41 protein-coding genes and 2 pseudogenes are annotated in these 48,275 nt (G+C 72.5%); 14 read left to right on the top strand and 29 right to left on the bottom strand.

The annotated features are described in order from the left end of the window. Positions 1–66: 66 nt before the first annotated feature. From ACZ4WH_RS37460 to lipB, 6 genes are all read right to left on the bottom strand, one after another. Positions 67–1,131, bottom strand: coding sequence for a methyltransferase (locus ACZ4WH_RS37460; RefSeq protein WP_468189385.1), 1,065 nt, complete (start codon positions 1,129–1,131; stop codon positions 67–69). Positions 1,132–1,174: 43 nt separating this feature from the next. After that, the gene (locus ACZ4WH_RS37455) at positions 1,175–2,263 is read right to left on the bottom strand and encodes a right-handed parallel beta-helix repeat-containing protein (protein ID WP_468189383.1); all 1,089 of its coding nucleotides are present in this window, start codon (positions 2,261–2,263) and stop codon (positions 1,175–1,177) included. Between the two features lie 78 nt (positions 2,264–2,341). After that, positions 2,342–3,043, bottom strand: a complete 702-nt coding sequence (locus tag ACZ4WH_RS37450) for a DUF4191 domain-containing protein (protein WP_468189381.1) — start codon at positions 3,041–3,043, stop codon at positions 2,342–2,344. Positions 3,044–3,120: 77 nt separating this feature from the next. Beyond that, positions 3,121–3,318 carry an SCO2195 family GlnR-regulated protein gene (locus tag ACZ4WH_RS37445; RefSeq protein WP_468189379.1) on the bottom strand — a complete coding sequence of 66 codons (198 nt, stop codon included), beginning with the start codon at positions 3,316–3,318 and terminating at the stop codon, positions 3,121–3,123. Positions 3,319–3,563: 245 nt separating this feature from the next. Next, a complete protein-coding gene (lipA, locus tag ACZ4WH_RS37440) occupies positions 3,564–4,529 on the bottom strand; it encodes a lipoyl synthase (RefSeq protein WP_468189377.1) in 966 nt (321 codons plus the stop codon). 115 nt (positions 4,530–4,644) lie between these two features. Beyond that, on the bottom strand, positions 4,645–5,442 hold the full coding sequence (gene lipB / locus ACZ4WH_RS37435; RefSeq protein ID WP_468189375.1) for a lipoyl(octanoyl) transferase LipB: 798 nt from the start codon (positions 5,440–5,442) through the stop codon (positions 4,645–4,647). 240 nt (positions 5,443–5,682) lie between these two features. Between lipB and ACZ4WH_RS37430 the strand changes: the two genes are divergently transcribed. Further along, entirely contained in the window at positions 5,683–7,143 is a 1,461-nt protein-coding gene (locus tag ACZ4WH_RS37430; protein WP_468189373.1) for a regulator, read from the top strand. Positions 7,144–7,256: 113 nt separating this feature from the next. On the opposite strand, the gene ACZ4WH_RS37425 is transcribed toward ACZ4WH_RS37430, so the two are convergent. Next, on the bottom strand, positions 7,257–8,621 hold the full coding sequence (locus tag ACZ4WH_RS37425; RefSeq protein ID WP_468189372.1) for an NAD(P)/FAD-dependent oxidoreductase: 1,365 nt from the start codon (positions 8,619–8,621) through the stop codon (positions 7,257–7,259). A 219-nt stretch (positions 8,622–8,840) separates the two neighbouring features. Next, positions 8,841–9,737 carry a TIGR01777 family oxidoreductase gene (locus ACZ4WH_RS37420; RefSeq protein WP_468189370.1) on the bottom strand — a complete coding sequence of 299 codons (897 nt, stop codon included), beginning with the start codon at positions 9,735–9,737 and terminating at the stop codon, positions 8,841–8,843. Between the two features lie 73 nt (positions 9,738–9,810). Between ACZ4WH_RS37420 and ACZ4WH_RS37415 the strand changes: the two genes are divergently transcribed. Further along, complete coding sequence (locus ACZ4WH_RS37415; protein WP_468189368.1) at positions 9,811–10,299, top strand: GNAT family N-acetyltransferase; 489 nt, start codon at positions 9,811–9,813, stop codon at positions 10,297–10,299. Positions 10,300–10,311: 12 nt separating this feature from the next. Here ACZ4WH_RS37415 and ACZ4WH_RS37410 read toward each other — a convergent pair whose 3' ends face one another. The 9 genes from ACZ4WH_RS37410 to ACZ4WH_RS37370 form a co-directional block, all read right to left on the bottom strand. Beyond that, entirely contained in the window at positions 10,312–11,496 is a 1,185-nt protein-coding gene (locus ACZ4WH_RS37410) for a MarP family serine protease (protein WP_468189366.1), read from the bottom strand. 331 nt (positions 11,497–11,827) lie between these two features. Continuing rightward, on the bottom strand, positions 11,828–12,346 hold the full coding sequence (locus ACZ4WH_RS37405) for a DUF4240 domain-containing protein (protein WP_468189389.1): 519 nt from the start codon (positions 12,344–12,346) through the stop codon (positions 11,828–11,830). A gap of 59 nt (positions 12,347–12,405) precedes the next feature. Next, on the bottom strand, positions 12,406–13,389 hold the full coding sequence (locus ACZ4WH_RS37400; RefSeq protein ID WP_468189364.1) for a helix-turn-helix transcriptional regulator: 984 nt from the start codon (positions 13,387–13,389) through the stop codon (positions 12,406–12,408). Positions 13,390–13,467: 78 nt separating this feature from the next. Continuing rightward, entirely contained in the window at positions 13,468–16,170 is a 2,703-nt protein-coding gene (gene aceE / locus ACZ4WH_RS37395; RefSeq protein WP_468189362.1) for a pyruvate dehydrogenase (acetyl-transferring), homodimeric type, read from the bottom strand. Between the two features lie 285 nt (positions 16,171–16,455). Beyond that, positions 16,456–17,079, bottom strand: a complete 624-nt coding sequence (locus tag ACZ4WH_RS37390; RefSeq protein ID WP_030656699.1) for a GntR family transcriptional regulator — start codon at positions 17,077–17,079, stop codon at positions 16,456–16,458. Between the two features lie 173 nt (positions 17,080–17,252). Beyond that, a complete protein-coding gene (gene sucB, locus ACZ4WH_RS37385; protein ID WP_468189360.1) occupies positions 17,253–19,061 on the bottom strand; it encodes a 2-oxoglutarate dehydrogenase, E2 component, dihydrolipoamide succinyltransferase in 1,809 nt (602 codons plus the stop codon). 61 nt (positions 19,062–19,122) lie between these two features. Beyond that, complete coding sequence (gene lpdA / locus ACZ4WH_RS37380; protein WP_468189358.1) at positions 19,123–20,511, bottom strand: dihydrolipoyl dehydrogenase; 1,389 nt, start codon at positions 20,509–20,511, stop codon at positions 19,123–19,125. Between the two features lie 282 nt (positions 20,512–20,793). Then, positions 20,794–22,356 carry a leucyl aminopeptidase gene (locus ACZ4WH_RS37375; RefSeq protein ID WP_468189356.1) on the bottom strand — a complete coding sequence of 521 codons (1,563 nt, stop codon included), beginning with the start codon at positions 22,354–22,356 and terminating at the stop codon, positions 20,794–20,796. A gap of 270 nt (positions 22,357–22,626) precedes the next feature. Next, on the bottom strand, positions 22,627–23,448 hold the full coding sequence (locus tag ACZ4WH_RS37370; RefSeq protein WP_468189354.1) for an adenosylcobinamide-GDP ribazoletransferase: 822 nt from the start codon (positions 23,446–23,448) through the stop codon (positions 22,627–22,629). An 85-nt stretch (positions 23,449–23,533) separates the two neighbouring features. On the opposite strand from ACZ4WH_RS37370, the gene ACZ4WH_RS37365 reads away from it, so the two are divergent. Then, entirely contained in the window at positions 23,534–24,298 is a 765-nt protein-coding gene (locus tag ACZ4WH_RS37365) for a hypothetical protein (protein WP_468189352.1), read from the top strand. On the opposite strand, the gene ACZ4WH_RS37360 is transcribed toward ACZ4WH_RS37365, so the two are convergent. The 3 genes from ACZ4WH_RS37360 to cobT form a co-directional block, all read right to left on the bottom strand. Further along, the gene (locus tag ACZ4WH_RS37360) at positions 24,238–24,972 is read right to left on the bottom strand and encodes a hypothetical protein (RefSeq protein ID WP_468189350.1); all 735 of its coding nucleotides are present in this window, start codon (positions 24,970–24,972) and stop codon (positions 24,238–24,240) included. The two genes, ACZ4WH_RS37365 and ACZ4WH_RS37360, sit on opposite strands and share 61 nt — an antisense overlap. 70 nt (positions 24,973–25,042) lie before the next feature. After that, positions 25,043–26,839 (bottom strand): phosphatidylglycerol lysyltransferase domain-containing protein, encoded by a 1,797-nt coding sequence (locus ACZ4WH_RS37355; protein WP_468189349.1) that lies wholly within the window; start codon positions 26,837–26,839, stop codon positions 25,043–25,045. Positions 26,840–26,904: 65 nt separating this feature from the next. After that, positions 26,905–28,005 carry a nicotinate-nucleotide--dimethylbenzimidazole phosphoribosyltransferase gene (cobT, locus tag ACZ4WH_RS37350; RefSeq protein ID WP_468189347.1) on the bottom strand — a complete coding sequence of 367 codons (1,101 nt, stop codon included), beginning with the start codon at positions 28,003–28,005 and terminating at the stop codon, positions 26,905–26,907. Positions 28,006–28,139: 134 nt separating this feature from the next. On the opposite strand from cobT, the gene ACZ4WH_RS37345 reads away from it, so the two are divergent. Next, on the top strand, positions 28,140–29,123 hold the full coding sequence (locus ACZ4WH_RS37345; RefSeq protein WP_468189345.1) for a class I SAM-dependent methyltransferase: 984 nt from the start codon (positions 28,140–28,142) through the stop codon (positions 29,121–29,123). 74 nt (positions 29,124–29,197) lie between these two features. Here the strand turns inward: ACZ4WH_RS37345 and ACZ4WH_RS37340 are convergent, their stop codons facing one another. Next, complete coding sequence (locus tag ACZ4WH_RS37340; protein WP_468189343.1) at positions 29,198–30,400, bottom strand: bifunctional adenosylcobinamide kinase/adenosylcobinamide-phosphate guanylyltransferase; 1,203 nt, start codon at positions 30,398–30,400, stop codon at positions 29,198–29,200. 165 nt (positions 30,401–30,565) lie between these two features. On the opposite strand from ACZ4WH_RS37340, the gene ACZ4WH_RS37335 reads away from it, so the two are divergent. Beyond that, positions 30,566–30,775 (top strand): hypothetical protein, encoded by a 210-nt coding sequence (locus ACZ4WH_RS37335; protein WP_208031829.1) that lies wholly within the window; start codon positions 30,566–30,568, stop codon positions 30,773–30,775. Between the two features lie 36 nt (positions 30,776–30,811). Here the strand turns inward: ACZ4WH_RS37335 and ACZ4WH_RS37330 are convergent, their stop codons facing one another. From ACZ4WH_RS37330 to ACZ4WH_RS37320, 3 genes are all read right to left on the bottom strand, one after another. Further along, on the bottom strand, positions 30,812–31,891 hold the full coding sequence (locus ACZ4WH_RS37330; RefSeq protein WP_468189341.1) for a S1C family serine protease: 1,080 nt from the start codon (positions 31,889–31,891) through the stop codon (positions 30,812–30,814). Between the two features lie 56 nt (positions 31,892–31,947). Continuing rightward, the gene (locus ACZ4WH_RS37325; RefSeq protein ID WP_468189339.1) at positions 31,948–32,682 is read right to left on the bottom strand and encodes a class I SAM-dependent methyltransferase; all 735 of its coding nucleotides are present in this window, start codon (positions 32,680–32,682) and stop codon (positions 31,948–31,950) included. An 83-nt stretch (positions 32,683–32,765) separates the two neighbouring features. Beyond that, positions 32,766–33,395 carry a DUF3043 domain-containing protein gene (locus tag ACZ4WH_RS37320; protein ID WP_468189337.1) on the bottom strand — a complete coding sequence of 210 codons (630 nt, stop codon included), beginning with the start codon at positions 33,393–33,395 and terminating at the stop codon, positions 32,766–32,768. A 292-nt stretch (positions 33,396–33,687) separates the two neighbouring features. Between ACZ4WH_RS37320 and ACZ4WH_RS37315 the strand changes: the two genes are divergently transcribed. Together ACZ4WH_RS37315 and pspAA are read left to right on the top strand one after the other, a co-directional pair. Further along, positions 33,688–34,455, top strand: coding sequence for a PspA/IM30 family protein (locus ACZ4WH_RS37315; RefSeq protein ID WP_468189387.1), 768 nt, complete (start codon positions 33,688–33,690; stop codon positions 34,453–34,455). Positions 34,456–34,488: 33 nt separating this feature from the next. After that, positions 34,489–34,767, top strand: a complete 279-nt coding sequence (gene pspAA, locus ACZ4WH_RS37310; protein WP_468189335.1) for a PspA-associated protein PspAA — start codon at positions 34,489–34,491, stop codon at positions 34,765–34,767. A 15-nt stretch (positions 34,768–34,782) separates the two neighbouring features. Here the strand turns inward: pspAA and ACZ4WH_RS37305 are convergent. Further along, positions 34,783–35,007: pseudogene (locus ACZ4WH_RS37305) on the bottom strand (hypothetical protein); the annotation flags it as partial. A gap of 169 nt (positions 35,008–35,176) precedes the next feature. Between ACZ4WH_RS37305 and ACZ4WH_RS37300 the strand changes: the two are divergent. From ACZ4WH_RS37300 to ACZ4WH_RS37290, 3 genes are all read left to right on the top strand, one after another. Continuing rightward, positions 35,177–36,403 (top strand): sensor histidine kinase, encoded by a 1,227-nt coding sequence (locus ACZ4WH_RS37300; protein ID WP_468189333.1) that lies wholly within the window; start codon positions 35,177–35,179, stop codon positions 36,401–36,403. Next, complete coding sequence (locus tag ACZ4WH_RS37295; RefSeq protein WP_468189331.1) at positions 36,400–37,080, top strand: response regulator; 681 nt, start codon at positions 36,400–36,402, stop codon at positions 37,078–37,080. The genes ACZ4WH_RS37300 and ACZ4WH_RS37295 overlap by 4 nt, the downstream gene beginning before the upstream one ends. Before the next feature lie 132 nt (positions 37,081–37,212). Continuing rightward, positions 37,213–40,314: an efflux RND transporter permease subunit gene (locus ACZ4WH_RS37290; RefSeq protein WP_468189329.1), complete on the top strand. Its 3,102-nt coding sequence runs from the start codon at positions 37,213–37,215 to the stop codon at positions 40,312–40,314. 67 nt (positions 40,315–40,381) lie between these two features. Here the strand turns inward: ACZ4WH_RS37290 and nadA are convergent, their stop codons facing one another. Beyond that, complete coding sequence (nadA, locus tag ACZ4WH_RS37285) at positions 40,382–41,569, bottom strand: quinolinate synthase NadA (RefSeq protein WP_468189327.1); 1,188 nt, start codon at positions 41,567–41,569, stop codon at positions 40,382–40,384. 264 nt (positions 41,570–41,833) lie between these two features. On the opposite strand from nadA, the gene ACZ4WH_RS37280 reads away from it, so the two are divergent. Next, entirely contained in the window at positions 41,834–42,190 is a 357-nt protein-coding gene (locus tag ACZ4WH_RS37280; RefSeq protein ID WP_028422454.1) for an iron-sulfur cluster assembly accessory protein, read from the top strand. Positions 42,191–42,332: 142 nt separating this feature from the next. Here ACZ4WH_RS37280 and ACZ4WH_RS37275 read toward each other — a convergent pair whose 3' ends face one another. Together ACZ4WH_RS37275 and ACZ4WH_RS37270 are read right to left on the bottom strand one after the other, a co-directional pair. Continuing rightward, complete coding sequence (locus ACZ4WH_RS37275; RefSeq protein WP_468189325.1) at positions 42,333–43,865, bottom strand: hypothetical protein; 1,533 nt, start codon at positions 43,863–43,865, stop codon at positions 42,333–42,335. A 99-nt stretch (positions 43,866–43,964) separates the two neighbouring features. Further along, positions 43,965–44,174: a hypothetical protein gene (locus ACZ4WH_RS37270; RefSeq protein ID WP_468189323.1), complete on the bottom strand. Its 210-nt coding sequence runs from the start codon at positions 44,172–44,174 to the stop codon at positions 43,965–43,967. Positions 44,175–44,304: 130 nt separating this feature from the next. On the opposite strand from ACZ4WH_RS37270, the gene ACZ4WH_RS37265 reads away from it, so the two are divergent. After that, positions 44,305–45,279 (top strand): carbohydrate kinase family protein, encoded by a 975-nt coding sequence (locus ACZ4WH_RS37265; protein WP_468189321.1) that lies wholly within the window; start codon positions 44,305–44,307, stop codon positions 45,277–45,279. Positions 45,280–45,412: 133 nt separating this feature from the next. On the opposite strand, the gene ACZ4WH_RS37260 is transcribed toward ACZ4WH_RS37265, so the two are convergent. Continuing rightward, positions 45,413–46,789: an aminotransferase class V-fold PLP-dependent enzyme gene (locus ACZ4WH_RS37260; RefSeq protein WP_468189319.1), complete on the bottom strand. Its 1,377-nt coding sequence runs from the start codon at positions 46,787–46,789 to the stop codon at positions 45,413–45,415. Positions 46,790–47,070: 281 nt separating this feature from the next. On the opposite strand from ACZ4WH_RS37260, the gene ctaC reads away from it, so the two are divergent. Continuing rightward, positions 47,071–48,030, top strand: a complete 960-nt coding sequence (gene ctaC / locus ACZ4WH_RS37255) for an aa3-type cytochrome oxidase subunit II (protein WP_468189317.1) — start codon at positions 47,071–47,073, stop codon at positions 48,028–48,030. After that, a pseudogene (locus ACZ4WH_RS37250) lies at positions 48,027–48,275 on the top strand (aa3-type cytochrome oxidase subunit I); the annotation flags it as partial. The gene ctaC and the pseudogene ACZ4WH_RS37250, both read left to right, overlap by 4 nt.

Below are 48,275 nucleotides of genomic sequence, written 5' to 3'. Positions count from 1 at the left end.
GGCGGAGAAACGCGGGAAGGGGGGGGGGGGCATTCCCCCCCCCCCTTTGGGGGCGCGGGGAGCCGGTCATGCGGGGACGATGCAGTCGAACGCGTGCAGATAGGGGTTGACCGGCCGGATGTCGCGGACCGTCAGGCCCGCCGTCTCCAGCCGGCTGACCATGCTGTCGGTGGTGTGCTTGGCCCCGCCGACGTTCAGGAGCAGCAGCAGGTCCATGGCGGTGCTGAACCGCATCGACGGGGTGTCGTCGACGAGGTTCTCGATCACCACCACCCGGGTGCCGGGACCGCCCGCCTCCACCACGTTGCCCAGCAGCCGGGCCGTGGACTCGTCGTCCCACTCCAGGATGTTCTTGATGATGTAGACGTCGGCCTCGACCGGGACCGCCTCCCGGACGTCGCCGGGCACGATCCGCGCGCGGTCGGCGAGGTCGCCGCCCTCGCGCAGCCGCGGCAGGGCGTTCTCCACCACCCGGGGCAGGTCGAGCAGGCTGCCGCGCATCGCCGGGTACTTGTCCAGCAGGCACGCCACCACATGACCCTGGCCGCCGCCGAGGTCCGCGACCGAGCTGCTGCCGGACAGGTCCAGCAGGGCCGCCACCTCCCGCGCCGACTGCTCGCTGGAGCGGGTCATCGCGCGGTTGAAGACGTCCGCGGACTCGGGGGCGTCCTCGTTGAGGTAGCTGAAGAACTCCTTGCCGTAGAGGTCCTCCACGACGTTCCGGCCGTTGCGCACGGCCTGGTCCAGCAGCGGCCAGGCGTCCCAGGTCCACGGCTCCGTGCACCACATGGCGATGGCCCGCAGGCTGTTCGGGTCGTCCTCGCGCAGCAGCCGGGACATCTCGGTGTGGGCGAACGTCCCGTCCGGCCGCTCGGCGAAGACGCCGTAGCAGGACAGGGCGCGCAGCAGCCGGCGCAGCGGCTTCGGCTCGGCGTGTACCGCGCTCGCCAGGGTCTCCACGGTCATGGGGGCGTCCCCGAGCGCGTCGGCGACGCCCAGCCGGGCGGCGGCGCGGACCGCGGCGGCGCAGGCCGCTCCGAACACGAGCTCGCGCAGGCGCATCGACGGGGGAGGGGAGGGGGGTGCCCCCGGCTCAGGGGGAGCCGAGGGCGCGCGGGATGGTGCGGTCATGTGCCGCCTTCCTTCCTTGCGTGGATCGGGTACGGCCGTCCGGTCAGCACAGGCCCGCGGGCTTGGAGGCCCGGCAGGAGTTGCCGGTGAAGGAGTTGCCGCTCTTGGCGGTCTCCTGGTTGACGAGGTCCGCCGGGGAGTTGTCCGCCAGCCGGTTGCCGGTGATCCGGTTCTTCTCGCTCGTGGCGCCCACGAAGCTCTTGAACAGGACGATGCCGCCCGACAGCGGGGACTTGCCCGTGTGACCGGTGACCCTGTTCCGCGTCACCAGGGCCTTCTCGGTGCCGGTCAGCACGATGCCGGAGCCCTTCAGATAGGGCAGCCGGGCGGTCTTCGGGCAGTACTTGTTGTTCCGGTCGACCAGGTTGTCGCTGACGGTGAGGGCACCGGCCCGCGGCTTGTTCTCGTCGCCGACGACGAACACGCCCGCGCAGTTGCGCAGGACGTAGTTGCGCGTGACGGCGAGGTTGCGCAGCCGGCGGACGGTGATCCCGATCCGGTTGTCCTCCACCCGGTTGTGGTCGATCACCGCGCCCTTGCTGTCCTGGGCACCCTGCTCCGCCTTGACGTTGTTGGCGAGGAACAGCCCCGCGTCCCCGTTGCTCAGGGCGGTGTTGTTCCGGAACACCCCGCGGGTGGAGTGCTCCTGGGCGATGCCCCACTGGCCGTTGTGGTCGGCGATCACGCGCTTCACGGTCAGCCGGTCGGTGCCCATGGAGAACAGGCCGGACCTGGCGAAGCCGGTCACCTTGAGATCGGAGACGGTGACGTCCTTGAGGGGCTTGTTCTTGCCCCCGACCACACAGATGCCGTTGCCGTCCGAGAGACAGGTGACAGTGGCCTTCTTGCCGTGCGGCGCCGGCTTGGTCTTCTTCTTGGGGGGCTGGATCACGGTGCCGGGGCCCGCGCCGCGCAGAGTCAGGCCCGACGTCTTCACCGTGACGCTCTCACGGTAGGTGCCGGCGAGCACGAACACGGTGTCGCCGGCCTTGGCGGTGTTGACCGCCTTCTGGATCGACTGACCCGGATGCACCACGAGGGTCCTGTGGGCAGCGGACGCCGGGGTGGCGCCGATGACGGTGCCGACGAGGGTCGTGGCGCATGCCAGGTACGCGATGTGTCGTTTTGTCACATTCCGAAGGCTAGGAGCGCATGAGCCGATTACCGGCCGGATACTCCGTTCGGCGGCGTGTCCACGGCAGGGGCCGGGTCAGCGCCCCCGAGGCCCGCCCTTGGGCAGCTTCATGCCCTTCGGCATGGGTCCCTTCGGCAGCGGCATGTTGCTCATCAGGTCGCCCAGCGCCCGCAGCCGGTCGTTCGTGGCCGTCACCTGGGGACCGGTCAGCACGCGCGGAAGCTTCAGCATCGTCGTGCGGAGCTTCTTCAGCTCGACCTGGCCCTCGCCGTTGCCGACGATCAGATCGTGCACCGGCACGTCCGCGACGATGCGGTTCATCTTCTTCTTCTCGGCGGCCAGCAGGCTCTTCACCCGGTTCGGGTTGCCCTCGGCGACCAGCACGATGCCGGCCTTGCCGACGGCCCGGTGCACCACGTCCTGGCTGCGGTTCATCGCCACCGCCGGCGTCGTCGTCCAGCCCCGGCCGATGTTGTCCAGCACGGCCGCGGCGGCGCCCGGCTGACCCTCCATCTGGCCGAACGCGGCCCGCTCGGCCCGGCGGCCGAACACGATCGCGGTCGCCAGGAGGGCGATGAGCAGGCCGAAGATGCCCAGGTAGACCGGGTGCCCGATCAGGAAGCCGATCGCGAGGAAGACACCGAGGGTGCCGATGCCGACGGCCGCGAGTACAAGACCGATCTTCGTGTCGGCCTTGCGGGTCATCTTGTATGTGAGGGCGATCTGCTTCAGTCGCCCTGCGTTCGCGGCGTCCGCCGCGGTTTCCTTCCTCGCCATGCCACGAAGTCTACGTGTCCCCCGGAGTGCGGACGACGGCAGTGCCCGGCGGGCGGGACGGCCCGCCGGGGGAGACGTCAGGAGCGGCCGGCGGCCTGGTCCAGGAAGCGCTGGGTCTCGACCCGGTCCTTGGCGCGGCGGCGGTCCTCGAGGACGGACGTCCAGGCGTTGCGGCGGGCGGTGCGCTGACCGCCGCTCATGAGCAGGGACTCGACGGCGCGGAGGGCGCCGGTGAAGGACGGGATGGCGGTGGCGCGAACGGGTGCGGCCTGCATGATCGAGGTCCCCCCTCTGAGCGATGGAGATACGGGGCGTGATATCAGAGTCACTGATTGGTGTTACCAGGGCGTGACCGACCGGTCAAACACACATGAAGCCTGGATGTGAGGGTCTGGAACGCCGACGCGGCCCCGACGGTGCCCTCATCAGCGAGGACGGTCGGGACCGCGTCGTCTCGGCCATTACTGGCCAGTAGGAACTTGTGCGCGAATTCACACGCGCGGCTCACAGCGCCGGTGGCTCACACCGCCTGGGCGGCGACGTACGTCCCACGCTTCTCGACGGCCATCTGGTACAGCCGCCCGGCGCGATAGGAGGACCGCACCAGCGGGCCGGACATCACACCGGAGAAGCCGATCTGCTCGGCCTCCTCCTTCAGCTCCACGAACTCCTGCGGCTTCACCCAGCGCTCCACCGGGTGGTGGCGCACCGACGGGCGCAGGTACTGGGTGATGGTGACCAGCTCGCAGCCCGCGTCGTGCAGCTGCTTCAGCGCCTCGCTGACCTCCTCGCGGGTCTCGCCCATGCCGAGGATCAGGTTGGACTTGGTGACCAGGCCGTAGTCGCGGGCCTCGGTGATGACCTTGAGGGAGCGCTCGTAGCGGAAGCCGGGGCGGATCCGCTTGAAGATCCGGGGGACCGTCTCGACGTTGTGCGCGAAGACCTCGGGCCGGGACGCGAACACCTCGGCGAGCTGCTCGGGGACCGCGTTGAAGTCCGGGGCCAGCAGTTCCACCTTCGTCCGGCCGCCCTCACGGTCCGCGGTCTGCTGGTGGATCTGGCGCACGGTCTCGGCGTACAGCCAGGCGCCGCCGTCCGCCAGGTCGTCGCGGGCGACGCCGGTGATGGTGGCGTAGTTCAGGTCCATGGTGACCACGGACTCGCCCACGCGGCGCGGCTCGTCACGGTCCAGCGCCTCGGGCTTGCCGGTGTCGATCTGGCAGAAGTCACAGCGCCGGGTGCACTGGTCGCCGCCGATGAGGAAGGTCGCCTCGCGGTCCTCCCAGCACTCGTAGATGTTCGGGCAGCCGGCTTCCTGGCACACCGTGTGCAGCCCCTCGCTCTTCACGAGGTTCTGCATCTTCGTGTATTCGGGGCCCATTTTCGCCCGGGTCTTGATCCACTCGGGCTTGCGCTCGATGGGGGTCTGGCTGTTGCGGACCTCCAGGCGCAGCATCTTGCGTCCGTCGGGTGCGACTGCGGACACGACCGGCTCCCTGTGACTTCGATTCTTCGGCGCACCCCAGGGTACGCCCGTACTGTGTGCGCCCTGCCGCTGAGGCCAACCCCGCTCTCGCAGGGCGCATTCCCCCGGCGGACGATCAGGCGGACGCCTTCTCGATCACACGCGGCTTGAGGTCCGCGTTCTCCAGGACGTCCCGCAGGTGCTTCTCGACCACCGGCAGGACCTCATCGACCGTGATGTCCCGGCCCAGCTCGTTGGCGAGGGAGGTGACCCCCGCGTCCCGGATGCCGCACGGGATGATCCGGTCGAACCAGGCGTTGTCCGGGTTCACGTTGAAGGAGAAGCCGTGCATCGTGACGCCCTTGGCGACCCGGATGCCGATCGCGGCGATCTTGCGGTCCTCCCGCCGCTGGCCCGCGTTGGACGGGGCGTACTCCGGGCCGTTGAGCCGCGGGTCGAACTCCTCGTCGGTCAGCCGCGGGTCGAAGTCCAGGGACAGTCCGCCGAGCGCCGGCCGCTGCTCGACCGGGTCGCCGAGCACCCAGACGCCGCTACGGCCCTCGACCCGGGTGGTCGGGAGGCCGAACTCGGCGCAGACGCGGATGATCGCCTCCTCCAGCCGCCGGACGTGCGCGACCACGTCCACCGGGCGGGGCAGCTTCTGGATCGGGTAGCCCACCAGCTGGCCCGGGCCGTGCCAGGTGATCTTGCCGCCGCGGTCCACGTCGATGACCGGGGTGCCGTCCAGCGGGCGCTCGCTGTCCTCCGTGCGCCGGCCGGCCGTGTACACCGGGGGATGTTCCAGGAGGATCACGGTGTCCGGGACCTCGTCGGCGAACCGGGCCGCGTGCACCCGGCGCTGCTCGTCCCAGGCCTCCTGGTATTCGACGGCATCCGCACCGAACCCCATGCGGACGAACCGCAACTCACTCACGGCAAGCGCCTCCCTCAGCGACCGGTGTGTCAGGCACGTGACGCGCCCTCGCCACTGTACGTCCGACCGGAGTACGTCAGCCCTGCGGGCGTTCCTCACACGATCGGATGAATGCACGGCGAAGTGTGCGATCGTCTGCTCACTCTCCGCTACATTCGCGCCGTTCGTGAGGCCATAAGGGCTGCTCAAAGGCAATCCGGGCACTTCGACCGGCCCGGAAGGCAGGAGACCGCACCGCAGATGACGGACCGACCCGCGCAGCGCACCCCCAACCGCCAGCTCGCCGCGCTCATCGCAGAAGCGGGGTTCTCCAACGCGGGTCTGGCCCGTCGCGTCGACCAGCTCGGTCTGGAACACGGGCTGGATCTCAGATACGACAAGACCTCGGTCACCCGCTGGCTGCGCGGCCAGCAGCCACGCGGTACGACCCCCGCCCTCATCGCCGAGGTCTTCACCCGCCGGCTCGGCCGCCGGCTCACCGCCCAGGATCTCGGACTGGACGCGTGCGCGCCGGTGTACGCCGGGCTGGAGTTCGCGGCCACCCCCGAGGAGGCCGTCGACATCGTCAGCGGGCTGTGGCGCAAGGACTCCGGCAGCCACGCCGAACTGCGCAAGATCGCCTTCACCCCGGCGGGGCTCGTGGTGCCCAGCCGGGACTGGCTGATCGGCAAGGCCGACGACCGGGTAGCCCGCGAGCCGGCGCCCCGGGTGCCGCCGCAGGGCCGGCCCGGCGCGGCCAAACCGCCGCAGCCGCTGGTCCCGCCGCGGCTGCGGGCACACGCCGAACGCGCCCCCGGCCACAAGGTCACCGGCGGTGACATCGCCGCGCTGCACTCGGTCGGCGAGCTGTTCCGCACCCTCGACGACCGGTTCGGCGGCGGCCACGCCCGGCAGGCGCTGGTGCGCTATCTGGAGCACGAGTGCGAGCCGATGCTCCGCGGCAGCTACGACGAGCAGACCGGCCGCCGCCTGTTCGGCGCCGCCGCCGATCTGACCCGGCTCGCGGGCTGGACGTCGTACGACATCGCCGCGCACGGGCTCGCCCAGCGGTACTTCGTGCAGGCCCTGCGGCTCGCCCAGGCGGCCGGCGACCGGGCCTACGGCTCCTACGTCCTGGTCACCATGAGCCGCCAGGCCGTCTACCTCGGCCACGGCAGGGAGGCCGTGCAGCTGGCCCGGGTCGCCCAGCAGGGGGTCGGCACGGGCGCCCCGCCGGTCGTCCAGGCGCTCTTGCACGCCTCCGAGGCGCGGGCGCACGGCGTGCTCGGGGAGGTGCGGGCGTGCACCGCCGCTCTGGTGCGGGCCGAGCGCGCCCTGGAGGCGGCCCGGCCCGGGGACGAGGTGCCGTACTGGGCCGCGTTCTTCGACGAGGCGCAGCTCGCCGACGAGTGCGGGCACTGCCACCGGGATCTCCAGCAGTTCCGGGCCGCCGCTCAGCACGCCGAGCGGTCGCTCCAGCTGCGGGCGCCCACCCATGCCCGCAGCCGCCTGTTCTGCCGGATCGTCCTCGCCACCGCCCGCCTCGGCCTCGGCGAACTCGACCAGGCGTGCGCGATCGCCGCGGAGGCGGCGGGGCAGGCGGCGGAGATGCGGTCGGCTCGCGCCGTGGAGTACGTGAGGGATTTCGAACGCCGACTTGAGCCGTATCGGGACGCGGCACCGGTGAGGGTGTACCGGGAGAAGGTGGCGGCGCTGGGGTAGGGGTCTCGCCGTGACTCCGACCCGTGTACTCCGGGTGAGGGCTCGGTTGTGGTTGCTCGCGCCCGCGCGGCGGAGCCGCATGTCGATACAGCCCCGCGCCCCCTTCGGGCGCGTTACGCCGCCCTGGGCATCGTCGGAACCGGGTCCGCGCTGTGCATCGAACCCGTCGCGCCCAGGTCGGCCAGGATGGCTGACGTGGCGCGGTGGGCCGAGTGGAGGGCGCCCTGGACCGTGCTGGTGTCCCGGTGGTCGCCGCAGACGTAGAGGCCGGCCAGGAGGCGTACCGGGCGGCGCAGGTCGTGGGGTGGGCGCATGGAGGGGACCGCCTCCGGGGTGTGGTGCACGGCCAGCGTCTCCCAGCGGCGCGTGGAGGTGCCGTAGAGGCGGGAGAGGTGGATGCGGACGGCGGTGTCGACGCCCTCCGGTGGCGTGCCCAGGACCGTCGAGGAGATCAGCACGCGGCCGGCCGGTGCCCGGCTCGGGTCCACGTTGCTGAGGACCGCCGTGTGGGCCACCGGCCCGCCACGGTCGGCGTCCAGCAGCAGCGAGGTGCCCGTCGGGAACGCCGCCGCCGGCTCGTCCGTGGTGTGGTGGACGACCGTCACCGGGTGGAAGTCCGGCACCCTGAGCCCCGGCAGCAGCTCGGCCGCCGCGCGCGCGTCCGTCGCCAGCAGCACCGCCCGGCAGCGGATCTCCCCGTGCTCGGCGGTCGCCACCGAGGTCGTGGACACGGAGGTGACCCGCACCCCGGTGTGCACGGTGCCCGGGGGCAGCCCCCCGGCCAGCAGTTCCGGCAGCACCTCCGCGCCGCCCTCCGGCACGCACAGCCGCCCGCTCGCGAAGGCACGCAGCGCCAGGTCGGCGCACCTGCTGGAGGTGGTCAGCTCCGGGTCGCACAGCAGGGCGGCGAGCAGCGGGCGCAGGAAGCCGTCGATGGTGCGCGCCGGTACCCCGCGCTGGGCGAGGGCGAGGCCGGCCGGCATCTCGGGGCGGGCCAGGATGCGTTCGACGGGGGTCGTGGCGATCCGGCCGAGCGCCGCGCCCAGCCGGGCCTGGTCCACCGCGCCGCCCACCGGGGCGCCGGGTGTGACCGCCGTACCCCTGGGGGCGCCGGCAAGGGCGCGCACCACATGGAGTGCGCCCCGTGCGCCCCGTGCGCTCCCACCGACCGCCGGCGCGCCCGCGCGATGGGTGCGGCCGTCGCGGTGCAGCAGCACGCCCGGCGCGAAACGGCGCACGGTCAGGGCGTCCAGGCCCGGACTCAGGCGGAGTTCGGGGTAGGACGTGGACAGCAGCTGTCCGATGCGGTCGAGCCGGAAGCCGTCGACCTTCTCGGTCGACATGCGGCCGCCGACGTACGGGGCGGCCTCCAGGACCGCGGTCGTGATTCCTGCGCTGGTCAGCCGATGAGCCGCCGAGAGACCGGCGATTCCGGCTCCCACGATGACGACGTCCACCTGGTACGCGGGCTCAAGCACGAGGCCCCTCCTGTGGTTGCGCGACCGGTGGAGACGTCATGCCCCCAACAGGCGCAAGGGATACCCGAGTTCGGGTCGAGGGTAGGGGCGTGATCGGTCAGAGACAGTCGCGCATCAACAGGGCACGGTCGCATGGAGGTCGCATACGGTCACTTTCGTTCACCGGTGTTGTCAGCCGGCTCACCCCGTCCGCTCACCTCGCCCGCTCATCCCGCCCGCTCACACCGCCGCGCGGATCGCCTCCTCGATGCCCGGGAACGCGAACCGGAACCCCGACTCCAGAAGCCGTCTCGGCACCACCCGCTGACTGCCCAGCACATCCCCGGCCATCTCCCCGAGCACCGTCCGCAGCACCGGAGCGGGCACCGCGAACACCGCCGGCCGGTGCAGCACCCGTGCCATCGCCGCCGTGATCTCACTGTTCGTCAGCGGCTGGGGCGCCGTCAGGTTGAACGGCCCGGACAGGTCGTCGCCGTCGATGAGATGCCGGATCGCCGCGACCTCGTCGTGCAGCGCGATGTACGACCAGTACTGCCGCCCGTCGCCCAGCCGCCCCCCGAGCCCCGCCCGGAACAGCGGGAACAGCCGCCCCCAGGCCCCGCCGCCCCGGGCCACCACCAGACCCGTGCGCAGGAACACCGTCCGCACCCCCGCCTCCATGACGGGCGCCGCCGCCTCCTCCCACTCCACGCACAGCGCGGACAGGAAACCGTCGCCCGGCGGCGTGTCCTCGTCCACCACCCGGTCGCCCGTGTCGCCGTAGAAGCCGGTCGCGCTGCCGTTCACGAACACCCGCGGCGGCCGTGGCAGCGAGGCCGCGGCCTCGGCCAGCGCGGCCGTGCCCAGCACCCGGCTGTCCCGCAGCAGCCGCTTGTACTCCGGCGTCCAGCGCCGCTCGCCGATCCCGGCCCCCGCCAGATTGACCACGACGTCACAGCCGGCCAGCCCGGCCGCGTCGACGTGCTGCCGCTCGGGGTCCCAGCGGACCTCGTCCGCGCCCCGGGGCTCCCGGCGCACCAGCCGGACCACCTGATGCCCGTCCGTGGCCAGGGACCGCACCAGAGCGCTGCCGATGAGACCGGACGCGCCGGCCACCGCGATACGTGAACGTTCCATGGCCCCAGCATGACCGCACGGCCGGCCGGAAACCCGTTGGGATAGCCCGGACCGCCCCCGTAGGGTGATCGCCATGCCGGAGCCGTACATACGCATCGCCCGGGCCGCCGACGAGGAGCCCCTGGCCGCCCTCGACCGGGCCACCTGGTCCACCCTGCACGCGGTGATGCCCCCGCCGCAGCCGCCGTACCAGCCCTTCTTCGACGAGCGGCACCCGCCGGAGGAGTTCCTCGTAGCCGAGGCCGACGGCCGCGTCCTCGGCTACATCCGGCTCACCCACCCGACCCCGCTCCCCTCCAACGCGCACGTCCTGGCCATCCAGGGCTTCGCCGTCGCCGACGAGGCGCGCGGGCGGGGCGTCGGGCGCGCCCTGGTCCGGGCCGCCGTCGCGGAGGCGCGGCGGCGCGGCGCGCGGCGCCTCACCCTGCGCGTACTCGGGCACAACACCCCGGCCCGGGCGCTGTACGAGTCCGAGGGCTTCGCCGTCGAGGGCGTGCTGCCCGGGGAGTTCTTCATCGACGGCGCGTACGTCGACGACGTCTGCATGGGCCGCCTTCTGTGAGCCCCGCCGCGGCTACGAACTGACCAGCTCGCCCGTGTCCACCGGCGTCGTCGCCGTGGCCGCGCGCCGGGCGTCGCCCGCCACCTCGGCCGCCGTCAGCGCGTACCCCGTCTCGGCGTCCGAGGTGGAGCGGGCGAAGACCACCCCGAACACCCGGCCGTCCGTGGTCAGCAGCGGGCCGCCGGAGTTGCCCGGCCGGACCGTGGAGCGGATCGCGTAGATCTCCCGGGTGACCGTGCGGTCGTTGTAGATGTTCTGGCCGGTCGCCCGCACCCGGTTCCCGACCGTCGCCGCCTGAAGATTCAGGCTGCCGTCCTGCGGATAGCCCGCCACCACCGCCGAGTCCCCGCGCACGGCACCCGGGTCGAACCGCAGCACCGGGGCGCGCAGGCCCGGCACATACAGCACCGCCACGTCCCGGTCCGGGTCGAAGAGCACCACCCGGGCCGCGTACACCGGCCCGACCCCGCCCACCCGCACGCTCGGACGGTCGATGCCGGCCACCACGTGCGCGTTGGTCATCACCCGCCCGGGCGCGTACACGAACCCGCTGCCCTCGCGGCCCTCCGTGCCCACGGCGCCCTCGATCTTCACCGTGCTCAGCCTGGCGGCGTTCGTCGCGGCCGGGGTGACGCTGTCACCGGTCGGCCGGGCCACCCGGGCCGTCGACTCGTTCTCGAACGGGTTGAACACCTGCGGGAAGCCCGCCTCGGTCAGCGCGGACGTGGCCCGCGAGAACCACGCGGGCGTGGTCTGCGGCATCGCCTCCTGCACCGCGCCCAGCAGCGTCGAGTTCCGTATGGCCGTCGTCAGCGTCTGCGACGGGGCCGCGCTCAGCACGCTCGCCGCCACCCAGGCCACGATCAGCACCGCGACCGAGTTCGCCGCCGCGCCCCCTATCCCGTCCGCCACCCGCAGCGGCCCCCGGTCCAGCTCCCCGCGCAGCCGCAACGCCAGCCGGCCCGCCAGCTCGTGCCCCACCACCGCCGGCACCAGCACCGTCAGCACCGCGAGCACCGTCGCCGTCGCCGTACCCCGCGCCACCTGGCCCGTCACCCACGGCAGCACCCACACGCCGACGGCGGCGCCGCCCACGAACCCGGCCAGCGAGACACATCCGGCCACCAGTCCGCGGCGGTATCCGGACACCGCGTAGACGACCATCACCAGTACGAGCACCAGGTCGAGCAGGTCCACCGAGCCGCCTTTCTCTCAACCCCTCAGTACGGACGGGACCGGTCCGCTGATCAGCCACGCGCACGCGAGGCGGCCACCGGGCAGCGGAACCGGCCACGTACGTCTGTACCCCCAGAAACGACCCGGACCTGGATGATGGTTCCACCAGATGGCACAGCACACATCACGGGCGCGCGCAGCGGTCCGGGAGCGAGATCGCGTCGATCGCAGGCGGGGACACGTGAGGTTCATGAGCAGCGTTCGTATCGCGTCACGCGGTCAAGGCCGACCGGACACAGGCCCACCTGCCCGCGGACACCACCCGCGGGCGCACGGCCGCCCAGCGCCGCCCTCATCCCCGGAACCGCTGCCACAGGCGGGGATACCGCTGCGCCAGCACCCGGTCGTCCTCCAGATCCAGGGGCGTGCCCTTGGGCTCGGCCAGCGCCGGGGCGATGCCCAGGTCGGGCGCGACCGTGCCGGTCAGCTGCTCGTACGCCTCGTCCGCCGCGTACCCCAGCTCCTCGCCGTCGCCGTCGATCTCCTGGTCGAACTCGTCCAGCAGCTCGGCCAGCGCGTCCGGCTCGTGCAGGGCGCCCTCGAAGACCTCCCGGCCCTGGCCGATCAGCCAGCACCGGAAGAAGTCGAACGCGTCGTCGCTGCACCCGTCCAGCAGCAGCCAGGCGGCACCCCACAGGTCCCAGCGGTAGGCGCGGTTGTAGCGGGCCTCGAAGTGACGGGCGAAGTCCAGGACGAGGTCGGGCTCCAGCTGGAGCAGCCGCTCCAAGAGCGCGTCGGCCTGCTCCTCGGGATCGCCCCCGGCGGCCTCGCGGGTGGCGTCGATCAGCTCCCAGAACTCCGTCTCGTCCATCACGCCACCAGCATCGGGCCTCGGCCGGTGGGGCGCACGCGGAGTGCGGCGGATCGTCGTCAGCCGTCCGTACGGTGGTACAGCGCGGCGAGCCGGGCCGCGTCCGCCGCGCAACGCTCCCGCAGGCTCGCCGGAGCCAGCACCTCCGCCTCCGGCCCCAGCGCGGTCAGCTGGCTGTGCGCGACCTCCTCCGACTCCACCGGCAGCGTCACCGTCACCCACCCCTCGGCGTCCGGCGCGCCCGCACCGGCCAGCGCCTCCCGCGCGCCGAGCGGATCGACGGCGTGCGGCAGCCGGCGCACGCCGTCCGGGGACAGCCGTACGACCACCTCCGCGCGCAGGATCGACCGGGCGAACCGCTCGGCCTGTTCCGCCCAGAAGCCGGGCAGGTCGAACCCGGGATCGCGGACGAACCGCTCGTCGAGCGCGGCCACCGCGGTGAACCGGTCGATCCGGTAGGTCCGGAAGGCGCCGGCCCCGGCCACCCGCGCGCACAGGTACCAGACACCCGCCTTCAGCACGAGCCCGTACGGCTCCAGCCGCCGCTCGACCGTGGCATCCCCGCGCCGGTAGCCGACGTCGATGCGCCGGTCCTCCCACACGGCCTCGGCGATCACGGGCAGCCGCGCGGGCGTCTCGGGCTCCCGGAACCAGGCCGGGGCGTCCAGGTGGAACCGCTGGGCGGCGGTGTCCGGGGCGTCCCGCAGCGAGGGGAGCAGCGCCGCCGACACCTTCAGCCGGGCCGCCGAGGCCGCGTCCGCCAGCCCCATCTCGCGCAGCGCCCCCGGCACCCCGCTCAGGAACAGCGCCTCCGCCTCGCTCCGGGCCAGCCCGGTCAGCCGCGTCCGGTACCCGCCGACCAGCCGGTACCCGCCGGCCCGGCCCCGGTCGGCGTACACCGGCACCCCCGCCTCCGACAGCGCCTGCGCGTCCCGTGTCACGGTCCGCTCCGACACCTCCAGCTCTCGCGAGAGTTCGGCGGCGGTCATGGCGGGCCGGGACTGGAGGAGGAGAACCATCTTGATCAGACGTGCGGCACGCATGCGTTCATGATGCCGGGGGCCACTGACAAGGAAGGGGTACGGCAGCGGCCGTACCCCTTCTCCCTAGGACTCCATGCCCTACAGCCCGTACTTCTCCCGGGCCTCCTTGACCGCCGTGGCCTTCACCTCGCCGCGCCTGGCGAGCTGGGCCAGGGACGCGACGACGATCGACTGGGCGTCGACACCGAAGTGACGGCGGGCGGCCTCACGGGTGTCCGACAGACCGAAGCCGTCGGCGCCCAGCGAGGACCAGTCCTGCTCCACCCACTGCGCGATCTGGTCCGGGACCTGGCGCATGTAGTCGGACACCGCCAGCACCGGGCCCTCGGCACCCTGGAGCGCCTGGCGGACGTACGGCACCCGCTCCTCGCCCCGCAGCAGCGCCGCGTCGGCCTCCATGGCGTCCCGGCGCAGCTCCGACCAGGAGGTCGCCGACCACACGTCCGCGGCCACGCCCCACTCCTCGGCCAGCAGCTTCTGCGCCTGGAGGGCCCAGTGGATCGCCGTACCCGAGCCCAGCAGCTGGATGCGCGGGGCGTTGGCGGGCACGGACACGCCCGCGGACTCGGCCGTGTTGAAGCGGTACAGGCCCTTGACGATGCCCTCGTCGATGCCGAGGCCCTGCGGCTTGGCCGGCTGCGGCAGCGGCTCGTTGTAGACCGTCAGGTAGTAGAAGACGTCCTGGTCCTCGCCCGGCTTGGCCTCGCCGTACATCCGGCGCAGACCCTCACGGACGATCACCGCGATCTCGTAGGCGAACGCGGGGTCGTACGTCAGCGCCGCCGGGTTGGTCGCGGCGATGACCGGGGAGTGGCCGTCGGCGTGCTGGAGGCCCTCACCCGTCAGAGTCGTACGGCCCGCCGTCGCGCCGACGAGGAAGCCGCGGCCGAGCTGGTCGCCGAGCTGCCACATCTGGTCGGCGGTGCGCTGCCAGCCGAACATCGAGTAGAAGATGTAGAAGGGGATCATCGCCTCGCCGTGCGTCGCGTACGCGGTGGACGCGGCGATGAAGTCGGCCATCGAACCGGCCTCGGTGATCCCCTCGTTGAGGATCTGGCCGTTCTTGGCCTCCTTGTAGTACATCAGCTGGTCGCGGTCGACCGGCTCGTACGTCTGGCCCTTCGGGGAGTAGATGCCCAGGGACGGGAACAGCGACTCCATGCCGAAGGTGCGCGCCTCGTCGGGGACGATCGGCACCCAGCGCCTGCCCGTCTCCTTGTCGCGGACCAGGTCCTTGACCAGGCGGACGAAGGCCATCGTCGTCGCCACGTTCTGCGAGCCCGAGCCCTTGTCGAAGGAGGCGAACGCCTTCTCGGCGGGGGCCGGCAGCGGGGCCAGCGCGTGCGTGCGGCGGGCCGGGGCCGGGCCGCCGAGCGCCGCGCGGCGCTCCTGGAGGTAGCGGACCTCGGGGGAGTCGGCGCCCGGGTGGCCGTAGGGCACCACGCCGTCGACGAAGTCGCTGTCCTTGATCGGCAGGCCGAGCAGGTCGCGCATCGCCTTGAACTCGTCCACCGTCAGCTTCTTCATCTGGTGGTTGGCGTTCTTCGACGCGAAGCCCTCGCCGAGGGTGTGGCCCTTGACCGTCTGGGCCAGGATCACGGTCGGCGCGCCCTTGTGCTCGACGGCGGCCTTGTACGCGGCGTAGACCTTGCGCGGCTCGTGACCGCCGCGGGAGAAGTGGAAGCAGTCGAGGATCTTGTCGTCGCTCAGCAGCTTCGCCATCTCGGCGAGCGCCGGGTCCTTGCCGAAGAAGTCCTCGCGGATGTAGGCGGCGCCGCGGGTCTGGTACGTCTGGATCTGCGCGTCCGGTACCTCGCGCAGCCGGCGTACCAGCGCGCCCGTGGTGTCGAGCTGGAACAGCTCGTCCCAGGCCGAGCCCCACAGCGTCTTGATGACGTTCCAGCCGGCGCCGCGGAACTGGGCCTCCAGCTCCTGCACGATCTTGAAGTTGGCGCGGACCGGGCCGTCGAGGCGCTGGAGGTTGCAGTTGATGACGAAGGTGAGGTTGTCCAGCTCCTCACGCGCGGCCAGCGCGAGGGCCGCCGTCGACTCCGGCTCGTCCATCTCGCCGTCGCCCAGGAAGGCCCAGACGTGGGACGCGGAGACGTCCTTGATGCCGCGGTTGGTGAGGTAGCGGTTGAAGCGCGCCTGGTAGATCGCCGAGAGCGGGCCGAGGCCCATCGACACCGTCGGGAACTCCCACAGCCAGGGCAGGCGGCGCGGGTGCGGGTACGACGGCAGGCCGTTGCCGCCGGCCTCCTGGCGGAAGTTGTCCAGGTGGTGCTCGCTGAGCCGGCCGTCGAGGAAGGCGCGGGCGTAGATGCCGGGGGAGGCGTGGCCCTGGATGTACAGCTGGTCGCCGGAGCCGTCGCCCTCCTTGCCCTTGAAGAAGTGGTTGAAGCCGGTCTCGTACAGCCAGGCCGCGGAGGCGAAGGTGGCGATGTGGCCGCCGACGCCGTACTTCGAGCCACGGGTCACCATGGCGGCCGCGTTCCAGCGGTTCCACGCGGTGATCCGGGCCTCCATCTCCGGGTCACCGGGCAGGCCCGGCTCCGCGGAGGTGGGGATGGTGTTGACGTAGTCCGTCTCGAGGAGCTTCGGCAGCGCGATGCCGCCCGCCTCGGCGCGCTCCAGCGTGCGGCGCATCAGGTACGCGGCGCGGTGCGGCCCGGCCTCCCTGGCGACGGCGTCGAGGGAGGCCTGCCATTCGGCGGTCTCCTCCGGGTCGCGGTCCGGGAGCTGGTCGAGCGCGCTCGGCTGGATGGCGTGGGGGTCGGTCATGTCGCCGCCTTCCTCAGTCGAAGGGGGTTCCCTCATCGGTAAGGGTTCGGGGGTGCCCTTGGTCTTTGGCAGGACAGGGCAGGCGGACCTCGGTGGCGGTGTCGTTGTGCGACTCCGTCGCGCGTCCGTCGGCGACTGTAACTCCCTGATCGATGATCGATCAAAGGGTTGAGGGCGAAAACCTCTCGATTTGGAGAAAGTCGGCACGGGGTGCCTTCGGCGATGGCACCGGGTGACGTTGAAATGCCGTGTTTTCGCAGGTGAGCGTGGGGATGCTCGACTGCGTCACGCGCGCGGGGCGCACCCCAGCACGTGTGCCTTCACCAGCTCGGCGATCCGGGGATCGCGCCGCTTGAACGCCTGCACCAGCTCCTCGTGCTCCTCCGCGTACGACTGCTGGACCGTGCCCAGCCAGCGGATCGACAGCGCCGTGAACACCTCGATGCCGAGGCCCTCCCACGTGTGCAGCAGCACCGAGTTGCGGGCCGCGCGGACCAGTTCGCGGTGGAAGCCGACCGTGTGCCGCACCTGGGCCGTGCCGTCCGCCTTGCGGTCGGCCTCGTACAGGGCCAGGACATGCGGCTCCAGCGCCGAGCAGTCCTCCGCCAGGCGGTCGGCCGCCAGCTCCGCCGCGATGGCCTCCAGACCCGCCCGGACCGGGTAGCTCTCCTCCAGGTCGGCCGCCGTCAGGTTCCGTACGCGCACGCCCTTGTTGGGCGCCGACTCGATCAGGCGCAGCGACTCCAGCTCGCGCAGGGCCTCGCGGACCGGGGTCTGGCTGACCTCCAGCTCGGTGGCGATCCGGCGCTCCACGATGCGCTCGCCCGGCTGCCAGCGCCCGCTGACGATCCCCTCCACGATGTGCTCGCGGATCTGCTCGCGCAGCGAGTGGACGACGGGCGCGGTCATGAGGGCTCCTTAGGGAGGGCTGACGCTTAGACAATAAGGCCGGTTCGCTGTGCGGGTAGGGCGCGTCGGGGCGCTTTGGTGCAGGTGAGACGAGGCTTACACGCTCCGTATGCCGACAAACACGAACACCCCGCCCGGAGAAGCTCCGGACGGGGTGCCGTGGGGGACAGGAGTTACAGGCCCAGCTCGACCTCGAACTCGCCCGCCTCCAGGATCGCCTTGACCGCCGTCAGGTAACGGGCCGCGTCGGCGCCGTCGACCAGGCGGTGGTCGTAGGAGAGGGTCAGGTAGGTCATGTCGCGGACGCCGATGACCGTGCCCTCCTCGGTCTCGATGACGGCCGGACGCTTGACCGTGGCACCGATGCCGAGGATCGCGACCTGGCCCGGCGGCACGATGATCGTGTCGAACAGCGCGCCGCGCGAACCGGTGTTGGAGATGGTGAAGGTCGCACCGGACAGCTCGTCCGGGGTGATCTTGCTGGCCCGGACCTTGCCCGCCAGCTCCGCCGTGGCCTTGGCGATGCCCGCGATGTTGAGGTCGCCGGCGTGCTTGATGACCGGGGTCATCAGGCCCTTCTCGGAGTCCACCGCGATACCGATGTTCTCGGTGTCGAAGTAGGTGATGGTCCCCTCGGCCTCGTTGATCTTGGCGTTGATGACCGGGTGGGCCTTCAGCGCCTGCGCGGCGGCCTTGACGAAGAACGGCATCGGGGAGAGCTTGACGCCCTCGCGGGCCGCGAAGGAGTCCTTCGCCTTGGCGCGCAGCTTCATCAGGCGGGTGACGTCGACCTCGACGACCGACGACAGCTGGGCCTGCTCGTGCAGCGCCTTGACCATGTTGTCGCCGATGACCTTGCGGATGCGCGGCATCTTGACGGTCTGGCCACGGAGGGGGGAGACCTCCAGCGCCGGGGCCTTCCTGGCGGCGGCCGGAGCGGCGGCAGCGGCCGGAGCCGGGGCAGCGGCGGCGGCCTTCGCGGCCTCGGCGGCGGCGATGACGTCCTGCTTGCGGATACGGCCGCCGACGCCGGTGCCCTTGACGGTGGCCAGGTCGACGCCGTTCTCGGCGGCGAGCTTGCGCACCAGCGGGGTCACGTACGCGCCCTCGTCCGTCGCCTGGGTGGCGGTCGGGGAGGTCGGCGCGGTGGCCGGGGTGACCGGGGCCGGGGCGGGCGCCGGGGCCGGGGCAGTGGCGGCGGGCGCCGGGGCGGGCGCCGGGGCCGGGGCCGGGGCGGCGGGGGCCGGAGCCGGGGCGGGAGCGGCAGCCGGGGCCGGAGCCGGAGCCGGGGCCGGAGCCGGGGCAGCGGCGGGGGCCGGGGCGGCCGGAGCCGGGGCGGCGGCCGGGGCGGCACCCGGGGCGCCGATGACGGCGAGCTTGGCGCCGACCTCGGCGGTCTCGTCCTCGCCGACCACGATCTCCAGCAGCACGCCGGAGGTGGGCGCCGGGATCTCGGTGTCGACCTTGTCCGTGGAGACCTCGAGCAGCGGCTCGTCGGCCTCGACGCTGTCGCCGACAGACTTCAGCCAGCGGGTGACGGTGCCCTCGGTGACGGACTCACCGAGCGCGGGCAGGACCACGTCCGTGCCCTCGGCACCACCGGCCGGGGCGGCCGGAGCGGCCTCGGCGGCGGGGGCGGGGGCCGGGGCGGCCGGGGCCTCGGCGACCGGGGCCGGGGCGGGCTCGGCGACCGGGGCCGGGGCGGGCTCGGCGGCCGGGGCCGGGGCGGCGGCGGGCGCGCCCGTGCCGTCGTCGATCAGGGCCAGCTCGGCGCCGACCTCGACCGTCTCGTCCTCGGCGACCTTGATGGAGGCCAGCACGCCGGAGGCGGGGGCCGGGATCTCGGTGTCGACCTTGTCGGTCGAGACCTCGAGCAGCGGCTCGTCGGCCTCTACGCGTTCGCCCTCGGCCTTCAGCCAGCGGGTGACAGTGCCCTCGGTGACGCTCTCACCGAGCGCCGGAAGGGTTACGGAAACCGCCATGGTTTCGGTTGCTCCTAACGAATTGCGGAAGTCTGTGTCGTCGCGCCCGTTGACCGAAGGCTCAGTCGTGGGAGTGCAGCGGCTTGCCGGCCAGGGCCAGGTGGGCCTCGCCGAGCGCCTCGTTCTGCGTCGGGTGGGCGTGGATGAGCTGGGCGACCTCGGCCGGCAGCGCCTCCCAGTTGTAGATCAGCTGGGCCTCGCCGACCTGCTCGCCCATGCGGTCGCCGACCATGTGGACGCCGACGACGGCACCGTCCTTGACCTGGACGAGCTTGATCTCGCCCGCGGTCTTCAGGATCTTGCTCCTGCCGTTGCCCGCGAGGTTGTACTTGAGAGCGACGACCTTGTCCGCGCCGTAGATCTCCTTGGCCTTGGCCTCGGTGATACCGACGGAGGCGACCTCCGGGTGGCAGTACGTCACCCGCGGGACACCGTCGTAGTCGATCGGAACGACCTTCAGACCGGCCAGACGCTCCGCCACCAGGATGCCCTCGGCGAAGCCGACGTGCGCGAGCTGGAGCGTCGGGACGAGGTCACCGACGGCGGAGATGGTCGGGACGTTGGTGCGCATGTACTCGTCGACGAGGACGTAGCCGCGGTCCATGGCGACCCCGGCCTCCTCGTAGCCCAGGCCCTGCGAGACCGGGCCGCGGCCGACGGCCACCAGCAGGACCTCGGCCTCGAACTCCTTGCCGTCGGCCAGGGTGACCTTCACGCCGTCCTGGGTGTACTCGGCCTTCTGGAAGAAGGTGCCCAGGTTGAACTTGATGCCGCGCTTGCGGAACGCGCGCTCAAGAAGCTTCGAGCTGTTCTCGTCCTCGACCGGGACGAGGTGCTTCAGGCCCTCGATGATCGTGACGTCGGAACCGAAGGACTTCCACGCCGAGGCGAACTCGACGCCGATGACACCGCCGCCCAGGATGATCGCGGACTTCGGCACGCGGTCCAGGACGAGGGCGTGGTCGGAGGAGATGACGCGGTTGCCGTCGATCTCCAGGCCCGGCAGCGACTTCGGCACGGAGCCGGTCGCCAGCAGGACGTGGCGGCCCTGGACGCGCTGGCCGTTGACGTCCACGGAGGTGGGGGAGGACAGCCGGCCCTCACCCTCGATGTAGGTCACCTTGCGGGAGGCGATGAGCCCCTGGAGACCCTTGTACAGACCCGAGACGACCTCGTCCTTGTACTTGTGGACGGCCGGGACGTCGATGCCCTCGAAGCTGGCCTTGACGCCGAACTGCTCGCTCTCGCGGGCCTGGTCGGCGATCTCGCCCGCGTGCAGCAGGGCCTTGGTGGGGATGCAACCCCGGTGCAGGCAGGTGCCGCCGACCTTGTCCTTCTCGATCAGGGCGACGTCCAGGCCCAGCTGCGCTCCGCGCAGGGCCGCGGCGTAACCACCGCTACCACCGCCGAGGATCACTAGGTCGAAAACGGTGCTGGCGTCGTTCGCCACGTCACGTCCTCCATGCATGTGCGCCGTGCGCCGGTCTCCGATGACCGGCAGGCGGCTGGTGTCCGGCCGCTTGATGCTTCGGCCCTTCGGTGGGGGCCCTGTCCTGCCGGGCTCCATCTTTGCACTTGTCGGAGGCGATCGAGACGCCGGGCTGGTGTGTGAGACGTCCCACGTTCACCGGAAAACGAAGGTGCGCCGCAGCAGGGGCGCGGGGAACTGCGCGAACAGCCCCCACGCCCCTGCGGACGCCGTACTACGGACCGGACCGAGCTGTCAGGCGACTCAGCCCAGGTCACCCGCGGCCGTCAGCTCCGCGAGCCGCACCAGCGTCCGCACCGCCGACCCCGTACCACCCTTCGGCGTGTACCCGAAGGGCCCGCCCTCGTTGAACGCCGGCCCGGCGATGTCGAGGTGCGCCCACGTGATCCCCTCGCCCACGAACTCGCGCAGGAAGAGACCGGCGACCAGGCCGCCACCCATCCGCTCGCCCATGTTCGCGATGTCGGCCACGGACGAGTCCATGCCCTTGCGCAGGTGCTCCGGCAGCGGCATCGGCCAGGCCGGCTCGCCGACCTCCTCCGCCGCCTCGTGCACCGCGGAGCGGAACGCGTCGTCGTTGGCCATCACACCGAAGGTCCGGCTGCCGAGCGCCAGCATCATCGCGCCGGTGAGCGTCGCGACGTCCACGATCGCGTCCGGGTTCTCCTGCGAGGCCGCCCACAGCGCGTCGGCGAGCACGAGCCGGCCCTCCGCGTCGGTGTTGAGCACCTCGACCGTCTTGCCGCTGTACATGCGCAGTACGTCACCCGGGCGCACGGCGGAGCCGGACGGCATGTTCTCGGCCAGCGCCAGCCAGCCGGTGACATTGACCTCCAGGCCGAGCCGCGCGGCGGCGACGACCGAGGCGAACACGGCGGCGGCACCGCTCATGTCGCACTTCATCGTCTCGTTGTGCCCGGCCGGCTTCAGCGAGATGCCGCCCGAGTCGTAGGTGATGCCCTTGCCGACGAAGGCCAGGTGCTTGTCCGCCTTCGGGTGCGTGTACGACAGCTTCACCAGGCGCGGGGTGGCCGCGGAGCCGCCGCCGACGCCGAGGATGCCGCCGTAGCCGCCCTTGACGAGCGCCTTGTCGTCGAGCACCTGCACCTTGATGCCGTGCTCCTTGGCCGCGGCCTGCGCGATGCCGGCGAACGCGGCGGGGGTGAGGTCGTTCGGCGGGGTGTTGACCAGGTCGCGGGCGCGGTTCAGCTCCTCGCAGACCGCGACCGCGCGGGCGAGCGCGCCCTTGTGGGCGGCGTCGCGCGGCTTGCCGCCGAGCAGCGTGGCCTCGGCCAGCGGCGCCTTGCCGTTCTTGGCCTTGGCGTTCCCGGCGTCCTGGGCGTTGCCCTTGTAGGTGTCGAACGAGTACGCGCCGAGCAGGACGCCCTCGCCGATCGCGCCGATCGCGCCGGGGCTGTCGACGGGCAGGGCGAACGCGGCCTTCTTCGACCCGGCGAGCGCGCGGGCGGCCACGCCGGCGGCCTTGCGCAGCGCCTCGGCGTCGTAGCCGGCGCCGCCGTCCTCGCCGTCCTCGCCGTCCTTGCCGTCGGGCTGCGCGCCGAGGCCCACCGCCACCACGAGCGGGGCCTTGAAGCCGGCCGGCGCGGGCAGCTTCGTCAGCTCGCCCTCGGCACCCGAGGCGCCGAGGGTCTCCAGGACGCCGGCCAGCTTGCCGTCGTACGCCTTGTCCACGGCCTCGGCGCCCGGCGCGACGACGGGCCCCTGGGCGCCCTTGGCGACACCGATCACGATCGCGTCGGCCCGCAGGCCGGGCGCCGCGGCGGTGCTGAGAGTCAGAGCAGTCACGGTGGTGAAATCTCGCTTCCGATGTGAAGTTGCTGTGGCCGATGTGGGGTGGGTCGACCGGGCCCGAGAGCCGACCCTAGGTCCAGGCCTGGGGACTGGTGGCAACCGGGGTCTTCACCCTGTCGGCGAACACCCGTGACGAGACTACGCCCGTTGCCGACGCGTCCCGAAGGGGCGCGGGGGTGCCTGATGTGCGGTTCGGCCGCGGGCGCGACCAGCCACGACGGTCCCGCGGCCGCCGGAGAACGTACGGCCCCGAGCCGGGAGGCGCTAACGACCGAGGGCCAGCACCACGAGTGCCGTGACCGCGGCCGTCTCCGCGACCGCGCCGAACACATCGCCGGTGACCCCGCCGAACCTGCGGACGCACCTTCGCAGCAGCAGGTCGGCGACGGCGACGGCGGCGGCCGTCGCGAGGGCGGTGCGCGCGCCGTCGTACCCGCCGAGGCAGGCGCCCGCCGCCCCGGCCGCCGCCACGACGCCGATCGCCACGGCCAGTGCCGCGCCCTTCGGGACCACCCCGGCCACCGCCGCGCCCAGCCCCTCCGGGCGGGCGGCCGGCACCCCGGCGCGGGCGGCCAGGGTGAGCGTCAGCCGGGCCGCGACCGCCGAGGCCACGGCCGCCACGGCACCCCGGGCCCAGGAGTCGCCGTAGAGCTGCGCCAGCACGGCGACCTGGGCGAGCAGCACCAGGACGAGGGTGAGCACCCCGAACGGCCCGATGTCCGACTGCTTCATGATCCGGAGCGCGTCCTCGGCGGGCTTGCCGCTGCCCAGCCCGTCGGCGGTGTCGGCGAGCCCGTCGAGATGCAGCCCTCGGGTCAGCGCGGCCGGTACGGCGACCGAGGCGACGGCGGCGAGCGGCGGGCCCGCGCCGAGGAGGAGCAGCAGCAGGCCGAGCCCGGCCGCGCACCCGCCGACGACCAGCCCGGCCACCGGCGCGCACAGCATGCCGCCGCGCGCGGCCTCGCGGTCCCAGCGGCGCACCCGGACGGGCAGCACGGTGAGCGTGCCGAAGGCGAAGCGGAGACCGTCCAGCGGGGAGGACGGAGACGACGGGGGCGAGGGGGACGACGGCGAGGACGTGAGCACCGGCGCAGGGTATCCGGCGGCCGGCCGGGCCGCCCCGGGCCCCACGCGCGGCCCTTCGCCGCCCCCGGAGGGATAAAGTGCGCACATGGGGCACTGGTGGGTGCGGAACATCGTCGAGCCGGGCAAGCTTCCCCTGCTGCTGGCCCTCGCCGCCTTCGTGCTGACCTTCGTCGTCACCCGGGTGATCACCCGGCTGATCCGGGCGGGCAAGGGCCCGTTCGGCAACGTCAGGGCGGGCGGACTGCACATCCACCACGTCGTCCCCGGGGTCCTCCTCACCGTCGTCGGCGGTTTCGGCGCGGTGGCCAGCGACCGGCACGGCGCCGGCGGGGTCGTCTCGGCCGTGCTGTTCGGCATGGGCGCGGGCCTGGTCCTGGACGAGTTCGCGCTGATCCTGCACCTGGACGACGTCTACTGGACCGAGGAGGGCCGCAAGAGCGTCGAGGTCGTCGTGCTCACCACCGCCCTGGTCGGCCTGCTGCTCGCCGGCTTCGTGCCGTTCGGCGTCGACGACCTCTCCGGGGAGGAGCTGGCCGACCGCGGCACGGTCATCTCCAACATCGTCGGGAACTTCCTCTTCTCCCTCATCGCCCTGTACAAGGGCAAGGCCCGCACCGCGCTCTTCGGGGTGATCGTGCCGCTGGTCGCGCTCGTCGGCGCGCTCCGGCTCGCCAGCCCCGGCTCCCCGTGGGCCCGCCGCTTCTACGGACGCCGCCCCCGTGCCCGCGCCAAGGCCGTCCTGCGCGCCTACCGGCACGACCGCCGCTGGGTGCGGCCGAGCCGCGCCGTTCAGGACTGGATCGGCGGCAAGCCCGACCCCCGCCCGGCGCGCCTGCCGGGCCACCGCTGACGCAGGGCGCGGCCCGGCAGGCTCGTGGCGCGGTGCCGCGACGCGGCCAGCAGACACAGCAGCCCCACCGCCATCAGCGCGGCCAGGTGCTCCTTGCCCGCCAGGTTCTCCTTCAGCAGCACCTCGACCACCATCGCGAAGGTGACCGCGCCCGCCGTCACGTAGGCGCCGTACCGCCAGCTCACGAACACCGCGAGCCCTACGACGGCCGCCGACGGGCCGGTGTCCACCACCTGCCCGTCGGTCCACGGCAGCCCGAACGGGGCGTGCGCGCCCAGGGTGATGCCGAGGCGCGCGTACAGGGTCCCGGCGAGCGTCGCGACGTAGGCGATGGTCAGCGTCCGCCACCAGCCCAGGCACAGCTCGGCGATCCCGAACACCAGCAGGATCTGCGCCAGCGCCCCCCACACCGGCAGGTCCAGCGCGGGCACGAACAGCGACAGGGGAGTGCGCAGCAGGGCGAGCCACAGCGGGTCGTCGGCCCGTACGGCACCCAGGTTCTGCACCGCCTGATACCCCCACGGCTGGTTCTGCACGTACTGGAGGAACGCCGTCAGGCCCACCGCCGTGACCGTCATCGGGGCCGCCGCCGGGCCCCGCCTCCGCAGGGGCGCGCGCACGGCGGCGTACAGGGGTCCCCACTCGGCACGGGCCCAGCGGGCCGGCGTCCTCATCGGACGCCCCTCCTCGAACGTTCCCCCATCAAGCGTTCCGGCCATCGAGCGTTCCCCCGTCGAGCGTGTCTCATCGGTGCGTGCCCAGCTGCCTGCGATGCAGCCACTTGGGCAGCCCCGGCGCCTCCAGGAACCCCTCCGCGCGGGCCGAGGCGAGGCCGATGCGCGGTAGGTCCGCGCTCTTCTCGAAGAGCAGGAACCGTGGCTCCCAGATGGGCCGGTACTTGGCGTTGGCGCGGTACAGCGACTCGATCTGCCACCAGCGCGAGAAGAAGCTGAGCAGCGACCGCCACAGCCTCAGCACCGGTCCGGCACCGAGGCGCGCGCCACGTTCGAAGACCGACCTGAACATCGCGAAGTTGAGTGAGACCTGCGTGATCCCGATCTCGCCGGCCCGCCGCAGCAGCTCGATGACCATGAACTCCATCAGTCCGTTGTCGGAGTCCCGGTCCCGCCGCATGAGGTCCAGGGACAGCCCGTGCGGCCCCCACGGCACGAAGGACAGCAGCGCCCGCAGCCGCCCCTCGGCGTCCGTGCACTCCAGCATCACGCACCGGCCGTCCTCGGGGTCCCCGAGCCGGCCGAGCGCCATGCTGAAGCCGCGCTCGGTCGCCCCGTCCCGCCAGTCGTCGGCACGCTCCACCAGATACGCCATCTCGTGAGCCGGGATGTCCTCGTGCCGGCGGATGCGCACCCGGTACCCGGCCCGCTTCACCCGGTTGTACGCCTGCCGGACGGTGCGCATCGCCCGGCCCTCCAGCGTGAACTCGGCGACCTCCACGACCGCCTCGTCCCCGAGTTCCAGCGCGTCGAGACCGTGCCGGGTGTAGACCGTCCCGGCCTCCTCGCTCGCCCCCATGACCGCCGGGATCCACCCGTGCGCCCGCGCCTGCGCGAGCCACGGCACGATCGCCCCCGGCCAGGCCTCGGGGTCCCCGATCGGATCGCCGGACGCGAGGCTCACCCCGCCGACCACCCGGTAGGCGACGGCGGCCTTCCCGGTCGGCGACCACACCACGCTCTTCTCGCGGCGCAGCGCGAAGTAGCCGAGCGAGTCGCGGTCGCCGTGCCGCTCCAGCAGCGCCCGCAGCCGCTTCTCGTCGTCCTCGCCGAGCGGGTCGACGGCCCGCCGGGAGCGGAAGGCGGCGTAGAACACGGCGAGGACCAGGGCCGTACTGAGCACGTTGATCGCCACGTTGGCCCAGTTCGGCGGGTCGATCCCGGGGAAGTGGGACTCCTCGGCGGCCACCGACACCAGACGCAGGGTGCCGTAGTGCCAGCGCTCCGGGAACGTCGACCGGGCCGCGTCCGGCGCCTGGTTCGTGACCGTCACCAGCAGCCCGGCCAGCAGGCTCGCCACCAGCCCGCCGCCGACGGCCACCGTGGCCGCGAGCCGGGGGTTGGACCGGTCGCCCTTGGCGTAGAACTCCCGGCGGCCGGCGAGCAGCGCGCCGACGAAGGCGGCCGTCAGCGCGAGGGACACCCAGTTCTGCGCGTACCGCCGGATCTCCGGGAACGCCATGGCGAACGCGAACAGGGCCAGGAAGAGCCCGCTCATCACCAGGTTGAGGATCCACGCGGCCCGCTTCCGGCGCCGCATGGTGATCGCGAGGAAGGCGGTGAACACACCGGAGGCGAAGCCGGCCGTCAGCAGGTACGGCGTGAAGAAGTCGTCCTGGTTGTGCCGGCGCACGTCCTGGCCGAGCGAGACCCACACCGCGCTGAGGAAGTTGATGAAGGCGACGGTCCGCAGATACCAGACGGCGAACGCGGCGGCCCTCCGGGAAGCCCCGGTGGACCGCCGCGCCCGCTCACCCGTCCGCGCCGCCTCGGCTCGCTGCTCCACGGCAATTCGGACATCTCCCATGGAGCAGGATCATATGGGTGTGATTCTGATGAACCGCACTTTTCAGCCCGTTAGCGGCACCAGCCTCACATTTCCCGCTCTTCCTCCGGCTCCCGCTCTTCCTCCGGCTCCTTCTCCGCCTCCGGCCTCTCGGGAAGCTCCGCGGCCAGCGCGGCGGCGCTCTGCACCAGCGGCAGCGCCAGCAGCGCGCCGACGCCCTCGCCGACCCGCACCCCCTGCTCCAGCAGCGGCTCCAGGGCCATCCGGTCCAGCGCCTTCGCCTGGCCCGGCTCCCCGCTGTCGTGCCCGGCCAGCCACCAGTCCGGCGCCCGGAACGCGACCCGCTGCGCGACCAGCGCGCACGCGGCGGCCACCACCCCGTCGAGGATCACCGGCAGCTTCCGCACCGCGCACTGCAACAGGAACCCGGTCATCGCCGCGAGGTCCGCCCCGCCCACGGTCGCCAGCAACTGCACCTGGTCCCCGAGCACCGGCCGGGCCCGCCGCAGTGCGTCCCGGATCGCCGCGCACTTGCGCATCCACGCCAGGTCGTCGATCGCGACTCCGCCCCGCCCGGTCACCACGGACGCGTCGGTGCCGCACAGCGCCGCGACCAGCACGGCCGCCGGCGTGGTGCCGCCCACGCTGACATCGCCGAGCACCACCAGATCGGTCCCCGAGTCGGCCTCCTCGTCGGCGACCGCGACCCCCGCCCGCAGCGCGGCCTCGGCCTCGTCCAGGGTGAGCGCGTCCTCGACGTCGATACGGCCGCTGCCCCGCCGCACCCGGTGCCGCACCACGTCCTTCGGGAAGGCGTCCGGGTCGCAGTCGAGGGCCATGTCCACGACCCGTACGGGCACCTCCAGTCGGCGCGCGAGCACGGCCACCGGGCTCGCGCCCTCCAGTACCTCCCGCACCAGCCGCTCCGCGCCGCCCGCCGGCCGCGCCGAGACGCCCAGCTCCGCGATGCCGTGGTCGCCGGCGAACAGCACCACCCGGGGCCGCTCGACCGGCCGTACCGGTACGGTGCCGCGCGCGGCGGCCAGCCACTCGCCCAGTTCGTCGAGGCGGCCCAGGGCTCCCGGCGGCACGATCTGGCGCTCGCGCCGGGCCTCGGCGTCACGGCGTACGCCCCCGTCCGGGCGCTCGATCAGATCGGTGAAGTCGTCCAGATTAAGGCTGCTCATTCGCCGAACAGTACCGCCAGCGAACGAACACCCCCGCGCCACATCGACACCACACCCCTCCGACGTCTTTGCACCTCAGAGCGTGATCCCATACGTTCCGGTTTGCCGCGGAATGTCGCACAGGGAGCACGCCCATGCCGACCTCGCCCCTCACCCCGCAGATCACCACCCCCCACGACCCCTTCCAGGAGCCCCGCCGCGAGGACTGCCCCTGGTGCGGCTCCCCCCGCCTGCGCACCCGGCTGCGCGCGCCCGACCCGCTGCGGCACCGGTCGGGCAGGTTCGTCCTCGACGCGTGCCGGGACTGCGGCCACGCCTTCCAGAACCCCCGGCTCAGCGCGGAGGGGCTCGCCTTCTTCCACCGCGACTTCTACGAGAGACACCTGGCGGAGTTCACCGCGTACGTCCTCCCCGCCCGGGCGGTCCGCCGCCGGCACCGCGCCACCGCCTGGCGGCTGTCCGCGCTGCGGGAACCGGAGAGCTGGCTGGACGTCGGCACCGGCCACGCGCGCTTCCCCGAGGCGGCGAAGGAGTTCTTCCCCTACACCAGCTTCGACGGGCTGGACCCGACGGCCCGGGTGGAGCAGGCGCTCCTGGAAGGGCGCGTGGAGGAGGCGCACCGCGGTTACCTCACGACCCCCGGCATGGCGGCCCGCCTGCGCGCCCGCTACGACGTCGTCACCATGTTCCACCATCTCCAGCACGCGCCCGACCCACGCGCCGAACTCCGCGCCGCGCTGACCGTGCTGCGGCGGGGCGGCCACCTGGTCGTCGAAGTCCCGGACCCGCGCTGCCTGTTCGCCGCGCTGCTGGGCAAGTGGTGGCTGCCGTACGGCCAGCCGCGTCATCTGCACCTGGTGCCGCCGGCCAACCTGCGCGCGGAACTGCGGTCCCTGGGCTGCACGATCCTGGTCATGGACCGCAAGGCCCCGCATGTGCCGTACGACCTCTCGGCGGCGGTCGCCCTCGCCGTGGCCCACACCCACCCGCTCGTCCAACTGGCGGCCACGCCCGTCCTCACCCTGGCCTCGGCCCTGGACCACGGGTGCGCTCCGCTGTTCCGCCGCACCCGCTTCTCCAACGCGTACCGGGTGGTGGCGCGCAAGGACGCGGGGTAGCCGGGCACCGTCGCCGGCCGCGGGTCCGCGGGGGCCGATCGCGCGGTTCCCCGCGCCCTTCGGGGCGCGGCCCGTCAGCCCCGGAGCACCAACGCCTGGCCCGCCACCACCAGCAGGACCTGCTCGCACTCGCTCGCGAACGCCGCGTTCAGGCGCCCGAGTTCGTCGCGGTAGCGCCGGCCGGAAGCCGTCGCGGGGACGATCCCGGAGCCGACCTCGTTGGACACCGCCACCACGGTCCGCCGAGTCCCCCGCACCGCCGCCGTCAGCTCCCGCACCCGCTCCCGCAACGCCTTCTCACCCCCGCCCGCCCACTCCGCGTCGTCCCACGCCCCCACGGAATCCATCACGTCCGCCAGCCACAGCGACAGACAGTCGATCAGCACCGGCGGCCCGTCCTCCGCGAGCACCGGCACCAGGTCCGTCGTCTCCGCCGTACGCCACGACCCCGGCCGCCGCTCCCGGTGCACGGCCACCCGGGCCGCCCACTCGGTGTCCCCGCCCCGCGCGCCGCCCGTCGCCACGTACAGCACCTCGGGGAACGCCTCCAGCCGCCGCTCCGCCTCCACCGACTTGCCCGAGCGTGCCCCGCCCAGCACCAGCGTCCGCCGGGGCACGTCCGGTACCTCCTCGTACGCCCCCACGACCAGCGTCGTACCGTCCGGCACCGCCCGCGCCCCCGCCGCCGCGAGCCGGCGCCGCAACTCCGCGCCGGGCGGCACATCGTGGTCCAGGTGGACGGCGAGCACGTCCGTCGTGGGGCCGACCGAGCCGACCGCGCGGAGCCGGGCGAGCGCGTCGGGACGGCCCACGACGTCCGCGAGGAGCATGTCGTACGACTCCGCCGTCGCCTCCTCCAGGCCCGCCGGCGCCCCGCCCGGCGGCAGATACAGCAGCCGCTTCCCGTCCGGCCCGGTCACCGCGTACCCGGTGCCGCCCGCGTCCATCGCCACGGCCCGCACCCGATGCCCCGTCAGCAGCGCCAACTCCCGCCCGTCCGGCACCCGGCCGGGCTGCGGCAGCCCGGCCGGCACCTCCACCGCCGGGCCCTCGTGCGGATGCGACAGCAGCACCTGCCGTACCCCGCCCAGCGACTGCCCGGCGCGGGCCGCCGCGAACGCCGCGCCCGGCGTCAGGTCGAGCAGCAGCGTCCCGTCGACGAGCGCCGCGGTCGCGGCCCGCGCGTTGGGACCGAGCGCGGTCGCGCACGCGGCACAGGAACAGTCGGGGCGAGGCAGTCCCGCCGGGGCACCGGTACCGAGCAGAGTTACTTCCACGGACTGATTTTCGCCTGCCCCCGCGGGTCTCGCGCACCGGCGGCCCCCCCCCAGGAGGCGCCGGTGCGGGACGCGCCCGGGCCGCGGACGATCCACCGCCTCTAACGGGCGACCGGGCCGAGCGCATACGCTGCGGGGGCAGGTGTTGGATCGAAGGAGGCCCAGATGACGGCATGGACGTGGCGGTTCGAGAAGGCCGACGGGACGGAGGTCCAGCCGGCGGTGCAGCCCGAGGAGTTCACCACGCAGGGGGATGCCGAGTCCTGGATCGGGGAGCACTGGAAGGCGCTGCTGGAGGGCGGGGCCGACCAGGTGCGGCTGTTCGAGGAGACCACCGAGATCTACGGGCCGATGAGCCTGCACGCCGACGCGTGACCCGGCCGTGAACGGGGTGAGGAGGGGTCACCCTCCTCACTGCTCGCCCAGTGTCACCTCGACCGTCTTCTCGGTGCCGTCCCGCTGGTAGGTCACCGTCGTGCGCTGGCCCGGCTTGTCCCCCGCCAGCGCCTCGGCGAGTGAGGTGATGGTCGTGACGGGCCGGTCACCCAGTCCGGTGATGATGTCGCCGGCGCGCAGGCCCGCCCGGTCGGCCGCGCCGCCGGCGCGGACGGTGACCACCGCCACCCCGGCCGGCTGGTAGCGGTCGTCCACGACCGTCCGCGCGGTGATGTCGAGGGCCGCCCGCCCGGACTCGACGACCTTCCCCTCCCGGACGATCTGGTCGGCGACCGTCCGCACCATCGACGCCGGGATCGCGAACCCGATGCCGGGCGCCGCGCCGTTCCCGAAGGTCGGGTCGGCCGCCGCGAGCGTCGGGATGCCGATCACCCGCCCGTCGAGGCCGACCAGGGCGCCGCCGCTGTTGCCGGGGTTGATCGCGGCCGAGGTCTGCACCATGTTCGCGATCGTCGCGCCCGTACCGCCGTCCGTGTCACCCTCGCTGACGGTCCGTCCGGTCGCCGAGACGATGCCCTGGGTCACGCTGGACGACAGCCCGAGCGGCGACCCCATGGCCAGCACGATCTGGCCGACCTGCGCCTTGTCGGTCTCCCCGAACACCGCCGGCCTCAGCCCGGCCGGCACCTTGTCCAGCCGGATCACGGCGAGATCCTGCTCGGGATAGGAGTAGACCAGGCTCGCGGTGAGCGGTTCCTCGTTGTTGGCCGTGGTCACCTGGAAGGTCTTCTCCGAGCCGACCACGTGCGCGTTGGTGACGATGTGCCCCTTGTCGTCGTACACCACCCCGGAGCCAAGGTCCCGGCTCGCCTGGATCTGCACGACCGACGGCAGAACCTCCCGGATGACCTTCTGGTACTGGCTCTGGAGGTCGTTCGCGGCCATCGGCAGGGCCGCCCGCGTGGCCGCCGCGGTGTCCCGCCCGGCCTGGGCGGCGGGGGCGGTGCAGCCGGCGGCGAGGGCCGCGCAGCACACCAGCGCGACGGCGAAGACGGCGCCGCGGAGGGCACGGGCGCGGGTACGGGAAGCGTCCATGTCCCGAGTCTCACCGCACGGTGATCACCCGTCCCGCGCTGTTGCCCCGAACGGGCTCAGCCCCGTACCCCGCACAGATGCAGCAGCGCCGCCACCCCGCGGTAGGGGTCCGTGCGCCCGGCCCGCTCCTCGACCGCGAGCAGCGTCTCCAGGTCCTCGGGGATCGCCGCGTCGTCCGCCGTGTCCGTGAAGACCCGGACGCCGTACCAGGCGTGCAGCGGGGCGGCGATGCCGTCGAGCGTGGCGGTGAGGGCCGCGAGCCGGTCGGCCCGGAGGTCCGGACCGAGGCGGACGGGGGTCCCCGCGTCCGCGTCCGTTCGAGGACGGGGGAGGTGGGCGGTGGCGTCGAAGGCGGCCAGGGCGGACGACCAGTCCCCGGACAGGCCCGGGCGCATCGCGAGCGCGTCGCCGTTGCGGACCAGCAGGGAGAGCAGGCCGCCGGGCGCCAGCACCCGGGCCAGGCCCGCCACCAGCGGGTCCGGCTCCTCCACGTACATCAGTACGCCGTGGCACAGCACCACGTCGAAGCTGCCCGGCAGGAAGTGCACGCCGGTGTCCCGCCCGTCGCCCCGCACCAGCCGCACCCGCTCCCGGATGCCCTCCGGCTCCCGGGCCACGGCCTCCCGCGCGGCGGCGATCATCGTCGCGTCCTGCTCGACCCCGGTCACATGGTGACCGAGCCGGGCCAGCCGCACCGCCTGGGTGCCCTGGCCCATCCCCACGTCGAGCACCCGCAGCCGCTGCCCGACCGGGAACCGCCCGGCTATCTGCTCGTCCAGCTGCCGGGCCACCAGCTCCTGGCGTACGACATCCCGCAGGCCGCCCAGCCCGTCCAGCCGGGCATCGGCCGCGGCCCCGGTGAAAGCGTCAGCGCTCAGGGCCGCTCTCCGCGCTTGACCTGCGGCTTCGGCAGCCGAAGCCGGCGCATCTGGAGGGACCGCATCAGGGCGTAGGCGACCGCGCCGCGCTTGTTCTCGTCCGGGAAGCGCTCCTGGAGCCGCTTCTTCAGCCGCAAGCCGCTGACCGCCGCGTCCAGCACGATCAGCACGATCACGATCAGCCACAGCAGCAGCGCGATGCTCTGGATCGCGGGCACCCGCACCACGCTCAGCACCAGGATGACCACGGCGAGCGGCAGGAAGAACTCCGCCACGTTGAACCGCGAGTCCACCCAGTTCCGGGCGAACTTGCGGACCGGGCCCTTGTCCCGGGCCGGCAGATACCGCTCGTCACCGCTGGCCAACGCCTGGCGCTGCCGCTCCAGGGCCTGGCGCCGCTCCTCGCGCTGGCGCTTCGCGGCCTCCTTGCGGTTCGTGGGCGTACGGGCGACGCTGCGGCGCTGGGTCTGGGCCTCACTGCGCTTGGGCGTGGGCCTGCCCTTCGGGGCCTGCGGGTCGCGGGGCTGCTTGGAGAGGGTCACCGGCGCCTTGTCGGCGGTCGGGGCCTTCTCTTCCTTGGCACGGCTACGGAACACAAAACCCAAGGGTAAGGGCTGCACCGGCATGGACCCCAGTCCGGTGGGGAACGATCCGGCAACGCCGGACGTCTCCAGGGGGACAGAGGGGACACACAGAGGGCTTCCGGCGGTGTCAGGGTGGCATCAGGGTGGATCACCTACTCCCTACGCCGGAGCGGTACGGTCCGCAGTCGTCCTCGGGGATGAGCGCATCGCCCCGCGAACAGTGCGGTAATGGAGGCAGGGCCCGTACTGTGGGTCCTGTCGCAGGATCTGTGAGCTGGAGTCCGTCAGAAGGGGGCGCGCGAAGCCCATGAGCGGTGTCATGAAGCGTATGGGGATGATCTTCCGCGCGAAGGCGAACAAGGCCCTTGACCGGGCCGAGGACCCGCGCGAGACCCTCGATTACTCGTACCAGAAGCAGCTGGAGCTGCTCCAGAAGGTCCGCCGTGGCGTCGCCGACGTCGCCACGTCCCGCAAGCGCCTGGAACTCCAGCTCAACCAGTTGCAGCAGCAGTCCTCCAAGCTGGAGGACCAGGGCCGCAAGGCGCTCGCGCTCGGCCGTGAGGACCTGGCCCGTGAGGCGCTGTCCCGCCGCGCCGCCCTCCAGCAGCAGGTCACGGACCTCGAAACCCAGCACGCGACCCTCCAGGGCGAGGAGGAGAAGCTCACCCTGGCGGCCCAGCGCCTCCAGGCCAAGGTGGACGCCTTCCGTACCAAGAAGGAGACCATCAAGGCCACCTACACCGCCGCCCAGGCCCAGACCCGCATCGGCGAGGCCTTCTCCGGCATCTCCGAGGAGATGGGCGACGTCGGCCTCGCCATCCAGCGCGCCGAGGACAAGACCGCCCAGCTCCAGGCCCGGGCCGGCGCCCTCGACGAACTGCTCGCCTCGGGCGCCCTGGACGACCCCACCGGCATGCACAAGGACGACCTCCAGGCCGAGCTGGACCGGCTCTCCGGTGGTACGGATGTAGAGCTGGAACTGCAACGCATGAAGGCCGAGCTGGCCGGGGGAGGCTCCCCGCAGCAGGCCATCGAGGGCGGCACCGGTCAGGAGCAGTCCCAGCAGCAGCCGCAGGACACCCCGCGCTTCGACAAGCAGTAGCCCGGCGCCGGGGCCCGAGCCGAGGAGGCCGACGTGATCGTACGGATCATGGGGGAGGGCCAGGTGACGCTGGACGACTCCCACGTCGTCGAGCTGAACGAGCTGGACGACGAGCTGCTGAAGGAGATGGAGAGCGGTGACGAGGAGGGCTTCCGCCGCACGCTCGGCGCCCTCCTCGCCTCCGTCCGCCGGCTCGGCACCCCGCTCCCGGACGACGCGCTGGAACCCTCCGAGCTGATCCTCCCGGGGCCGGACGCCACGCTGGAGGAGGTCCGGGAGATGCTCAGCGACGACGGGCTGATCCCGGGCTGAGGCCCCGGGTCGGTTCAGCGTGAACCAGGTGCTGCGGGACTTCTGCCACTCCGGGTGGGTGAGGTCCTTCGCCTCGGTGCCGTCGCCGTAGAGGTCGGCCGCCCCGGCGTCGGTGATCAGCCGCACCCGGGCGCCGGCGGCGGTCAGGCCGGGCACGGACACCACGGACTCCCAGCCGCCCGCGTCCGCCGTCGGCAGATCCAGCACCTTCACCGGCCGGTGCCCGGCGACCCCGTCCCACGGACGCTCGGTCAGCGGCATCTGACGGCTGACGGTCCGTCGGGCGACGCGGTGCCTGATAGCTCGGGGGTGGTGGGGTGCGGCGGCTGCGGGTCGTGTGTGGTCGTTCGCGCGGTTCCCCGCGCCCCTTCGGGGCGCTCCCCGGTACCGGGCCCGTACTGTGCACACCGTGAGCACTCTCGAACGCGCCCGGTGCGGCCTCAAGGCGCACCCCCTGGCGGCGGACGCTGCGCTCGCCGCCGGCGTGCTGGCCTGCATGGTCGCCGGTTCCTTCGCCACGCCCCAGGGCCACCACGGCCTGACCTGGGGCGTCCGCACCCCGGCCGCCCTCAGCCTCGTCCTCATGCTGGCCGGCGCGGCGGCGCTCGTCTTCCGGCGCCGGGCGCCCAAGACGGTCCTCGCCGTCACCGGCACGCTCTCCCTCGTCGAGTGCGTCACCGGAGACCCCCGCGCCCCGGTCGCGATGTCCGCCGTCATCGCTCTGTACACCGTCGCCGCGACCACCGACCGCTCCACTACCTGGCGCCTCGGCCTGCTCACCATGACCGTGCTGACGGCCGCCGCCATGCTCGGCGGCCCGCTGCCCTGGTACGCCCAGGAGAACCTCGGCGTCCTCGCCTGGACGGGCATCGGCGCCACCGCCGGCGACGCCGTACGCAGCCGCCGCGCCGTCGTCCAGGCCATCCGGGACCGGGCCGAGCGCGCCGAACGCACCCGCGAGGAGGAGGCCCGCCGCCGGGTCGCCGAGGAGCGGCTGCGCATCGCCCGCGATCTGCACGACGTCGTCGCCCACCACATCGCCCTGGTGAACGTGCAGGCCGGGGTCGCCGCGCACGTCATGGACAAGCGGCCCGACCAGGCCAAGGAGGCCCTCGCGCACGTCCGCCAGGCCAGCCGCAGCGCGCTCGACGAACTCCGCGCCACCGTCGGCCTGCTCCGCCAGAGCGGCGACCCCGAGGCCCCCACGGAACCCGCCCCGGGCCTGAGCCGCCTGGAGGAGCTGGCCGACACCTTCCGCAGCGCGGGCCTGCCGGTGTCCGTGGCCCGCGCCGACCAGGGCACCGAGCTTCCCGCCGCCGTCGACCTGGCCGCCTACCGGATCGTCCAGGAGGCCCTGACCAATGTGCGCAAGCACGCGGGCGCCGAGGCCGAGGCCGAGGTGAGCGTCGTACGCGTCGGACCGAACGTGGAGGTCACCGTCCTGGACGACGGCCCGGGCAAGCCCGGCACGCCCGCCACGCCCGAGGCCGGCGGCGGGCACGGGCTGCTCGGCATGCGGGAGCGGGTCACCGCCCTCGGCGGCACCCTGACCACCGGACCCCGCTACGGCGGCGGCTTCCGCGTCCATGCGATCCTGCCCGTCAAGACGACGACGGCCCAGGGGGAGCCCGTATGACCATCCGTGTCCTGCTCGCCGACGACCAGGCACTGCTGCGCAGCGCGTTCCGGGTGCTGGTCGACTCCGAGCCCGACATGGAGGTGGTCGGGGAGGCCTCGGACGGCGCCGAGGCGGTCCGGCTGGCCCAGGAGCACGGCCCCGACGTCGTCCTCATGGACATCCGGATGCCCGGTACCGACGGCCTCGCCGCCACCCGGCAGATCAGCGCCGACCCGTCCCTCGCGCAGGTCCGCGTGGTCATCCTGACCACCTTCGAGGTCGACGACTACGTCGTCCAGGCGTTGCGCGCCGGTGCCTCCGGCTTCCTCGGCAAGGGCAGCGAGCCGGAGGAGCTGCTGAACGCCATCCGGGTCGCGGCGGGCGGTGAGGCCCTGCTGTCTCCCGCCGCCACCAAGGGCCTGATCGCCCGCTTCCTCGCCCGGGGCGACGACGGCGACGGCCCCGACCCCGCCCGCTCCGAGCGGCTCGGCACGCTCACCGGCCGGGAGCGGGAAGTCCTCGTCCAGGTCGCCGGCGGCCACTCCAACGACGAGATCGCCGAGCGGCTGACGGTCAGCCCGCTGACGGTGAAGACGCACGTCAACCGGGCCATGGCCAAGCTGGGCGCGCGGGACCGGGCCCAGCTCGTCGTCATCGCGTACGAGTCGGGGCTGGTACGTCCGAGGATGGAGTGATCTCCACCCGCGTCTACTGCGCGGGGAGTAGGGGCCGCTGAAGGAACGGGACCTGGGACCTACGGAACGGCCCTCTGGGATGGCTCAGGGTGGTGGAGACTTCTGCCGCTCACCGAAGAGAGACCCTCACCCATGTCCTGGCTGTCCAGATTCAGCCTCGCGCAACGGGCCCTCGTCGGGCTCGTGTCCCTCATCGCGCTCGCCTTCGGGCTGATCGCGATACCCCAGATCAAGCAGCAGCTTCTGCCCACCATCGAACTGCCCATGGTGTCGGTGATCGCGCCGTACCAGGGCGCCTCGCCCGACGTGGTCGAGAAGCAGGTCGTCGAGCCGATCGAGGACAACCTCCAGGGCGTCGACGGCGTCACCGGTGTCACCTCCACCGCCAGTGAGGGCAACGCCGTGATCATGGCGTCCTTCGACTACGGCAACGACACCAAGCGGATCGTCTCCGACGTCCAGCAGGCCGTGAACCGGGCCCGCAACCAGCTCCCGGACGACGTCGACCCGCAGGTCGTCTCCGGCTCCACGGACGACATGCCGACCGTGGTACTCGCCGTCACCTCCGACAAGGACCAGCAGGCCCTCGCCGACCAGCTCGACACGACGGTCGTACCGGCGCTGAAGGACATCGACGGCGTCGGCCGCGTCCAGGTCACCGGCGTCCGCGACCTCCAGGTCACCGTCACCCCGGACGACGCCAAGCTCGCGCGGGCCGGCCTCACGTCGGCCGCGCTCGGCCAGGCCCTCCAGGCGGGCGGCGCGACCGTACCGGCCGGCTCCTTCGACGAGGACGGCGCCAACCGCACCGTCCAGGTCGGCGGCGGATTCACCTCGCTCCAGCAGATCAAGGACCTGATGGTCACCGGCGAGGGCGTGAAGCGGCCGGTGCGCCTCGGCGCCGTGGCCACCGTGAAGGAGCAGCCGGCCCCGGCCGACTCCCTCACCCGCACCGACGGCCGGCCCAGCCTCGCCGTCAACGTCACGATGGACCACGACGGCAGCGCGGTCTCCATCTCGAACGCGGTCGAGGACAAGCTGCCCGGCCTGCGCGAGGACCTCGGTTCCGGCGCCCGGCTGACGGTCGTCAGCGACCAGGGCCCGGCCGTGTCCAAGTCCATCAAGGGCCTGACCACGGAGGGCGCGCTCGGCCTGCTCTTCGCGGTCCTGGTGATCCTGGTCTTCCTCGCGTCGATCCGCTCGACGCTGGTGACGGCGGTCTCCATCCCGCTGTCGGTGGTGCTGGCCCTGATCGTGCTGTGGACGCGCGGGCTGTCGCTGAACATGCTCACCCTCGGCGCGCTGACCATCGCCATCGGCCGGGTCGTCGACGACTCGATCGTGGTCCTGGAGAACATCAAGCGGCACCTCGGCTACGGCGAGGAGCGCAAGGAGGCGATCCTCACTGCGGTGCGCGAGGTGGCCGGCGCGGTCACCTCCTCCACCCTCACCACGGTCGCCGTGTTCCTGCCGATCGGCCTGGTCGGCGGCATGGTGGGCGCCCTGTTCGGCTCGTTCAGCCTCACGGTGACGGCGGCGCTGCTGGCGTCCCTGCTCGTGTCGCTGACGGTCGTGCCGGTCCTGTCGTACTGGTTCCTGCGCGCCCCGAAGGGCACCCCCGACGACGCGGCGGAGGCCCGCCGCAAGGCCGAGGAGAAGGAGGCGAACAGCCGCCTCCAGCGGGCGTACGTCCCCGTCCTGCGGTTCGCGACGCGCCGCCGGCTCACCAGCGTGCTCATCGCGATCGTCGTCCTCGTCGTCACGTTCGGCATGTCCGGCCTGCTGAAGACGAACTTCTTCGACCAGGGCGACCAGGAAGTCCTCACCGTCAAGCAGGAGCTGAAGCCCGGCACCAGCCTCGCCGCCACCGACGCGCAGGCCAAGCGGGTGGAGAAGCTGCTCGCCTCCACCGAGGGCGTGAAGGACTACCAGGTCACCGTCGGCTCGTCCGGCTTCATGGCGGCCTTCGGCGGCGGCACCGACACCAACCAGGCGTCGTACCAGGTGATGCTGAAGGACTCCGCGTCCTACGACGACGTGCGGAAGCATCTCCAGGACGGCCTCAAGAAGCTCAAGGGCAGCGGTACGACCACCGTGTCGGCCGGTGACGGCTTCGGCGACCAGGACCTCAGCGTGGTCGTCAAGGCGTCCGACTCCGAGGTGCTGCGGACGGCGGCGGAGCAGGTCCGCTCCACGGTCGCCGGCCTCGACCACGTCACGGACGTCACCAGCGACCTCGCGCAGAGCGTGCCGCGGATCTCGGTCAAGGCGAACGCGAAGGCGGCGGCGGCCGGGTTCGACGACCAGAAGCTGGGCGCCGCGGTGGCACAGGCCGTACGCGGTACCACGGCGGCCAAGGCGGTCCTCGACGACACCGAGCGGGACGTCGTCGTGAGGTCGGCCAAGCCCGCGACCACGCTGGCCCAGCTGAAGGCGCTGCGCCTCGGCCCCGTGAAGCTCGGTGACATCGCCACGGTGAAGCTGGTCGACGGGCCGGTGTCCATGACCCGCATCGACGGGCAGCGTGCCGCCACGATCACGGCCAGGCCGACGGGTGACAACACCGGTGCGATCAGCACCAAGCTCCAGTCGAAGATCAAGGACCTGAAGCTGCCGGCGGGCGTCACGGCCGAGATCGGCGGTGTGTCCTCCGACCAGGACGACGCGTTCAAGAACCTGGGGCTGGCCATGCTGGCGGCCATCGCGATCGTCTTCATGCTCCTGGTCGCGACGTTCCGCTCGCTCGCCCAGCCGCTGATCCTGCTGGTCTCCATCCCGTTCGCGGCGACGGGCGCGATCGGTCTGCTGGTCGCCACCGGCACCCCGATGGGCGTGCCCGCGATGATCGGCATGCTGATGCTGATCGGCATCGTGGTGACCAACGCGATCGTGCTGATCGACCTGATCAACCAGTACCGGGCGCAGGGCTACGGCGTGGTGGAAGCCGTGGTCGAGGGCGGCCGGCACCGCCTCCGCCCGATCCTCATGACGGCGCTGGCGACGATCTTCGCGCTGCTCCCGATGGCCCTGGGCGTCACCGGCGAGGGCGGCTTCATCGCCCAGCCTCTCGCCGTGGTCGTCATCGGCGGCCTGATCACCTCCACCCTGCTGACGCTCCTCCTGGTCCCGACGCTCTACGCGATGCTGGAGCTTCGCAAGGAGCGCCGGGCGAAGAAGCGGGCGGCGAAGAACCGGCCGACAGCGGAGAAGGTGCCGGAACCGGCCGGAGTGTGACGGCACGAGCCGCAGTGTGAGGGCATGACGAAGGGCCGGGTCTCGTCGCAGACCCGGCCCTTCCCGCTCACTGGGGAAGCGCGAGCATCCGCTCCAGGGCCAGCTTGGCGAACGCCTCCGTCTCCTTGTCGACCTCGATGCGGTTGACCAGGTTGCCCTCGGCCAGGGACTCCAGCGCCCAGACCAGGTGGGGGAGGTCGATGCGGTTCATGGTCGAGCAGAAGCAGACCGTCTTGTCGAGGAAGACGATCTCCTTGCCCTCCGGCGCGAAACGGTTCGCCAGGCGGCGGACCAGGTTCAGTTCCGTGCCGATCGCCCACTTGGACCCGGCCGGGGCCGCCTCCAGGGCCTTGATGATGTACTCGGTGGAGCCGACGTAGTCCGCCGCCGCCACGACCTCGTGCTTGCACTCGGGGTGGACCAGGACGTTCACGCCGGGGATACGGGCACGTACGTCGTTGACCGAGTCCAGGCTGAACCGGCCGTGGACCGAGCAGTGCCCCCGCCACAGGATCATCTTCGCGGCCCGCAGTTCCTGGGCCGTCAGCCCGCCGTTCGGCTTGTGCGGGTTGTAGACCACACAGTCGTCCAGGGACATCCCCATGTCACGGACGGCGGTGTTGCGGCCCAGGTGCTGGTCCGGCAGGAAGAGGACCTTCTCCCCCTGCTCGAAGGCCCAGTCGAGGGCGCGCTTGGCGTTGGACGAGGTGCAGATCGTGCCGCCGTGCTTGCCGGTGAACGCCTTGATGTCGGCCGAGGAGTTCATGTACGACACCGGGACCACCTGCTCGGCGACACCCGCCTCGGTCAGCACGTCCCAGCACTCCGCGACCTGCTCGGCCGTCGCCATGTCGGCCATGGAGCAGCCGGCGGCGAGGTCGGGCAGGACGACCTTCTGGTCGTCGGAGGTCAGGATGTCCGCCGACTCGGCCATGAAGTGCACACCGCAGAAGACGATGTACTCGGCCTCCGGGCGCGCGGCCGCGTCCCGGGCCAGCTTGAAGGAGTCGCCCGTGACATCCGCGAACTGGATGACCTCGTCGCGCTGGTAGTGGTGGCCGAGGACGAAGACCTTGTCGCCGAGCCGGGCCTTGGCGGCGCGGGCGCGCTCGACCAGGTCGGGGTCCGAGGGCGACGGGAGATCTCCGGGACACTCGACGCCCCGCTCGCTCTTCGGGTCGGCCTCGCGGCCGAGCAGCAGCAGGGCGAGCGGAGTCGGCTGCACGTCGAGCTCCGTGGTCTGGGCGGTGGTCACGGCACGCACCCTTTCTACTTTTCGTCTAACTGACGCTATCTATCATAACTGGTTCACGTCAGTTTGACGATGGCCATAGCGTCCATGTGACGTGAATCCCGCTCGGGTCCCTCCGCAGGCCGCTGTCGGCGCCCGTGGGCATGTGCGAGCATGAAGTCGGAAGCAAAAACGCGACAACGCGAATGCCCGGCCCGGAATGAATCCGCGGAAGCGCCGGTTGCACTCGTCGGCAAGCAGTCTCCGTACAACCCGGGAGAGATGTAGATGTCCGTATCGGACGAGACCACCACCGTCACCGACGGCATCATCCTGACCGACGCCGCCGCGGCCAAGGTCAAGGCCCTGCTCGACCAGGAAGGCCGCGACGACCTCGCGCTGCGCGTCGCCGTCCAGCCCGGCGGCTGCTCCGGCCTGCGCTACCAGCTCTTCTTCGACGAGCGCTCGCTCGACGGTGACGTGGAGAAGGACTTCGGCGGGGTCAAGGTCGTCACGGACCGCATGAGCGCTCCGTACCTGGGCGGCGCCACCATCGACTTCGTGGACACGATCGAGAAGCAGGGCTTCACGATCGACAACCCGAACGCGACCGGCTCCTGCGCCTGCGGCGACTCCTTCAGCTGAGCCGACGGCCGGCAGGGCCGTACGGTCCGACGGTCGGGAAAGGCGGCGGTCCCCTTCAGGGGGCCGCCGCCTTCGCGTTCCGGGCGCGGGGGCCGCCGCCTGGGTTCCGCGTCCGGAGGCGCCGCCTTCACTTGCTGCCCGGTCAGCGCGGCCGCGCCGACGCGTCCGGCCGCAGCGAGCCCGGCTCCGCCTTCGGGACCGCCCTGCCGTCCGTGCCGACCACCGTCCGCCCGTCCAGCGGCGCGTCCAGCGTCACGGTCTTCACGTACTCCTTGGCGATCAGGATGCACACCCGGCCCGGCCAGGGCTTCTCGGTGACCGTCACCGTCACCCGGCCGCCGCTCTCCCGCGCCGACGTCTTGTAGTCCGCGCACACCCCGCCGTAGAAGCTCAGGTTCAGCGTCCGCCCGTCGGCCGTGTAGGCGTTCACCTTCACGCTCCGGCTCTTCCCGGGCGCCTGGGACGGCTGGGACGGCTCCGGCGCGGCGGACGCGGACGCCGAGGTCAGGTACGCCGGGTCGACCGCCGGATACGTCACCGTGAACGCGCCCCCCGCCGTGGACCCCCGCACCTGGAACAGCCAGGACGGCACCAGCGTCTGCCGCCCGCCGACGGAGTGCGCGGCCAGCCCGAAGACCGCCTTCTCGACCGTCACCGTGTCCCGGGCCGCCTTCGGTGCCCCCGTGGACGCGCCGCACGGCTGCTCCAGCCGGTCCTTCAGCGGCTCCGGGCTCGCGCACCCGCCGATCCCCATCCGGTGGTCGTCCTTCACCGCCCCGTTCATCAGCTCCAGCGTCTTCGCCGCGCCGACCACGGGATACGTGTCGCCCTTCACCGGCGCCGCCAGCAGCCCGTGCCCGCCGACCAGTTCGCCGTTCCGGTCGACGGTCAGGCCGGTCGTCCAGCCGTACGTGGGCAGCCCGCCGATGACCGGGTCGGCGTCGACCACCCGCCGGGCGCCCATGACCTGGCTCGCGTCGAGCTTCGCGTCGTCCAGCCCCGCCGCCTTCAGCACCGGTGCCGCCGCCTTCTCGGCGTCGGCCACGCTCACCGGGTCGCCGGCCGGAGCGCCCGGGTCCTGCGCGCAGACGGTCACCTTCCGGCAGTTGTCGGTGCCGGGCGCGTACCGGTCGAAGCTCCAGCTGCCCGGCGCGTCCCGGTTCACCGTCAGCCTCGGTCCGGAGCCGTCCTGGCCGCCGACCCGCCAGATCCGCCCCTCGGCCACCGGCGCCCCGTCGGCCCCGAGCGCCTTCGCCAGCCGGACGACCTGCTCCCGGCCGACCTCGGCCCCCGGCTCGTACACCGGCGCCGAGCCGGGCCCGTCCGGCAGCTCGCCCCGCGCCACGTACCGGGCGCCGTACGGGTCCGGCTCGCCGGGCGCGATACCGCCGGTTCCGGAGTTCGCCCAGCCGTCCAGGGTGAGCGGCGGGGGAGTGCCGTGGGCTCCGCCGGGGGCGGCCGGACCGCCCGTACGGCCGTCCGTGCCGTTGCTCGCGGCGAGGTAGGCGCCACCGCCGCCGATCAGGAGGACGGCCGCGGTGGCGACGGCGACGATGACGGCGGTGGGGCGTCGACCACTGGTCCGCCCCGGGTCCGCCGTTGTCGACTGCGGATCCGTCGGGGACTGGTCGCGCTCCTCGGGGGCGCCGGAGTTCTCAGGCCGCTCGGTGTTCACCGCATCGCTCCTCGCTGGGTCGTGTCCCGCGTTCCCTGCGCGGGGGACGGCGATGGGACGCGGGAGGGGAGCGCGCGGTTCCCGGGCTCGCGCCCTCGGTCAGTCGCCGTAGTCCGACATCGCGTCCAGCAGCCGGGCGGACCGCGCCGGCACGCTCACCCCGTGGATGAGGGACGGCGGCACCGGCCGGGACTCGGTGTGCTCCGGGACCGCCCAGTGCGGCGCCATCCGGGCGCAGTCGCCACGCAGCGCGGCGAGGTCGCCGTCGAGATCGGCCGGGGCGGAAGAGGTGACCTTGAGGTTCGTCATGCCCGCACCGTAGGCACGGCCCGGGCTGCGAAAAAAGAGCTACTATCGGGTAGTTTTGCCAGCTTCAGTGGCGGCCTCCGACCGGGTAGCGTGAACTGTCAACCCAGCCTCCCGCAGGAGAATCCCCGTCGTGCGCATCGCAGTCACCGGCTCCATCGCCACTGACCACCTCATGACCTTCCCCGGCCGCTTCGCCGACCAGTTCGTCGCGGACCAGCTGCACACGGTTTCGCTCTCCTTCCTGGTCGACAACCTCGACGTCCGCCGCGGCGGCGTCGGCGCCAACATCGCCTTCGGCATGGGCCAGCTCGGTACCGCGCCCATCCTGGTCGGCGCCGCCGGCTTCGACTTCGACGAGTACCGGGCCTGGCTCGACCGGCACGGCGTCGACACCGACTCGGTCCGTATCTCCGAGACCCTGCACACCGCCCGCTTCGTGTGCACCACGGACTCCGACCACAACCAGATCGGCTCCTTCTACACCGGCGCGATGAGCGAGGCCCGGCTGATCGAGCTGAAGACGGTCGCCGACCGCGTCGGCGGCCTCGACCTCGTCCTCATCGGCGCCGACGACCCCGAGGCGATGCTCCGCCACACCGAGGAGTGCCGCTCCCGGAACATCCCGTTCGCCGCCGACTTCTCCCAGCAGATCGCCCGGATGGAGGGCGAGGAGATCCGGATACTGCTGGACGGGGCGACCTACCTCTTCTCCAACGAGTACGAGAAGGGGCTGATCGAGTCCAAGACCGGCTGGACCGACGCGGAGATCCTGGCGAAGGTCGGTCACCGGGTCACCACGCTCGGCTCGCGCGGTGTGCGCATCGAGCGGACCGGCGAGGACCCGATCGAGGTCGGCTGCCCGGAGGAGGAGCGCAAGGCCGACCCCACGGGTGTCGGCGACGCCTTCCGCGCGGGGTTCCTGTCGGGGCTGGCCTGGGGTGTTTCCCTGGAGCGCGCCGCCCAGGTGGGGTGCATGCTGGCCACGCTGGTCATCGAGACCGTGGGCACGCAGGAGTACCAGTTGCGGCGGGGGCACTTCATGGAGCGGTTCGTGAAGGCGTACGGCGACGAGGCGGGTCAGGAAGTGCGGGCTCACCTGAGCTGAGCTGCGACTACTCGTCCGCCACGGTGGGTCCGTCGTCGACTGCGGGTCCGCTGTGGCTGGTCGCGCCCGCGCGGCGGAGCCGCATATGGACGCAGCCCCGCGTCCCTTCGGGGGCTCCGCCCCCGGACCCCCCTCAGCTCACCCGGCGCACCACGTACGCCGTTCCCCTCTCCGCCGGCTCCTCCCCGACGTACTCCTGCCCCCGCATCTCGCACCACGCCGGGATGTCCAGGCGGGCCGCCTCGTCGTCGGAGAGGACCCGGACGGTGCCGCCCACCGGCACCCGGCCGAACACCTTCGCCAGCTCGATGACCGGGATCGGGCACCGCTTGCCGAGGGAGTCGACGACCAGTTCCTCCGCCTGGACGGCCGTCGTCGGAGCCGGCGCCCCCAGCTTCTCCCGGACGCCCGCCACCGCCTCCGGCAGCACCTCCAGGAACCGCTCCACGTCCGCCTCCGCCGTACCGGGCGGCAGGGACACCCGTACGTTCCCCTCGCTCAGCACCCCCATCGCCTTCAGCACATGGCTGGGGGTCAGCGTGCTGCTCGTGCAGGAGGAGCCGGAGGAGACCGAGAAGCCGGCCCGGTCCAGCTCGTGCAGCAGTGCCTCGCCGTCGACGTAGAGGCAGGAGAACGTGACGATCCCGGGCAGCCGGCGCACGGCGTCGCCGACCACCTCCACGTCCGCCACCAGTCCCGGCACCCGCGCCCGGATCCGCTCCGTCAGCTCCCGCAGCCGTACCGCCTCCTGGGCCGCCTCGGCCCGCACCGCGCGCAGCGAGGCCACGGCCGCCACGATCGCCGGGATGTTCTCGAACCCGGGCGCCCGGCCCGACTCCCGCTCGTCCACCGGACCTTGCGCGGAAAACCGCACCCCCTTGCGTACGGCGAGCAGCCCGACCCCCGACGGCCCGCCCCACTTGTGCGCGCTGGCCGCGAGCAGCGACCAGTCGCCCTCGACCGGCCCCCAGCCCAGCGACTGCGCCGCGTCCACCAGCAGGGGCACCCCGGCCGCCCGGCACACCTCGGCCACCTCGGCCACCGGCTGCACGGTGCCCACCTCGTGGTTGGCCGACTGGAGGCACGCCAGCGCGGTGTCCGCCCGGAGCGCGGCCGCGTACCCCGAGGGATCGACGGTTCCGGCCCGGTCGACGGCCACCTGGGTCACGGTGCCCCCCTCCGCCTCGAACACCTCCGCCGAATGGAGTACGGAGGAGTGTTCGACAGCGGACACGATCAGGTGGCGTCCCACCCGCCGCCGCCCGGCCAACGCCCCCGCGATCCCGCTGTGTACGGCCCGGGTGCCGGACTGCGTGAACACCACCTCGTCCGCCCGGCAGCCGACGGCCTCCGCAGCCGCCTCCCGCGAGGCGTCCAGCAACATCCGCGCCTTGCGTCCCTCCCGGTAGAGCCGGGCGGGATCGGCCCACCCGTCATCCAAAGAGGCCAACAGGGCCTGGCGGGCCACGGGATGGAGAGGAGTGGCGGAAGCAGCGTCAAAGTAGGCCATACGGCAACGCTAAACCGCCGGTCAGGGCAGCGCGCCCAAGGGGCGCGGGGCCGTGACGTCAGCGGCTCCCCCGCGGGGCGCGACCAGCCACAACGCACCCGCAGCCGCCAATCAAGCGAACAACCCGAGTTAGTAGGCCCCCCTCCCCGCGAACCCTCGGAGAGCGTCGGCTAGGGTTTGGTCCGCATAAACATCCAAACCCCTGCCCGACGCAGGGCGGCGACCGACCAGCGAGAAGGCCGCAGCCGACCGCGCGGGCGAGACTCTCGGGAAGGCGCTACGTGAGTCCCAACGGCTCCGACCGCTCGCCGCGGCGCCCGATGCGGCGGAAGCTGCTGCAGGCACTGACCGCGGGCCTGGTCCTGGCGACCGCAACCGGTTGCACATACAAGGACTTCCCCCGCCTTGGCATGCCCACCCCGACCACGGAAGAGGCTCCGCGGATCCTCTCCCTGTGGCAGGGCTCCTGGGCTGCCGCGCTCGCCGTCGGCGTGCTGGTGTGGGGCCTGATCCTGTGGAGCGCCATGTTCCACCGGCGCAGCCGCACCAAGGTCGAGGTTCCTCCGCAGACTCGGTACAACATGCCGATCGAGGCCCTGTACACGGTGGTCCCGATCATCATCATCTCGGTGCTCTTCTACTTCACGGCCCGGGACGAGTCGAAGCTCCTCGACATGTCCAAGAAGCCCGACGTCACGGTCAACGTGGTCGGCTTCCAGTGGAGCTGGGGCTTCAACTACATCGAGAACGTTCCGGGTTCCACCGGTGACGCCAGGACCGACAAGAACCTGGTCGCCATCTCGGACCAGCTGCGGAAGCAGTTCCCGGCGAACGCCGGCGGTGTCTACGACGTCGGTACGCCCGGCACGCGGAACCCGCAGACGAACAACCCCGGCCCGACGCTGTGGCTGCCCAAGGGCAAGACGGTCCGCTTCGTCCTCACTTCGCGTGACGTCATCCACTCCTTCTGGGTGGTGCCGTTCCTGATGAAGCAGGACGTCATCCCGGGCCGCACGAACTCCTTCCAGGTGACTCCGAACAAGGAGGGCACCTTCCTCGGCAAGTGCGCCGAGCTCTGCGGCGTCGACCACTCCCGGATGCTGTTCAACGTGAAGGTCGTCTCTCCGGCAGCGTACGAGAAGCACCTCAAGGAGCTCGCGGCGAAGGGGCAGACCGGTTACATCCCGGCCGGCATCGCGCAGACGAGCCACGAGAAGAACCAGAGGACGAACATCCTGTGAGCATCCTCAACGAACCCCAGGGTGCCGCGGCAGCTGAAGGCTCGCACGCCGACGAGCTGCCGGTCCGGCGCAAGCAGCCCGGCAATGTCGTGGTGAAGTGGCTGACGACCACCGACCACAAGACGATCGGCACGCTCTATCTGGCGACGTCGTTCGCGTTCTTCCTGATCGGTGGCGTGATGGCGCTGATCATGCGCGCCGAGCTGGCCCGGCCGGGCCTTCAGATCATGTCGAACGAGCAGTTC

It is taken from the genome of Streptomyces sp. NPDC029138 (assembly GCF_055564375.1).
Note: the sequence above shows the minus strand (reverse complement) of the source record. Positions and strands in the feature narration are given on the sequence as shown.

What these genes read in the sequence shown, in the direction of transcription:
- ACZ4WH_RS37260 (WP_468189319.1), bottom strand. Translation starts at nt 46,789, where the DNA reads ATGGCCTACTTTGACGCTGCTTCCGCCACTCCTCTCCATCCCGTGGCC.
- ACZ4WH_RS37365 (WP_468189352.1), top strand. Translation starts at nt 23,534, where the DNA reads ATGGGGCACTGGTGGGTGCGGAACATCGTCGAGCCGGGCAAGCTTCCC.
- ACZ4WH_RS37420 (WP_468189370.1), bottom strand. Translation starts at nt 9,737, where the DNA reads ATGGAACGTTCACGTATCGCGGTGGCCGGCGCGTCCGGTCTCATCGGC.
- ACZ4WH_RS37270 (WP_468189323.1), bottom strand. Translation starts at nt 44,174, where the DNA reads ATGACGAACCTCAAGGTCACCTCTTCCGCCCCGGCCGATCTCGACGGC.
- ACZ4WH_RS37295 (WP_468189331.1), top strand. Translation starts at nt 36,400, where the DNA reads ATGACCATCCGTGTCCTGCTCGCCGACGACCAGGCACTGCTGCGCAGC.
- ACZ4WH_RS37430 (WP_468189373.1), top strand. Translation starts at nt 5,683, where the DNA reads ATGACGGACCGACCCGCGCAGCGCACCCCCAACCGCCAGCTCGCCGCG.
- ACZ4WH_RS37400 (WP_468189364.1), bottom strand. Translation starts at nt 13,389, where the DNA reads ATGCGTGCCGCACGTCTGATCAAGATGGTTCTCCTCCTCCAGTCCCGG.
- ACZ4WH_RS37335 (WP_208031829.1), top strand. Translation starts at nt 30,566, where the DNA reads ATGACGGCATGGACGTGGCGGTTCGAGAAGGCCGACGGGACGGAGGTC.
- ACZ4WH_RS37405 (WP_468189389.1), bottom strand. Translation starts at nt 12,346, where the DNA reads ATGGACGAGACGGAGTTCTGGGAGCTGATCGACGCCACCCGCGAGGCC.
- ACZ4WH_RS37460 (WP_468189385.1), bottom strand. Translation starts at nt 1,131, where the DNA reads ATGACCGCACCATCCCGCGCGCCCTCGGCTCCCCCTGAGCCGGGGGCA.
- ACZ4WH_RS37390 (WP_030656699.1), bottom strand. Translation starts at nt 17,079, where the DNA reads ATGACCGCGCCCGTCGTCCACTCGCTGCGCGAGCAGATCCGCGAGCAC.
- ACZ4WH_RS37355 (WP_468189349.1), bottom strand. Translation starts at nt 26,839, where the DNA reads ATGGGAGATGTCCGAATTGCCGTGGAGCAGCGAGCCGAGGCGGCGCGG.
- ACZ4WH_RS37320 (WP_468189337.1), bottom strand. Translation starts at nt 33,395, where the DNA reads ATGCCGGTGCAGCCCTTACCCTTGGGTTTTGTGTTCCGTAGCCGTGCC.
- ACZ4WH_RS37330 (WP_468189341.1), bottom strand. Translation starts at nt 31,891, where the DNA reads ATGGACGCTTCCCGTACCCGCGCCCGTGCCCTCCGCGGCGCCGTCTTC.
- ACZ4WH_RS37450 (WP_468189381.1), bottom strand. Translation starts at nt 3,043, where the DNA reads ATGGCGAGGAAGGAAACCGCGGCGGACGCCGCGAACGCAGGGCGACTG.
- ACZ4WH_RS37360 (WP_468189350.1), bottom strand. Translation starts at nt 24,972, where the DNA reads ATGAGGACGCCGGCCCGCTGGGCCCGTGCCGAGTGGGGACCCCTGTAC.
- cobT (WP_468189347.1), bottom strand. Translation starts at nt 28,005, where the DNA reads ATGAGCAGCCTTAATCTGGACGACTTCACCGATCTGATCGAGCGCCCG.
- aceE (WP_468189362.1), bottom strand. Translation starts at nt 16,170, where the DNA reads ATGACCGACCCCCACGCCATCCAGCCGAGCGCGCTCGACCAGCTCCCG.
- ACZ4WH_RS37315 (WP_468189387.1), top strand. Translation starts at nt 33,688, where the DNA reads ATGATCTTCCGCGCGAAGGCGAACAAGGCCCTTGACCGGGCCGAGGAC.
- ACZ4WH_RS37290 (WP_468189329.1), top strand. Translation starts at nt 37,213, where the DNA reads ATGTCCTGGCTGTCCAGATTCAGCCTCGCGCAACGGGCCCTCGTCGGG.
- ACZ4WH_RS37345 (WP_468189345.1), top strand. Translation starts at nt 28,140, where the DNA reads ATGCCGACCTCGCCCCTCACCCCGCAGATCACCACCCCCCACGACCCC.
- sucB (WP_468189360.1), bottom strand. Translation starts at nt 19,061, where the DNA reads ATGGCGGTTTCCGTAACCCTTCCGGCGCTCGGTGAGAGCGTCACCGAG.
- ACZ4WH_RS37445 (WP_468189379.1), bottom strand. Translation starts at nt 3,318, where the DNA reads ATGCAGGCCGCACCCGTTCGCGCCACCGCCATCCCGTCCTTCACCGGC.
- ACZ4WH_RS37280 (WP_028422454.1), top strand. Translation starts at nt 41,834, where the DNA reads ATGTCCGTATCGGACGAGACCACCACCGTCACCGACGGCATCATCCTG.
- ACZ4WH_RS37415 (WP_468189368.1), top strand. Translation starts at nt 9,811, where the DNA reads ATGCCGGAGCCGTACATACGCATCGCCCGGGCCGCCGACGAGGAGCCC.